A 56,100-nucleotide genomic window follows, 5' to 3' on the forward strand; every position below is an offset into this window, starting at 1 on the left:
CCGTCCGTACGGCTCGTTCCTGTTTCTGGGGCCGACCGGCGTCGGCAAGACCGAGCTGTGCAAGGCGTTGGCGTCGTTCCTGTTCGACTCGGAAGATCATCTGATCCGCATCGACATGAGCGAGTTCATGGAGAAGCACAGCGTCGCGCGCCTGATCGGCGCTCCGCCGGGATACGTCGGCTACGAAGAAGGCGGTTATCTGACCGAGGCCGTGCGCCGCAAGCCATATAGCGTGATTCTGCTCGACGAAATCGAGAAGGCGCATCCGGACGTGTTCAACGTGCTGCTGCAGGTGCTCGACGACGGCCGCATGACCGATGGCCAGGGCCGCACCGTCGACTTCAAGAACACGGTGATCGTGATGACGTCGAACCTCGGTTCGCAGGTGATCCAGGCGATGGTCGGCGAGTCGCAGGAAGCGGTGAAGGACGCGGTGTGGGAAGAGGTGAAGCTGCACTTCAGGCCCGAGTTCCTGAACCGGATCGACGACGTCGTCGTGTTCCATGCGCTCGATCGCTCGAACATCCAGTCGATCGCGCGGATCCAGTTGCAGCGTCTGCATGAGCGGCTCGCGAAGCTCGACATGCAGCTGGTGGTGTCGGATGCGGCGCTCGAGCACATCGGCAAGGTCGGCTACGACCCGCTGTTCGGTGCGCGGCCGCTCAAGCGCGCGATTCAGCAGGAGGTCGAGAACCCGATCGCCAAGCTGATCCTGGCCGGCAAGTTCGGTCCGAAGGATGTGATTCCGGTCGAAGTCGACAACGGCGAACTCGTGTTCGAACGCGTCGTGCACTGAGCGCGCAGCTTGGGTGACGCGACGGGGCGGCAATCGTGCCGTTCCCGCCGGCGTTAAATAACCGGCAGCGAAGGTCACTTCGTTGCCGGTTTTCTTTTGCCGGCCGATTTCGGGCGGGATATTGCGGTCGAGCGGCGGCTTACGCAGCCGCCGGCGAATGACCCACAGCGTCCTTAAGCGTTGCCCTTGTTGCCGAGCAGCGACGACAGGCCGCCGAGCGCACCGAGCACCGTCGTCGCGTTCAGCTTGCCCTCGGCCGGCACTTCGCCGTCCGGCGTGGCCGCGTTGACGACGTGCGGCAGGATCTGCGACAGCAGACCCGTCACCTGATCCGGCTGGACGCCGGCTTTTGCGGCGAGGTCGCTCACCGCTTGCGAGCCGAGCACGCTATGCAGCGCTTCGGGCGCGATCGGCTGATTTTCTCCATTGCCGACCCACGACGACACGACGTCGCCGAGGCCCTTTTCCTGGAAGCGCTGGATCAGGCCGTTCAGGCCGCCGGGCTGGTTGTTGACGAATTCGAGCGCGGCTGAGATCAGCGCTTGCTGGCCGCCGCCTTCTGGCGATTTGCCAAACAGGGAACCGATGGTGTCGAGTAGGCTCATGACGGACTCTCTTGAATGCCGGCGCGTGCATGACGGCCGGGTGGGTGACGACGACGCGCGGTTGCGCGGCGCGGTGAAACGCAAGGGCTACCGCCCCGTCGGCATCATGCGCCGGACGCGGCGGAATCCGCCTTGCTCTTCTTCGCTTTCTTTTTCGAAGCTTGGGTGCCGGATGCCTGCGCCGGTGCGCTCGCTGCCACGGTGGCCGGAGCGGCAGCGGCTGCCGCGTCGGACGCAGCGGTCTTGCCCTTCTTCTTCGACTTCGACATCTTCTCGGCCGAGGCGGGGGTGGCCGCGGCCGGTGCGGTCGTCGCAGCCGGCGCGGCGGTGGTCGCCGCAGTCGCCGGCGCCATCTTCGTGCCCGCCGGGCTGCCCGGCTTCGTCGACGCCTTCGCGCCGGTCGGCGGCGCCGCCGAGCCGTTGACCGTCAGCCCAGCCGCTTCGAGGTTCGCGACCGATTTCTGGCCGAGGCCCTTGACGCGCGCCGCGAGATCGTCGGCATTCTTGAACGGACCGTTTTTGGCGCGTTCGTCGAGGATCGCTTTCGCATGCGCGGGGCCGATGCCCTTGACCGATTCGAGCGCGGCCTGATCGGCGGTATTCACTTCGACGGCCGCGGCAAATCCGGCCGATAGCGCCAAAACCACAGCGACGCAAAGCATGAAAAGCTTCTTCAGCATGGCAAGCACTCCATTGAGGACAAAAAAATTTGCCAGGAACGGACGGCGCATTCTGTCGGCGGGCGCTGCGTTTAAGCATAGAACAAATCGCAAGCCCGATTTGAGTTAGCGGACGATTTATACCGTCGATTGATGACAGGTAAATCAGGCTGGACAACAATTAAGGCTTTTGCCGGCGGGGCTAATGCCGGTTAGCTTATCGTTTGATAATCGTCCGGCATAAATCGTCTGCGATTAAAACAGGGCGCGCGGACAAATGACAGCGTCCGACGCTTGACTTAGAGTGCACTCGAAGTCCTAACCTGAGTTCGTCATGTCGAAACACTCAACCACGCTCACCATCGGTGAGGTCGCCGAAACGATCGGCGTGTCCACGCACACGCTGCGCTACTACGAACAGGCCGGCCTGATCAGGCCGGTCGGGCGCACGCAAGCGGGGCACCGGCTCTACTCGCGGGCCGATCTCGACTGGTTACGCTTCGTGATGCGTCTGAAGGCAACGGGCATGTCGATCTCCGGCATGCAGCAGATCGCCGCGCTGCGCGCGCAGGGCCATCCGACGATGCGCGAGCGGCGCGACCTGCTGGTTGCGCATCGCGCCGCGCTGCTCGCGCGGATCGCCGATCTGCAGAGCAACCTCGGCGCGATCGAGGGCAAGATCGCCTACTATGAGGCGGCCACGAGCGGCGCGGTTGAGCCCGATCCGGCAGGGCAGGACGACGAAATCTCGTCGCCCTCACACGTCAATGAGGACTCGCAATGGACTACGCACACAACGACCGCTACGCGCGCGGATGGGACAAACTCAGGGAAATCGACGGTTCGGCGGGTGAGCAGGTAATCGCCGCCCTCGCGCCAGTCGCGCCGGAATTCGGGCGCCTGCTGATCGAATTCGGCTTCGGCGACATCTACAGCCGGCCGCAGCTCGATCTGCGCACGCGCGAAATCGCGACGATCGCGTCGCTAGCCACGCTCGGCTGCGCGCAGCCGCAGCTGAGGGTGCACATCGAGGCGGCCCTGAACGTCGGCTGCACGCGCGAGCAGATCGTCGAGGTGTTCATGCAGATGGCACTTTATGCGGGCTTTCCGGCGGCGCTCAATGCGCTGTTCACAGCGCGGGAGATTTTCGAGCGCAAGGATCGGGAGCAGGAGACCGCGTGTGCACCGTGAGAGCGTCGAGTTGCGCTCGGAGAGGAAGGCGGATGCATGGCTGCTCGTGTCTTGCGCGGACTCAGACGCAACTAACTGTCTGCTTGGCTCTATCCAGAAATCGCGTTCCGACAAAGCAAACCGTCTACGAGCCCCCGTCCGCGCGCAAGTGCCGCTGGCTCACGATCCGCCAGTACACCAGCAGACCGACCCCGGCGATTGCGAGACTCGCGGTATTCGCGACCCAGAAGCCGCGCGCTCCGGTCAGCCAGGCCGGCGTGAGACCGGTCGTATCGAAGCCGAGCGCATAGCCGCCACCGAGTCCGACGCCCCATAGCGCCACCGCATAGATGACGGTCGGCACGACGGCGACCTTGTAGGCGCGCAGCACGAACGCGGTCGAGATCTGCAACGCGTCGAACAGGTGATAGCAGGCGACGATCAGCACCAGCGGCAACGCCTTCGCCGCGACCTGCGCGTCCGTCGTGTAGCCGTCGACGATATACGGCCGCAGGACGAGCACGAGCGCGCCATAGCAGCAGGCGATCGCCACTGCCATGACGATGCCATGACGCGACAGCATGCGCGCCGCCTGCGGCCGATGCGCGCCGAGCTCCTGCGCGACCAGCGTCGACGACGCGACGCCGATCGACAGCGGCGTCATATAGAGCACCGCGCCGATGTTGCCGGCGATCTGATGCCCGGCGAGCGTCGTCGTGCCGAAACGGGCGATGAAAAGCGCCATGAAGGTGTACGACGTGACTTCGATCAGATACGACAGCCCCATCGGAATACCAAGCCGCAGTTGCGCGGCCTGGCGCTTCCAGACCGGCCAGCAGAAGTGCGTGAAGATGCCGAGCGCCTTGAAATCGTCGACGCGTGCGAGCAGCAGCATGCCGAGCGCCGCGAGCCCCCAGTTGAGCAGCGTGCTCGCGAGCGCACAGCCCGGACCGCCCAAGGCCGGCACGCTGAGTCCGCCGAAAATGAACCAGGTGTTGAGCGGAATTTTCAGCAGCAGCGCGGCGACCTGCAGAAACATCACGAGCCGCGGCTTGCCGAGCGCATTGGCGACCGAACCGTAGATCCGGAAGGCGAGGCCGGCCGGCAGACCGAACGCGAGAATCCGCAGGTACGCAAGCGTGCGCTCGTGCAGCGCGTCGGGCACGCGCGACAACGCGAGCAGCGGCCCAGGAAAGAACAGGATCAGAAAGCCGATCACGGTGAGCACGGCGGCGAGCCACCATGACTGGCGCACCTCCTCGCCGATCTCGCCATAGCGGCGTGCGCCGTATAGTTGCGCGGCGATCGGTTGCAGTGCGGTCAGGATGCCGGTCAGGCCGATATAGACCGAGACGTAGATCGACGAGCCGAGGCCGAGCGCAGCCAGATCGACGGCCGAGTAGCGCCCGACCATCGCCGTATCGATCACCCCGAACGCGATGATGGCCAACTGGCCGATCAATACGGGCCACGCGAGCGCGGCGATTTTCCGTACGTCGGCGATCATGGTCACTTGAGTTTCTTGCGCCAGTTGCGGTGATTGCCGGGCGGCGGCTTGGGACGGTCGATGCGCACGTACAGGCGGAAGCGCTCGTCGCGATCGGCGGCGCGGCGGCCTTCCCACACGAGTCTCCAGGTGTAGTCGGGCATCGCGCTCGGGGCGCCGTAGTCCTGCGAGTCCTGACGCAGTATCACGTCGCAGTCCTGGTCGAACGAGAAATGCATGTCGCCGAAATACGCGAACGTCGCAATCTGCGCATTGCCGAGGCGCACCGGCGAGATGCACGTGTAGTCATCGGGCAGGTGATTGGCGATCTGCTGCGCGACGTCGCGATAGGTCCGGCTGTAATTGACGACCGGCAGCCATAGAGTCATCAGCAGCACCCACATCAGCGTGGTACCGGCGCTCGACAGCACGACGCTGCGCCACAGTACCTTGGGATGACGCGCGAGGCGCCAGCGCACCAGCAGGAACCAGCACACGGTCACCGCAACCGCGCAGACGAACGACAGAATCTTGAACTGCGGCACGAAGCCAGGCGCGAGCCGCGCAAGGTTGCGCGCGAGCGGATGCGGAAAGCCGGTCAGACCCGCCACATACACGAGCCACACGAAGCTGCCGAGGATCGTGAAGCTCAGCAGCGCGAACCAGTCGATCGCGTTGATCGCGCCGCGCTTGAGCGTCGGCAGCGCGAAAGCGGCGAGCACCGCGAGCGGCGGCAGCAGCAGCATGTAGAGTCGGTTCGACTGATGGCTCTGCAGCACGACGAGCACGAACAGCGGCCCGATCACCGACAGCGGAATCGCCACGTGCGGCGCGCGGCGCAGCCCCTGCCAGCTGAACCATGACCACAGCGCGAGCGGCCAGGCGGGCCACGTGAAGAGCGGCAGGTTTTTCAGCGCATAAGCGGCGACCGAGCCCGGCGGGCCCGCGAACGAACTCAGGCTCACGCGCAGCCATTGGTTCAAATACCAGACGGCGTCGTCGGGGAAGGCGGCGAGCGCGATGATTGGCCAGGACACCGCGAGCACGAGCGCGACAGGCAGGCCCGCGAGCAGCAGCCAGCGTGAGCGCGTTTCGCGCACGATCAGCGTCATCGCGAGCGTGCCGACGAGCAGCGCGGCGACCAGCACCGGGCTGCTCGCAAGCGTGACGAGGCCGATCGCGAGACCCCAGATCAGCGCGCCCTGGATCGGCTTGTCGATCATGCGCACGAGGCCGTAGACGAGCATCGCGATGCAGACGAACTGTGCGAGTTGCGGCGTGGTTTCGTGGCCGCGCTCGGCGAGGCCGAAGCACGCGAGCAGGATCAGCAGCGCGCCATCGGCGAGCGTGCGGCCGTAGTCGCGCGGTTCCGGCTCGCCGCCGAACGCATATTTGAACGGCTGGACCTCGGCGCGCCGGCCGAGCAGATAGGCCGCGTACCAGACGAACGCGCAGCCCGCGCAGAACAGCAGACCTGTGAACACGCGTGACGCGTTGCTCGCGTCGACCCACGGCGCGAGTAGGCGGATCGCGCTCGCGCCGAGCCAATAGCCGAGCGGGCCGTCCTCGGTCAGATACTTGCCGACGAGGTTCGGCAACAGCCAGTCGTGCGCGCTGCCGTTCGCCATCGTCCACATGACACCGAAACCGGCTGCGTCCTCGTTCTTCCATGGATCGCGGCCAAAGAGTCCGAACGATGCGTAGACGAAACAGATGGTCAGCAGCAGCCAGCGCGGCAAGGCACTGGTCGCGGAGGCAGTGAGGCGAACGACAGGTCTCATGCGGTGTGTGGTGTCAGATAAGCGATGCAGCCGGGGCGCGTCGGCGGGTCAGGGTGGCAGGGCCCGTCTCGAGCATCCGGCATTGTAGTCGTGCCGTGCGATGCACGTCAGGCCGGTCACGACCGGCAATGTGGATGGACAAGCTGTAACACGGTGCCGTGCAAGCGCGGCAGTGCATCAGGCGCAAGCGACAAAAAAGGGCAGCTCGCGCTGCCCTTTCTGTTTGCTCCGTGGCCGGCCTGACGCTGGCACCGTTGCGCTATTACTTCGCCGCCTTGCCCGAAGCGCGTGCGCCGAACTTCTTGTTGAACTTCTCGACGCGGCCGGCCGTGTCCATGATCTTTTGCTGGCCGGTGTAGAACGGGTGCGATTCCGACGAGACTTCGATCTTCGCGAGCGGATAGGTCTTGCCGTTGAATTCTGCGGTTTCGCGAGTCTGGATGGTCGAGCGCGTCACGAACTTGAAGTCGTTCGACATATCGACGAACAGGACTTCGCGGTAATCCGGGTGAATGCCTTCTTTCATGGTCTTTCCTTTAATCTGGCGGTAGCCAACCCGCGTGCAGCCTTGAATGGGGGCTGCCTTCAGGCGCGAGCCACTTGCCTACGGTCGAAAAACGGCGATTATGCCAGAAAATCAGTCGCTTGGCGATTTTTCTGCCAGCGGATTCTGTTGAGGCGCCAGCGGGATGCCGTCCCCGGCCGCTCAAGCCGGCGCGAACGTCAATCCCACGCGCGCCGGGTCCTGCCGGTAGTAGCGCGCGAGCAGCCGGTACAGTTCCGGATACTCCGCCTCGAACGCGTGCGGCTTGACGAACAGCGCCTCGCTGCACACCGCGAAAAATTCCGACGGGTGGTCCGCCGCATACGGATCGATCAGCGATTCCCGCTCGAAACGCGCCCAGCGACGCTCGGGCACCGCATCGACTTTCGCGCAGAAGTGATCGTATGCGTGGTCGAATACGTCGGCCCATGCCTGTGCATCGAGCGGCGCGTGCCAGCGGCGCACCAGCGGCGGGTGGCCGTCCGCTTCGCCGTTCAGCATATCGATCTTGTGCGCGAACTCGTGAATCACGACGTTGTACGCGTCGCTGCCGTCGGTCATCTGCGCGTCTTCCCACGACAGTACGACCGGGCCGCCTTCCCACGCCTCGCCGCTCGCGTCGTGTTCGATCTCGTGGACAACGCCGTCTTCGTCCTCGACGGTCTTGCGGATCACGAATTCGCCGGGATAGATGATCACGCCGACCCAGCCGCGATACAGATCGAGGCTCAGGTTCAGCACCGGCAGGCACGCCTGGGCGGCGATGGCGACCGTCATCGCGTCGGTCAACTCGAGCTCGTGCGCGGTCGAGAACTCCTTGCGCGCGATGAAGAGACTGGTCAGCTCGCGCAGCCGCGCGAGATCGGGCGCTTCCAGATGGGTCAGAAATGGCAAGCCGGCGAGCGTCGCCTGCCACAACGAATCGTCGATCGCGTAGTCGCGCAGCGCTCGCTCGCGGCGGCGCGTGCCCAGCCAGTTCGTGAGTTTCGCCAGCATGCTTGAGCCCATCTCTAGTCGATCCGATTTTGCCATGCCGCGAACAGGCCGCCGCATATCGCGACGCCGATCAGAAAATAGAAGCCGTCGAGCGACGCGAGGAAACTGGCCTGCTGCGCGACCGTCCGGCTGATCGACGCCATCGCGAGCGCGTGCGCCTCGTTCGCCGCATGACCGGCGGCGAAGCCGCGGGTCAGCGTCGCGAGGGTATTCTGGAACAGAGGATTGTACGGATTCGCGGACTCCGCGAGACGACTTTCGTGTAGCGCCAGCCGATGCTGCTCGACGATGATCACCGAGGCGGTCGCGAAGGAGACCGTCAATTGGCGGATGATGTTTTTCAACCGGTAGCCGTGCGTGAACTCCTCGATCGCGAAGATGCGAAATGTCAGGTTCGCGACCGGCAGTACGATGAACAGCAACAGCAGGCCGCGCAACAGCAGCGGCACGACGAGCGCCGCCTCGCCGACGTCCGGCGACATGCGCGTCATCCATGCTGCGGCGAACGCGGCGATCGCAAAGCCCGGCACGATGATCCACTTCTTGCGCGGCAGCAGCTTCGCGTAATGCAGATAGACGAACAGCGCGCTCGCCGAAATCAGCGACGTGACGCCGACGAGCCGCCCGGTGTTCTCGACCGGATAGCCGAGTCCGCCTTCGAGAAAGCGCGAGATCAGGTAGCTGAACACGGTCGTCATGTAGTAATAGAACATGTACAGCACCATGCCGACCTGAAAGACCTTTTCGCGCAACGCATGCAGGCGCACGAGCGGCGAGGGGTGATGCCATTGGTGATACGCGAACCAGCCGAGCGCGGCGCAGCCGGCCACCGTCAGCAGGATCAGTCCCGGCGACGCGCTGAACAGCTGAAAGCGCACCTGCTGCATCACGATCTGCAGCGCGCCCTGCGCGAACGCGAAGACCAGATACGGCCAGAAATGCGCGGAGCCGCGTGCTTCGGGTAGGCGGTTGCCGGCATCGGGCAGCGCGAGCAGCGCGAGCACGGCGAACAGCACGCCGGCCGGCACCGTGCATGCGAACAACGCGCGCCAGTCGAAATGCGCGACCAGCTGTCCGCCGACGAGCGGCGCAAGGGCGCTCCCGAGCAAGATCAGCAGCAGAAACGCGCGTGTGGCCGCTGGCCGCTGCTGCGGGGTGAAACTCATCTGGATCAGGATCCGGCAGGCGCCCATCATCGGGCCGATGAAGTAGCCCTGAAAGCCGCGCGCAAACGCGAGTTGGATAGACGATTCGCTGAGCGCCGCGGCTGCCGCGCCCGCTGAATAGAGCAGCATGCAGCCGGCCACGTAGCGCCGGTAGCCGAAGCGCTCGACCCACCATTCCTGCTGCAGGATGCCGAGCACCGCAGCGACCGCATAGGCGCTCGATGCCCACACGAGCTGATCCGGCGATGCATTGACGCCACCCGCGATATAGCTGGCGAAAAACGAGAAGATGGCGTTGTCGAAATAGTCCAGCCCGGTGACGACCGCGAGCACCCATGGGAAAAAGTCGCCGCGCAGCTTGTCAACGCTGAGCCACGCAGTGTGGGACGAGGTATTGCTCACGACGATCTGGCCGGTTTTCCGGTGCGGGACTTGCCAGTGCGTCGGCTGGGCGCAACGCTGGTTTTTTCAGCCGCGCCGGCCGCTTTGGCTCGCGCCTGACGACGCTGTTCGAGCAGTTGATCGGCGTTTTCGCCGGCGAGTCGCCGCTCCAGATAGTCGAGGTCGGGGGCCAGTTCGGCGCGCAGTGTCTGTGCTTCCTTCAGTTCGCGGCGCACCGCCTCGATGCGGGCGTCAAGCGTTTCGAGCTGCTGGGCGATCGCGTCGCGAATCTGTTGCAACGATTCGGTTGAAAAACGATGGCCGCCTTCGACCGGTTCGAGCGGCCGCTTCAGCATTTCGGTGATGCTGTGCAGCGAGAAGCCGAGTGAGCGCAAACGCAGGATGCGCGCGAAACGCTTCAGGTCATCTTCGTCGTAAAGACGGTAGCGGCCTTCGCTGCGCGTCGGTGACACGAGGCCGCGCTCCTCGTAGTACTTCAGCGTGCGCGGCGTCACGCCGAGACGTTCGGCGGCGTCGCGCACGGTCAATAGCGTGGGGGAGTCCTTCGACATGACGGTGACGCGCAAGGATGAGGGCGTCGGCATTATACTGCAACGTGTACGTGCACGTATGTGTTAGAGCGCATTGGGCGGGCGCACGACGGACGAAAAAAAACCGCTCGCGAATTGCGAGCGGTTTTTCATGCGGTGCGGTGGCCGGCTAATGCGGGCAGCACAAGCGTGACGCGTTAGCTGCCGCCGCCACGACGCATCATGTCGAAGAACTCGGAGTTGCTCTTGGTCTGGCGGATCTTGTCGAGCAGGAATTCCATCGACTCGACTTCGTCCATGTCGTGAATGAACTTGCGCAGCACCCAGATTTTCTGCAGCACTTCGGGTTTGATCAGCAGTTCTTCGCGGCGGGTGCCCGACTTGTTCAGGTTGATCGACGGGTAGACGCGCTTCTCGGCGAGACGGCGCTCGAGGTGCACTTCCATGTTGCCGGTGCCCTTGAACTCTTCGTAGATCACGTCGTCCATGCGGCTGCCGGTTTCGATCAGCGCCGTGCCGATGATGGTGAGCGACCCGCCTTCCTCGATGTTGCGCGCCGCGCCGAAGAAGCGCTTCGGACGCTGCAGCGCGTTGGCGTCGACACCGCCGGTCAGTACTTTGCCCGAGGCCGGCACGACGGTGTTGTAGGCGCGCGCGAGACGCGTGATCGAGTCGAGCAGAATCACGACGTCGTTCTTCATTTCGACGAGGCGCTTGGCCTTCTCGATCACCATTTCGGCGACTTGCACGTGACGCGCGGCGGGTTCGTCGAACGTGGAGGCGATCACTTCGCCGGCCACCGAGCGCTGCATTTCCGTCACTTCTTCCGGGCGCTCGTCGATCAGCAGCACGAACAGCACGACGTCGGGATGGTTCTGCTTGATCGCGTGCGCGATGTGCTGAAGCATCACGGTCTTGCCCGACTTCGGCGAGGCGACGAGCAGGCCGCGCTGGCCCTTGCCGATCGGCGCGATCATGTCGATGATGCGGCCGGTCACGTTCTCTTCGCCGCGCATTTCACGTTCGAGCAGCAGCACCTTGTTCGGGTGCAGCGGCGTCAGGTTTTCGAACATGATCTTGTGCTTCGAGGCCTCCGGCGGCTGGCCGTTGACCTTGTCCACCTTCACCAGCGCGAAATAGCGCTCGCCGTCTTTCGGCGTACGCACTTCGCCTTCGATCGTGTCGCCCGTATGCAGGTTGAAGCGGCGGATTTGCGACGGGCTGATGTAGATGTCATCCGTGCTGGCGAGGTAGGAGGTTTCCGGCGAACGCAGGAAGCCGAAACCGTCCGGCAGCACTTCGAGGGTGCCGTCGCCGAAGATCGTGTCGCCCGCTTTGGCTCGTTTTTTTAGAATGGCGAACATCAATTCCTGCTTGCGCAGGCGGTTCGCGCTTTCGATCTCGAGGCCGTTGGCCATCTCGATCAATTGGGACACGTGCAGAGTCTTAAGCTCGGATAAATGCATACGGAGAACCCGCAGGAGAAGGTGCGACGAAATGAAATCTGGGAGGAGGGTGAGCGGAACCGCTCAAAGACTTACACGTCTTTTCGACGTTTTGTGGATTCTAGCATAGCACACGCCAATTTCCGCCGGTGCGGCGGCGTGGCATCTTTGTCGTGGAGCGTGTTGCCGGTTGACAACACGCCCAATCCGAAGCGCTTACGGCACGCGATGAATCCGCGAGCGCCGCGGCGTTGATTTTACAGATTGCCGTCGAGGAACGCGGTGAGCTGCGACTTCGACAGAGCGCCGACCTTCTGAGCGGCGACGGCGCCGTTCTTGAAGAGGATCAGCGTGGGGATGCCGCGCACGCCGAACTTGACCGGCGTGGACTGATGCTCGTCGACGTTGATCTTCGCGACTTGCAGGCGGTCCGCGTAATCCTTGGCGACTTCGTCGAGGATCGGCGCGATCATCTTGCACGGACCGCACCATTCGGCCCAGAAATCGAGCAGCACGGGTTTATCGGATTTCACGACGTCCTGTTCGAACGATGCGTCGCTGATATGCTTGATTTGTTCGCTCATTTATGAATACCTCTGTCGGTTCGAGGCCCGCCTGAATTTGCTCGCCACGATACGTCAAAAACCGGGAAAATTTCCGTTCGCTTTCCGCATCCGGCGCCTTGCCGCGTATGCCCGTGAAATTCCGAAAAGCCGCCTGAAAAAACCAGGATCTTCACGGAATACGCGGAAAGAGTCGCGTTTGCGGGTCTTTCAACTGGCAGTGTAGCTTAATTCGCTATGCGTTGCCGATGGCGATAGTACTCGTTAGGGCAGTGGGGCTAATGGGCCGCAGCCGAAGCGTCAGCCTGTTTCTGCGGCCGATGGACACCGCGTTGCAACGTAAATGGTGGCGTGCGCGGCGAACGCAAGTGCGGTGCGAGGGGACGCCGTCGCGGTTGCCGCAGAGGCGCCGGGCAGCGTGCATAAGATCTGCATAAGGCAGGCGCAGACGGCGCGAATCCGTGCGATCCGGTGCGTCGTTCGCGTTTTGCTAGTATCGACAGTCGCACAATGCGCGCGGCAATGATAGAATCTTTCGTGACGGGCCTCCTCGCATGGAGGGATGGTCAACCTGGTCAGGTCGGGAACGAAGCAGCCACAGCCGTTTTCCACCAGTGCCGAGGGTCGGGCTCGTCACCTTCCTTTGCTTTTTCTTCGCGGCCGTGCTCACGGATTCTCCGCAATCATTTCCAGCTTCCGTATCGATCGTTCGTGGTGTTCGAATGGCGCGTCATCGCGCGTTCGAGCGTCGTCCCGAATCGGTTTTGCGTGGCATTGTTGCTGATACAATTTCCGGATGACCTATCAAGTTCTCGCACGCAAATGGCGGCCGAAGGATTTCGCTTCGCTCGTCGGACAGGAGCACGTGGTGCGCGCGCTCACCCATGCGCTCGACGGCGGCCGTCTGCATCACGCCTATTTGTTTACAGGTACGCGCGGCGTCGGCAAGACCACGCTGTCGCGGATCTTCGCGAAGGCGCTCAATTGCGAGACCGGCGTGACGTCGACGCCGTGCGGCGTGTGCCGTGCGTGTCGCGAGATCGATGAAGGGCGCTTTGTCGATTACGTCGAGATGGACGCGGCGAGTAATCGCGGCGTCGACGAAATGGCCGCGCTCCTCGAGCGCGCGGTGTATGCGCCCGTCGATGCGCGCTTCAAGGTCTACATGATCGACGAAGTGCACATGCTCACGAACCACGCGTTCAACGCGATGCTGAAGACGCTCGAAGAGCCGCCGCCGCACGTCAAGTTCATCCTCGCGACCACCGACCCGCAGAAGATTCCGGTCACCGTGCTGTCGCGCTGTCTGCAGTTCAATCTGAAGCAGATGCCGGCCGGACATATCGTGTCGCATCTCGAACGCATTCTCGGCGAAGAGAACGTGCCGCACGAGGCGCAGGCACTGCGCCTGCTCGCGCGCGCAGCCGACGGATCGATGCGCGACGCGCTGTCGCTGACCGATCAGGCGATCGCCTATTCGGCGAACGAGGTCAGCGAAGACGCGGTGCGGGGCATGCTCGGCGCACTCGACCAGAGTTATCTGATCCGCTTGCTCGACGCGCTCGCGCAGGGCGACGGCGCGGCGGTGCTCGCGGTCGCCGACGAAATGGCATTGCGCAGTCTGTCGTTCTCGACGGCGCTGCAGGATCTGGCGAGTCTGCTGCATCGGATCGCGTGGGCGCAGTTCGCGCCGTCGTCGGTGCTCGACGAATGGCCCGAGGCGGCCGATCTGCGCCGCTTTGCCGAGACACTGAGCGCCGAGCAGGTGCAACTGTTCTATCAGATCGCGACGATCGGCCGAAGCGAGCTTGGTCTCGCGCCCGACGAATACGCGGGCTTCACGATGACGCTGCTGCGCATGCTCGCGTTCGAGCCGGCGCCGACGGGCGGCGGTGGAGCGGCGGGAGCCGCTGGCACGCAAACAGGCGCGGCCGGGGCCGGTGCGAAGCGCTCTGGTACACCGACAGTCGCCGCGCTGCGCGCGCTGGCGCCTTCTTCCGCCACTGCGATGTCCACCGCCGCACCGGCTCGCGGACGACAGGCCGACGTTTCCGGCGCTGACCAGAACGAGGCGATGACACCGTCCGCGCCGGTTGCCATGCCGATCGCGAGGCCCGCTGCCGCTGGTCAAGACAGAGCAGCGGTGCAAACAGCGGTGCAAACACTTGTTGCCGAAACCGCACGCGCGACAGACGCGTCGCCTGCCGCAGCCGCACAGCCGCTGGCTCCGTGGGAAGACTCTCCCACGAACGAGGGCGTCGCCATGGCCCGCTCGATCGAGCCGGTCTCGAATGAAGGTTCCGACGCCGAACCTGTGTCCACCCAGCCTGCGCCTGCCGCGCTCCAGGGGATGGAGCAAGTCCCGCAACCCGCCGTGGCGGACGCCGCGCCGCGCCGCGCGGGTGGTGCAAGCGCCGCGCTCGACGTGCTACGCAACGCCGGCATGAAAGTATCGTCCGATCGCGGCCGCTCAAGCACGGTCGCGGCCGCGAAACCCGCCGCGCCGAAACCGCCCGCGCCGAAGCCCGCCGCCGCGCCAGGCGTGGTGGTGCCGGCGCCGACGCCCGCCGCGCCGCGCCGCGCGCCGCAGCACACCGCGGCGCAGGCTGCGCCGACCCGCAACGCAAACAGCGGCGCGAGCGGCAATGTGCAACAGAACGGCCCGTCGATTCCACCGTGGGACGACATGCCGCCCGACGAGTACATGCCGCTGTCGGCCGCGGAAGACGCGTACTTCATTGCGCCGGACGAGAACTTCGTACCAGTGTTCGACAGCGGCCCCGACGACGTCCGCATGGATGGCCCGGCCGCGCAGGCCGCCGCGCCCGCGCCGGTCGTCGATACGCGCCCGCTGCCGCCCGCCGTGCCGCTCGATCCGCTCGGTTTCAACGGCGACTGGCCGGCGCTGGCCGTCGATCTGCCGCTGAAGGGCATCTCGTACCAGCTGGCATTCAACAGCGAACTGATGGCGCTCGAAGGCGGCCTGCTGAAGCTGAACGTGCCGGTGCCGCAATACGCGGAAGCCTCGCAGGTCGCTAAACTGAAGGCAGCGCTCATCGAGCGGCTCGGCCGGAACGTCGACGTAGAGGTCGAAGTCGGCCCGGCGCGCCGCACTGCCGCCGCGCGCGACGCCGCACTGCGCGCTCAGCGCCAGCAGGAAGCCGAGCGCGAAATCAGCGCCGATCCGTTCGTGCAGTCGTTGATTCGTGAGTTCGGCGCGAGCATCGTGCCGGGCTCGATCCGCCCGATTACCCCGGACGCTGCACCGAACGGTGCGGCGCCGTCCCCCTGATCCATCGTTCGCGGCGTCGGCGCAGCGCGACGCCGGAATGCCAGATTCCACGCTATCAAGAAGGAGCACGTCCATGATGAAAGGCCAACTCGCCGGGCTGATGAAGCAAGCCCAGCAGATGCAGGAAAACATGAAGAAGATGCAGGAGCAACTCGCTCAGATCGAAGTCGAGGGGCAGTCGGGTGCCGGTCTCGTCAAGGTGACGATGACCTGCAAGAACGACGTGCGCCGCGTGTCGATCGATCCGAGCCTGCTCGCCGACGACAAGGACATGCTCGAAGACCTCGTCGCCGCTGCGTTCAACGACGCCGTGCGCAAGGCCGAGGCAACCGCACAGGAAAAGATGGGCGGCATGACCGCCGGACTGCCGTTGCCGCCGGGCTTCAAGCTGCCGTTCTGAGGCTTCGCAGCCGTATAGCGGGCTAAAGGAGGCTAAAGGGGGCAAGCGCCGCCCGGTCCGAGCACCGCCGTTCCCCCAACTTGCCCACCGGGTACCACCCACGTCGACGCCGATCCGCATGAAACAACCTTCCGCCCTGTCGGCGCTCGTCGAAGCGCTGCGCGCGCTGCCCGGTGTCGGGCCGAAGTCCGCGCAGCGCATGGCGTATCACCTGATGCAGCACGATCGCGAAGGCGCCGAAAAGCTCGGCCGCTCGCTGCTGTTCGCGACCGAACATCTGCGTCACTGCGAAAAGTGCAACACGTTTACCGAAGCGCAGATCTGCGAGGTCTGCCTCGATGAGGAGCGCGATCCGTCACTGCTGTGCGTCGTCGAAACGCCGGCCGACCAGATCATGCTCGAACAGACGATGACCTATCGCGGCCTCTATTTCGTGCTGATGGGGCGGCTCAGTCCGCTCGACGGCATCGGTCCGAAGGAGATCCATTTCGACCGGCTCGTCAAGCGCGCCTCGGACGGCGTCGTCAAGGAGGTCGTGCTGGCCACCAATTTCACCAACGAGGGCGAGGCCACCGCGCATTACCTTGGGCAGACGCTGAAGGCGCGCGGGCTCGCCGTGACGCGTCTCGCGCGTGGTGTGCCGGTGGGCGGCGAACTCGAATATGTCGATGCGGGTACGATCGCGCGCGCGATGCTCGACCGTCGGTCGATGTAGTCGCGCGGCGTTCACTGCCCGCCGTAATAGCCTTCCCGGCACATTTCGCTGCGAGTGGCAGGGACCGCGCGCATCGCGATGCAAAACAAAGGAGACTCATGAGCGCGACCCCCGAACCAGGCGCGAGCGCCGCACCGCAAGATGCACGCGGTCCGCTCGCTGGCGTCAAGGTGCTGGAGCTCGGCACGCTGATCGCCGGGCCGTTTGCCGCGCGCTTTCTCGGCGAATTCGGCGCCGACGTGATCAAGATCGAAGACCCCAAAGGCGGCGACCCGCTGCGCAAGTGGCGCAAGCTGTATCCGGAAGTCGGCGGTACGTCGCTGTGGTGGGCCGTGCAGGCGCGCAACAAGAAGTCCGTCACGATCAACCTCAAAGCCGACGAGGGCAAGGAGATCGTGCGGCGCCTCGCGAAAGAAGCCGATATCGTCGTCGAGAATTTCCGGCCCGGTCTGCTCGAAAAGCTCGGCCTCGGTTACGACGTGCTGTCCGCCGGGAACCCCGGCCTCGTGATGGTGCGTCTGTCCGGCTACGGCCAGACCGGTCCGTATCGCGACCGTCCGGGCTTCGGCGCGATCGCCGAGTCGATGGGCGGCCTGCGCCATATCACCGGTTATCCGGATCTGCCGCCGCCGCGCATCGGCATCTCGATCGGCGATTCGATCGCCGCGCTGCACGGCGTGATCGGCGCGCTGATGGCGCTGCATCACAAGCAGGTGAACGGCGGCAAGGGGCAGGTCGTCGATGTCGCTTTGTACGAGGCCGTCTTCAACATGATGGAAAGCGTGGTGCCCGAATACGGGGTCTACGGCATGGTGCGCGAGCGCACCGGCGCGTCGCTGCCGGGTATCGTGCCGTCGAATACGTATCCGTGCCGCGACGGCAGCATCGTGATCGGCGGCAATAGCGATCCGATCTTCAGGCGTCTGATGATCGCGATCGGGCGCGACGATCTCGCGAACGATCCGGCGCTTGCGCATAACGACGGCCGTGTGCCGCGCACGCAGGAAATCGACGCCGCGATCGCCGCATGGCTGTCCACGCGCACGATCGACGAAGCGCTCGCGGTGCTGAACGCGGCCGACGTGCCGGTGGGCCGCATCTACAGCGTCGCCGATATGTTCACCGATCCGCAGTTCATCGCGCGGCAGATGATCCAGCGGTTCAAGTGGCAGGACGGCAAGGAAATCACGCTGCCCGCGGTCACGCCGAAGCTGTCGGCGACCCCCGGCGAGACCCGCTGGCTGGGTCCAGAACTGGGTGAACATACCGATGAAGTCCTGCAATCGCTAGGTTATGATGCTGACGCCATCGCAAGGTTGCGGGCTCAACAGATCGTCTGACGCGCGCAGGGCAATACGTCGAGCAAGGCACGTAACAGAGCCGGACCACAAAAATCTGGAGACAGCATTCCATGCAACGCAGAAACTTCCTCGCCGCCGGTGCGGCGCTCGCGGGTGCGTCACTCGCGGCCACACCGTTTGCTTTCGCGCAGGGCAAACCCGAGACCACCAAGGTCGCGATCGCGGTCGGCGGCAAGAACCTGTTCTACTACCTGCCGCTGACGATCGCCGAGCGCCGCAACTACTTCAAGGACGAAGGACTCGAAGTCGACATCTCGGACTTCGCGGGCGGCTCGCAGGCGCTGAAAGCGGCAGTCGGCGGGAGCGCGGACGTGGTCTCCGGCGCGTTCGAACACACGCTGCTGTTGCAGGCGCAAAAGCAGATGTTCCGCGAATTCGTGCTGCAGGGCCGCGCGCCGCAAATCGTGCTCGCGGTGTCGAAGAAGACGATGCCGAACTTCAGGTCGATCGCTGATCTGAAGGGCAAAAAGATCGGCGTCACCGCGCCGGGTTCGTCGACCTCGATCATGGCGAGCTTCGTGCTCGCGAAGGCGGGGCTCGGTCCGAAAGACGTCGCGTTCATCGGCGTGGGCGCGGGTGCCGGCGCAATCGCCGCGCTGCAGTCCGGACAGATCGACGCGATCGCGAACCTCGATCCGGTCGTCACGCGCCTCGAACGCGCGGGCGACGTGCGCGTCGTCTCGGACACGCGCACGCTCGCCGATACGCACACCGTGTTCGGCGGCGACATGCCGGCGGGCTGCCTGTACGCATCGCAGTCCTTCATCACGAAGAACCCGAACACCACGCAGGCGCTGACCAATGCGATGGTGCGCGCGCTCAAGTGGCTGCAGAACGCGAGCGGCAGCGAACTGATCAACACGGTGCCGGAGAGCTATCTGCTCGGCGACCGCGCGCTCTATCTCGACGCGTGGCAGCACGTGCGCGAAGCGATGTCGCCCGATGGCCTGATGCCCGCCGACGGTCCCGCAACTTCGTTGAAGACGCTCAAGGCGTTCGATCCGATGATCCAGAACGCGCAGATCGATCTGTCGAAGACGTGGACCAACGACTTCGTGAAAAAGGCGCTGACGACCGTCAAGGCGTAAACGAAGCGGCGCGCGCGAGTATCGAACCGGACGTGCAGAGAGCGACTCGTCGCGTCCACGTCCGCTGCCGCCAGCGTCGCTGGCGGTGCCGCGCCGATTCCCTGCAAACCCGATCCCCGAAGCGAGCCGAACGATGACCGTTGCAGCCCTGGCGCTCGAAAACATCACCTGCACTTTCGCTGCGCGCGACAACAGCGCGCAGCGCTATACCGCAGTCAAGGACACGACGCTGCGGATCGAGCCGGGCGAGTTCGTGTCGGTGGTCGGACCGACCGGCTGCGGCAAGTCCACGCTGCTGAACATCGGTGCCGGACTGTTGCAACCGTCGGAGGGCGCGGTCAGCGTATTCGGCGAAAAGCTCAGTGGCCTGAATCGCCGCGCGGGCTACATGTTCCAGGCCGATGCGCTGATGCCGTGGCGCTCGGCGCTCGACAACGTGATGGCCGGCCTGTCGTTTCAGGGCGTGCCGGCGGCCGATGCGCGCGCGAAGGCCGAAGAGTGGTTGAAGCGCGTCGGTCTTGGCGGCTTCGGCGACCGCTATCCGCATCAACTGTCGGGCGGCATGCGCAAGCGCGTCGCGATGGCGCAGACGCTGATACTCGACCCCGACATCATCCTGATGGACGAGCCGTTTTCCGCGCTGGATATTCAGACGCGCCAGTTGATGGAAAACGAGCTACTCGATCTATGGGCCGCAAAGCGCAAGGCGGTGCTCTTCATCACGCACGACCTCGACGAAGCGATCGCCATGTCGGACCGGGTGGTGGTGCTATCGGCCGGGCCCGCCACGCATCCGATCGGCGAGTTCCGGATCGATCTGCCGCGGCCGCGCGATGTCGCCGAAATCCGCTCGCATCCGCGTTTCGTCGAATTGCATGCGCAGATCTGGGGTGTGCTGCGCGATGAAGTGCTCAAGGGTTATCAGCAGCAACTGACCGCTGTTTAAGTGTGCCGCGCATCCCCGCATGCGCATTAAACAAGAAGACGCGTTCAACAATCGTCCAAGGCAAACCAAGTCATGTGGAAGACGTTGCGCCCTAGCCGGGCGAATCTGGTGATCTGGCAGTGGCTGCTGCTCGTGCTGTGCTTCGTGCTGTGGTACGTGCTGACGAGTCCGACGCTGTTGCCGCCGTTCTATTTCGACGATCCGAACAAGGCGGCGTTCTTCTTCGGCGAGCCGCAGAAAGTGCTGCAGCGGATCTGGGAGTGGTTCACGGGCGGTGAAATCTATCTGCATCTGTGGATCACGCTCGTCGAGACCGTGCTCGCGTTCGTGGTCGGGACCGCGATCGGGCTCGGCGTCGGCCTCTGGCTCGCGCTCGCGCCGACTGCGAGCGCGCTGTTCGATCCGTACGTGAAGGCCGCGAACTCGATGCCGCGCGTGATTCTCGCGCCGATCTTCGGGGTGTGGTTTGGACTCGGCATCTGGTCGAAGGTCGCGCTGGGGATCACGCTGGTGTTCTTCATCGTGTTCTTCAACGTCTATCAGGGCGTGAAGGAAGTGAGTCCGGTCGTGCTCGCGAACGCACGCATGCTCGGCGCGAACCGCAAGCAGCTGCTGCGCTTCGTCTATCTGCCGAGCGCGATGAGCTGGGTATTTTCGAGCCTGCATACGTCGGTCGGGCTCGCGTTCGTCGGTTCAGTGGTGGGCGAGTATCTCGGCTCGGCGCGCGGTGTCGGCTATCTGATCCTGCAGGCCGAAGGCACCTTCGATGTCAACACCGTATTCGCGGGGATTCTGGTGTTGACCGCGTTCGCACTGATCCTCGATGCGATCGTCGGGATGGCGGAACGGCGTTTGATGAAGTGGCAGCCTCGCACGGGGGATGCGGAGAAGCTGTGAGCGTTGATCGCAAGCGGCGCGGCGAACGAACCGGCATTCGGCCGCCGCGCCGTTTTTCATGCTGCGTTATGGCGTGATCACCACCTTGCCGATGACGCGACGCTCGGCCATGTCGCGCAACGCGCGGCCGGTGTCGTCGAGCGAATAGCGGGCGGACACGTACGGCTTGAGCTTGCCCTCGCGAATCCAGCCGGTCATCTGCTCGAAAGCCGCGCGATTGCGCTGCGGCTCACGCCTGGCGAAGTCGCCCCAGAATACGCCGACCACGCTCGCGCCCTTGAGCAGCATCAGGTTCAGCGGCAGCTTCGGGATCTCACCGTTCGCAAAGCCGACTACGAGATAACGCCCCCGCCAGCCGATGCTGCGAAACGCGGGCTCGGCATATGCGCCGCCGACCGGGTCGTAGATCACGTCCGGGCCTTGGCCGTCGGTGAGCGCCTTGATGCGCTCGCGCAGATCCTCGCTGTTGTAGTTGATCGTCGCGTCCGCACCGTGCTTCACGCAGGTCGCGAGCTTTTCATCGTTCGATGCCGCCGCGATCACGCGCGCGCCGAGCACCTTGCCGATTTCGACCGCCGCCAGCCCGACGCCGCCAGCCGCGCCGAGTACGAGCATCGTCTCACCAGGCTGTAGCGCGCCGCGATCGACCACCGCGTGATGCGAGGTGCCGTACGCGAGCGTGAACGCGGCCGCGAGTTCGAACGGCACGTCGTCGTCGAGCGGCACGCAGGCCGCGGCGGGCGCGAGCGCCTGCTCGGCGAACCCGCCGGAGCCGGTGAACGCGGCAACGCGCGAGCCGGGCCTGAACTGCGTGACCCCTTCGCCCACCGCGCGCACGATGCCCGCGGCTTCCGAGCCCGGCGTGAACGGCAGCGGCGGCTTGAACTGGTATTTGTTCTCGATGATCAGCACGTCGGGGAAATTGACGGGAGCAGCCTTCACGTCGATCACGACGTGGCCGGGCGGCGGTTCGAGATCCGGCAGGTCCTCGATGACGAGGCTTTCCGGTGGCCCGTATTGCTTGCAGCGAATCGCGCGCATCGTGTCTCCATATCGTTCGGGGTTCACAACCTTTTCGAGTGTAAAGCAAAGCGCACGACCGTGCGATTTATCGCGCCGCGGGCCGCGATATGCATTGCAATCTTTGGTGCGGCGCGGACGCGACCGGTCGCGCAGCAGGTATTGCGTTGCACAGCGCGAGGCACCCACCATGCAGTTCCATCGACGATCGTGCACGGCATCACGTTCAGCGCAAAGCAGCATTTTTCGCGTTCGACGCAAGCATGAGCGCGCGTGAAAACCACCGGTTCGCACGACCGTTGCGCTTGCCACGCCGGCACGCCGCCACGTCGTTCGCGCGCAATCTGTCCTCGGTTACAATCGGCGCATGCGAATCCTACTCAGCAACGACGACGGGTATCTGGCGCCGGGCCTCGCTGCGCTTTATGAAGCGCTGAAGCCGATTGCCGACGTCACAGTGATGGCCCCCGAACAGAACTGCAGCGCCGCGTCGAATTCCCTGACGCTGTGGCGGCCGCTCTCGGTCCTGCGTTCGGCGAACGGCTTCTATTACGTGAACGGCACGCCGACCGATTCGGTGCACATCGCGCTGACCGGCATGCTCGACCATAAGCCGGACCTCGTCGTGTCGGGCATCAACAACGGGCAGAACATGGGCGACGACACCCTGTATTCCGGCACCGTCGCGGCCGCCACCGAAGGCATCATGTTCGGCGTGCCGGCCATCGCGTTTTCGCTCGTCGACAAGGACTGGGCGCATCTCGACGACGCGGCGCGCGTGGCCGCCGAAATCGTCACGCATTATCTCGAGCGGCCGTTGCCGGGGCATCCGCTGCTGAACGTCAATATTCCTAACCTCCCATACGAGCAGCTGCGCGGCTGGCAGATCACGAGACTGGGCAAACGGCATCCATCGCAGCCGGTGATCCGCCAAACCAATCCGCGCGGCGAACCGATCTACTGGATCGGCGCCTCGGGCCAGGCGCGCGACGCGAGCGAAGGCACGGACTTCCACGCGGTTGCCAACGGCGCCGTGTCGATCACGCCGCTGCAGCTCGATCTGACTTACACGCAAATGCTGCCCGCGGCGCGCGACTGGCTGCGCGCAGGCAGCGGCGCTTCATGACCGGCGAACGCGCGAAGCGTTTTCCGCTCGGTCTCGAGGACCTGGTGCGCGAACCGCGCCGGCCCGACGGGCGCCCGGGCGAGATGCGTGCAGCGGCGCTCGCGGCGAGCGCGGCCTTGAATGCGCGGCAGCAATCGGCGAAACCGGCGCAGGGCGGCGCGGCTGCACGGGCGCAGGCAAGGACGCCCGCTGCCGCACAAGCTGCGCCGGCGACGCGACCCCAGGTGATTCCCCAGGCGAAGACGCAAGGTGCTGCGTCGGCCACGGCAATAGCGGCGACCGCCGCGATGCCGCCGAAGCCGCAGGCCGCGCCAGTCGCGAGGACAGCGGCGAACGCGTCGGCCGGTGCGTTGGCGGGGCAGCCGGTCAAGCCGGGAGCGAAGTCGTCGGTCAAGTCCGCCAAAGCCTCGACGCCTGCGCCTCGCCATGGCGCACGCGCGACGCCATCGCCTCTTGCGCCGCCCGCGCAGCAAGCCGTGAAACCCGCGCCGAACGCCGCGCTTGCCGGTGCAACGAGCGGCGCATTCGGCGGCGCAGGCAACGGCGCGACAAACAACGCATTGGCGCTGACTTCGGAACGGGTTCGCGAACGCATGGTCGAACGCCTGCGAACCAATGGCGTGAGCGATCAGCGTGTGCTCAACGCGATGGCTGCGGTACCGCGTCATATGTTCGTCGATCCGGGTCTTGCGGCCCAGGCGTACGAAGATGCCGCGCTGCCGATCGGCCATCACCAGACCATCTCGAAGCCGTCGGTGGTCGCGCGGATGATCGAGCTCGCGGCGGCCGGGCGCGCGCTGAACACCGTGCTCGAAATCGGCACCGGCTGCGGCTATCAGGCGGCGGTGCTGAGCCAGGTCGCGCGCGAGGTTTATTCGATTGAACGCATCAAGCCGCTGTCCGAACGCGCGAAGACCAATCTGCGTCCGCTGCGTATTCCGAATATCCGGCTGCACTACGGCGACGGGCGGCTCGGGTTGCCGTCGGCGGCGCCGTTCGACGCGATCGTGATCGCGGCGGCCGGGCTCGACGTGCCCCAGGCGTTGCTCGAGCAGCTTGCGATCGGCGGACGTCTGGTTGCACCGGTCGGCTCGCAGGAAGGACAGAGCCAGGTGCTGACGCTGGTCGAGCGCCTCGGGCCCGCGCAGTGGCGCGAGTCGCGGCTTGATCGCGTTTTCTTTGTACCCTTAAAATCCGGAGTGATTTGACACCGATGAGTATGTTGCGCGCGATGCACAGAACCACCCCGAATACCCCTCTGACCGTAACCCAGCGCAGCGTGTGCGTGCTCGCCTTGTCCCTGTTGATGACGGCCTGTGCATCCCGGCTCGACCAGGCGCCCGTCGTCGACCGCTCCGGCGCGGGCACGCTCGCCACCGCGCAGGGCGCGGCGCAGCCGGCCGTGCCGCTCGGTCCGCCGCCGCCTGGCTACTATCGCGTGAAGCCGGGCGACACGCTGTACCGCATTGCGCTCGAAAATGGCCAGAATTACCGCGACATCTCGGCGTGGAACAACCTGACCAATCCGAATCAGATCGAAGTCGACCAGTTGCTGCGCGTCGTGCCGCCGGGCGCGAATCCCGCGGCCATGACGCCGGGCGTCTCGACCGCGCCGATCGGCAGCGCGGGCGCGGTGCAAAGCGCACCGCTGAACGGCAACGCGCCGGCCGCGGTCGGTGCCGCCATACCGCCGCTCTACGGTTCGGCGACCAACGGCGCGCCCGCGAATGGTGCGCTTGCTCCTTCTCCGGCCAATCCCTCTGCGGCGAGCGCCGACACGGGCAGCGCCGCGGCGGGCAACGTCGCGTTCGCATGGCCGGTGCGCGGTCCGCTGCTCAACACGTTCAACGACTCGACCAACAAGGGCGTCAATATAGGCGGCTCCGTGGGCGAGCCGGTCAAAGCGTCGGCGGATGGTCGCGTCGTCTATGCCGGAAATGGGCTGCGTGGATACGGTAATCTCATTATCATCAAGCATGATGCAACTTATCTCACCGCGTATGCACACAACCGCGCTTTGATGGTAAAAGAGGGGGACGCGGTAACGAAAGGGCAGAAGATCGCAGAGATGGGCAATAGCGATTCCGACCGCGTGATGTTGCATTTCGAAGTTCGCCGACAGGGTAAACCAGTTGACCCACTGAAGTATTTGCCGCCGCAATAAGCGATACGACCATGCCGAAATCGAAGCGCCGCCCGCCGCAAGCCGAGTCTGAGAAGATCAGCGAAATCACGTCCGCCGCAGCAGTGGACGAAAGCGGTGCTTCGGAAGTGGAAGAAGAGGTCGTCGAGGAGCGCGACCTCGACGAACGCCCGAGCGGCCTCGACGACAGCGAGGGCGCCGACGCGCGCGAAGGGGCCGCCGACGCGGTGCCCGACGCCGACGATTTCCGCGCCCTGCTGCAGGCCGAACTCACGGCCGACACAATCCAGCATTATCTGAACCGCATAAGCGTGAAGCCGCTGCTCACCGTCGAGGAAGAGCAGAAATATTCGCGCCTTGCCAAGGCCGGTGAGTTCGAAGCGCGGCAGGTGATGATCGAACGCAATCTGCGGCTGGTCGTCAGCATTGCCAAGGGTTATCTGAATCGCGGCGTGCCGCTGCTCGATCTGATCGAGGAGGGCAACCTCGGCCTCATGCACGCAATCGAGAAATTCGATCCGACGCGCGGCTTCCGTTTTTCGACCTACGCGACGTGGTGGATTCGCCAGAGCATCGAGCGCGCGATCATGAACCAGGCACGCACCGTGCGATTGCCCGTGCATGTGATTCGTGAGCTCAACCAGGTGTTGCGCGCGAAGCGTCATCTGGAAAAGAACTCGATGAATGCCGGCGAGGCGGCCGAGCGCCGCGACGCGAGCATCGACGACATCGCCTATCTGACCGGCAAGACCACAGACGAGGTCACCGACATCCTCGCGCTGAACGAGCACACCGCGTCGCTCGATGCACCGCTCGACCTCGATCCGGCGAGCAGCCTGCTCGATCTGCTGTCCGACGACCAGAGCCAGTCGCCCGACGCCGAGGTGCAGCATCGCGAGCTCGAAACGCTGACGCGTGCGTGGCTCGCGCGTTTGTCGGACAAGCACCGCCACGTGATCGAGCGGCGCTTCGGTCTGAATCATATAGAGCCCGCCACGCTCGAGGAGCTGGCCGACGAAATGGGCCTCACGCGCGAGCGTGTGCGCCAGATCCAACAGGAAGCGCTGGTGCGGCTGAAGCGCTTCTTCGCCTCAAACGGTGTCCGCAAAGACGCCGTTCTCTGAACTGATGACACCGATTCTTGTTTTCGACATCGAGACGATTCCCGATGTCGCCGGCATCCGCCGTCTTGAAGATCTGCCCGCGTCGATGAGTGACGCCGAAGTGGCCGAGCACGCGTTCGCCGCGCGCCGCGAAAAAACCGGCAGCGATTTTCTGCCGCATCACCTGCAACGGGTTGCGGCGATTTCCTGCGTATTTCGCGACAACAACGGATTTCGCGTGCGCTCGCTCGGCACGCCAGAGGACGGCGAGGCGACGCTCGTGCAGTCGTTCTATCGCGTGATCGAAAAGTACACGCCGCAGCTCGTATCGTGGAACGGCGGTGGTTTCGATCTGCCGGTGCTCAATTATCGCGCGCTCGTCAACGGCATTCCCGCCTACCGGTTCTGGGATCTCGGCGACGACGACCGCGACTTCAAGTGGAACAACTACATCAGCCGTTACCACGCGCGTCACACCGACCTGATGGACGTGCTCGCGATGTATCAGGCGCGCGCCAACGCGCCGCTCGACGCACTCGCGAAAATGTGCGGCTTTCCTGGCAAGATGGGCATGGACGGCAGCCAGGTGTGGCAGGCGTTCCAGCAAGGGCGCATCGAGGAAATCCGCAACTACTGCGAGACCGACGTCGTCAATACCTACCTGCTGTATTGCCGCTTCCAGCTGATGCGCGGCGGCTTTTCGCCGTCGGAGTATGCTGATGAAGTCAATCTCGTGAAGAACGCGCTGGCATTGGAAACCGCGCCGCAGTGGGCCGAGTATCTGGCCGCGTTCGAGTAGTAAGCTCGCACCACCAGAGCCTGCACGCGGTCGTTGCGCCGCCAGCCGGGCCATGAGCCGTCGGCGCCTGGGGCGCGGTCTGCACCGCATGGCAGGCAAGCCAGACGCTTCGTCTACAATCTCGCCTTTCTCCCACAGCTTGTCAGGAAGTCCGCAGGTGTCCCGAACTGCCCCCCAACGTCGCTCGCCGCGGCGCTCACCGAAACATGCGAAGGCGCACGCCCCGGCGCCGGCGGCCGTCATTACCGGCAACGAGCCGGTCATCGAAATCGTTTCGCTCGACATGGAAGCGCGCGGCGTGGGCCGCACCGAGAGCGAAGATGGCACGCCAGGCAAGGTCGTATTCGTCGAAGGCGCATTGCCGGGCGAGCGCGTCAGCTACTCGACGCATCGCAGCAAGCCGAAATTCGAGCAGGCCGAAGTCGTTCAGGTGTTCCGCGAAAGCGCCATTCGCACGGCGCCGAAATGTACGTACTTCAACATCTGCGGCGGCTGCTCGATGCAGCATCTCGACATGCGCGCCCAGGTGGCGGTCAAGCAGCGCGTGCTCGAGGACAACCTGCAGCATTTGGCCAGGCTGCGCCCCGAAACGGTGTTTCGGCCGATTCACGGGCCGTCCTGGGGATATCGCTATCGCGCGCGGCTCGCGGTGCGCTACCTGCCGGAGCGCGGCGGCATGCGCATCGGCTTTCACGAGAAGAAGAGCAGCTACATCGCCGACATGAAGACCTGCGAGGTGCTGCCGCCGCATGTGTCGGCGATGCTGATGCCGCTGCGCTTCATGGTCCGCAAGCTGTCGATCTACGACCGCATGCCGCAGCTCGAGCTTGCGGTCGGCTCGTCGGTCACGGCGCTCGTCGTGCGCAACCTCGAACCGCTGACGGCCGAGGACGAGCAGGTGCTGCGGGAGTTCGCAGACGAGCACAAGGTGCAGTTCTGGATTCAGCCGGGCGGTCCCGACACGGTCACGCCGCTTTATCCGCTCGACGTGCAGCTCGACTACACGCTGCCCGAATACGGCATCCGCATGCCGTTCAAGCCGACTGATTTCACGCAGGTCAATCACGCGATCAACCGGGTGTTGGTGAGCCGTGCGTTGCGCCTGCTCGCGCCCGAGCGCACGGATCGTGTGCTCGACCTGTTCTGCGGGATCGGCAATTTCACGCTGCCGCTCGCGCGGATCTCGCGGGAAGTGGTCGGCATCGAGGGCAGCGAAGTGCTGACCCAGCGCGCGCTTGCGAACGCGGAGCTGAACGGCGTCGCGGGGCATACATCGTTCGCGAGCCGCAACCTGTTCGAAGTCACCGCCGACGACCTGCGCGCGCTCGGTCACTTCGACAAGTTCCTCGTCGACCCGCCGCGCGAAGGCGCGCTCGCAGTCGCGAAAGCGCTCGCCGAGATCGCACAGAGCGGCAACGGGCCGCTGCCGAAGCGCATCGTCTACGTGTCGTGCGCGCCGGCCACGCTCGCGCGCGATGCCGGCCTGCTCGTTCACGAGGCCGGCTATCGGCTGGTGGGCGCGGGCGTCGTCAACATGTTTCCGCATACGTCGCACGTGGAATCGATTGCGCTGTTCGAGCGCGACTGAGCCGCGCGGCGCGCACAAAAGAAAACGCCACGGCCCCGGCCGTGGCGTTTTTCTTTTCAGACGACGCTCAGTGTGCCGTCGGCAAGCGGGGCGTCAGAACTGCCACCACGACTTCTGCGCGCCTGGCCGTGCGCGGCCGGTGATATATGGGCTGTCGGGGAAAGTGCCGGCCAGCACACGCCGGGTGTCGTCGGCGAGTTGCTGGTTGTTCAGCTTCTCGTACGACAGGATCATGATGTGCAGCGCGTCTTCGATGGCCGGCGCGTTCTTGTATTCGCGCAATGCGAGCTGCGCGCGGTTGATCGCGGCGACATAGGCGCCGCGGCGATAGTAGTAGTCCGCCGCGTGGACTTCGTGCGACGCCAGCGCGTTCACGATGTAGCGCATGCGCTGCGCGGCGTCCGGCGCGTACTTGCTGTTCGGGAAGCGGTCCACCACGACCTTGAATGCGTCATACGACTCGCGCAGCGACTTCGGATCGCGCTCGCTCATGTCCTGGCCCGAGAAGCGGCCGAACAGACCGAGGTCGTCGTTGAAGTGGATCATGCCCTTCAGGTAGTACGCGTACGCGATGTCCGGGTGATCCGGGTGCAGCTGGATGAAGCGGTCGATGGCCTGGTCGGCGGCGGCGTTTTCGTTGTCCTTCCAGTTGCAGTACGCGACGTTGATCTGGGCCTGCTGGGCGAAGTGGCCGAACGGGTCGCGGCCCTCGAGCAGCTCGAAATACTTGGCGCACTTGCCCCAGTCACCACCGCTCAGGGCGTCGTTCGCCTCCGTATATAATTTGTTGTTGGCCCACGTGGCCGTTTCGTCGGTCTTCTCCGGCAGGCCGTGGCAAGCCGCAACAGCGACGACGGCCGCGGCGCACGCAACGTATCCGGCCACTTTCCGGGCCGCCTTCTTGATGGCCGCCATATTGATCGCCGCTTCAGTGATGGTGTTCAAGGCTCGCATTTTCCAGTCTAGCTTTACGTCCAGGTGACCCAGATTCAATGACCCGCTCAAATACTCCAGGCACCGCAGGCGCCGGGAATAGCAACAAAGATTATAACGTAAGCGCCGACCCCGCCGACGCGTTGGGCGTCGATTCCCTCGACGACGATTTCGCCGGCGAGGCGCTCGCCGCAAGCAGTCCGCAAGGGGCCGCCACGGCGTCAGGCGTGCCCGGTCGCACGGCCGACGAGCCGCCGCGCCGCGTCGTCGTGCCCGACGAATTGGCCGGCGAGCGCCTCGACAAGGTGGTCGCGAAGGTATTCCCGGAATTCTCGCGCAGCCGTCTGCAAAGCTGGATCGAGGCCGAGCGGGTGCGCGTCGACGGCAAGCCGGCAAAGATCCGCCAGCCGGTGCCGCTCGGAGCCACCATCGAACTCGAGCCCGATCTGTTGCCCGAGCAGCTCGCCTTCACGCCCGAACCGGTACCGCTCGACATCGTCTACGAGGACGACACGCTCGTCGTCATCAACAAGCCGGCCGGCATGGTCGTGCATCCGGCCGCGGGCAACTGGAGCGGCACGGTGCTCAACGGCCTGCTGCATCGCTATGGGGAGGCGGCGGCCGGTCTGCCGCGCGCGGGCATCGTGCATCGGCTCGACAAGGAGACGTCGGGGCTGATGGTGGTCGCTCGCACGCTCGCGGCGCAGACCGACCTCGTGCGCCAGTTGCAGGCGCGCACGGTGAAGCGCCGCTATCTCGCGCTCGTGTGGGGCAACATGCCCGAGGAAGGCACGATCGACGCGCCGATCGGCCGCGATCCGCGCGAGCGCACGCGCATGGCCGTGGTGACGGGCGCGGCGGGCAAGCCGGCGCGCACGCATTTCAGGCGCGTGACCTCCGCGATCTGGCAACGTCAGCCGGTCACGGCGATCCATTGCGATCTGGAGACGGGGCGCACCCATCAGATTCGCGTGCATTGCGCGCATATCGGCCATCCGCTGCTCGGAGACCCCGTGTATGGACGCGCGCGCGGCAAGCGCTCGGTCACGCCGCTGCCGGACGGCTTCGCGCGCCAGGCGCTGCATGCGTGGCGGCTCGGGCTGATCCATCCGAAGACCGGCCGCTCGATGCAGTGGCGCGCCGACGTGCCGGCCGACATCGAGGCATTGTCGGCGGCGCTCGGTCTGGGCCGCGACGATGCTGGCGAGTTCGACGACGCGTATGACGAGGATGAGGACTACGATGTCTCGTTCGATGCCGCCGCGTACGATGAAGGCAGCGATCACGACGACGAGGACGATCACGCATGAACACGAACTTGCCGGAGCTGGGTTTTGCCGATGTCGTTCAGCCCCCATGGAACGTATCGCCGCGCGTGCGCGCGCTCGTGACGACGCGCGACGGGGGCGTCAGCGAGGCGCCGTTCGGGCGCTGGCGCGACGGCGCTGACCAGCCCGGCGGTCTCAATCTGGGCATGAAAACCGGCGACGACCCCGCCGCTGTCGCGAGCAATCGCGCACGGCTCCTCGCGCTCGCCGGTGTTCGCGAAGCCGCATGGCTGGAACAGATCCACGGCGCCGGCATCGTACGCGCCGAGGACGCGCTCGCGTACGCGCGCGAGCACGGCGCGCCGGTGCGCGCCGACGCCAGCGTCACCAGTCACGCGGGCATCGCGTGCGTCGTGATGGTCGCCGATTGCATGCCGGTGCTGTTGTGCGACGAAGCGGGGCGCGCGGTCGGCGCGGCGCATGCCGGCTGGCGCGGACTCGCGGCGGGCATCGTCGAGCAGACCGCCGCGCGTGTCGCTGCGCTGGCCGGCGTGCAGGCGAGCGAATTGCACGCGTACCTCGGACCGTCGATCGGGCCCAGCGCATTCGAAGTCGGTGCAGACGTGCGTGACGCGTTCATGACCGTCGTCGACGGCGCACAACGCGAGGCCACCTCGAACGCATTTGTCGCGCATCCGGAGAATGCGGGCAAATATCTGGCCGATCTGCCGGCGCTCGCGCGTCTGCGCCTGCAACGGCTCGGCCTCACGCGCATCAGCGGCGGCGATCTGTGCACGGTCACGCTGCGCGAGCGTTTTTATTCTTATCGCCGCGACCGCGAAACGGGCCGAATGGCCGCGTTGATCTGGATCGACAATCAGGCGCAAACCATTGCCGATTAATTTTTTTTCAGGGCCCCGCACGCATCTGGTCATACCTTTGGGATCGAACGGTGGGTTATTTCGCGCGGGTCGGTGATTATTGAATGCCACCGCGAATGCGCCGTTGAAAACGTGTCCTCCCGCCCTCACGCACGTTTTTTTTGTTGCACTGCCGGAAGGCCCGCCGAATAGCGGAAATCGCCCGCCGGCAATGTGGGGGCGCGCACGAACAAACTGGCTTAAATGCCGGGCGGGGTGGGAGTTTTCTGATTTGCTCGTAGTGCGATTCATTTGGCTCGCAGAAGTGCGATTTCCCATACAGGGAAAACGATAATTAAAAAACTATCGCACTGCGGCAAAATCGGGAACAAGCATTGACATGCCTTGTGATGGGGAGCAAGAATGTTCCTCCCGAGCTCCTCGTCGTACATGGGACAGGGCGTGACGAGGTCGCGAGCAATCGCTACGTGCGCACGAACCTGCCTCTCAACCCGTCCGTAAGGACTTACCGGTCAAAAGCAGGCATGGCAGCATCTCATTCCTCAGCTTCCCCTAGCACGGACTCCTCGAAGGAGCACACGCGGCAGGCCGGTACGAGCGGTGCATCGTCAACCGCAGGCATGCAGCAATTTCTCGACGCCTGGATGAGCGCATGGCGGTCGTTTGGCGTGCCGCCGAACGGCACACCGTTCCAGGTTCCCCCATTGCCGCAGATGCCGGACTTCGCACAGTTGGCGGCAGCCTTCCCGCAAATGCCAGCGTTTCCCGGCATGCCCGACTTCAGCAAGCTGGCCGCTGGCGCGCTGCCGTCGTTGCCGGGACTGAGCATTCCCACCGCCGCGATTCCGCCGGCGCGTTTGCAGAGGCTGCAGACCGACTATTCGCGCGAGGCGATGGACCTGATCCAGCAGGCCACCACGTCGGCGATCAAGGCGCCCGCACTCAAGGACCGGCGCTTTAGCGCGGACGCCTGGAGCGAAGCGCCGGTCTATGCATTCACCGCCGCATGGTATCTGCTGAACGCGCGCTATTTGCAGCAGATGGTCGATGCGCTCGACACCGAGCCGAAAACGCGCGAGCGCATCCGCTTCGCGGTTCAGCAGTGGACCGCGGCGGCCTCGCCGAGCAACTTCTTCGCACTGAATCCCGAAGCGCAGAAAACGCTGCTCGACAGCAAAGGCGAGAGCCTGCGCCAGGGCGTGATGAACCTGCTCGGCGATCTGCAGCGCGGCAAGATTTCCCAAACCGACGAATCGCGTTTCACGGTCGGCGAGAACCTCGCGAACACCGAGGGCTCGGTCGTGTTCGAGAACGATCTGCTGCAACTGATCCAGTACAAGCCGCGCACGCCGACGGTGCGCGAACGGCCGCTGCTGATCGTGCCGCCGTGCATTAACAAGTTCTACATTCTTGACCTGCAGCCCGAGAACTCGCTCGTCGCGCACGCGCTCGATTCGGGCCACCAGGTATTCCTGATTTCGTGGCGCAATGCGGATCAGTCGATCGCGCACAAGACGTGGGACGACTACGTCAGCGAGGGCGTGCTCACTGCGATGGACACCGTAAGCAGGATCAGCGGCCGCGAGCAGATCAACACGCTCGGCTTTTGCATCGGCGGCACGTTGCTCGCCACCGCGCTGGCCGTGGCGGCGGCGCGCGGCGAACATCCTGCCGCCTCGATGACGCTGCTCACCGCGATGCTCGACTTCTCCGACACGGGCGTGCTTGACGTGTTCGTCGACGAGGCGCACGTGCAGATGCGCGAGCAGACCATCGGCGGCAAGAACGGTGCGCCGCCCGGACTGATGCGTGGCATCGAATTCGCGAACACCTTCTCTTTCCTGCGCCCGAACGACCTCGTGTGGAACTACGTCGTCGACAATTACCTGAAGGGCCGCACGCCGGTGCCGTTCGACCTGCTGTACTGGAACAGCGACTCGACCAGCGTGCCGGGGCCGATGTACGTCTGGTATCTGCGCAATACGTACCTCGAGAACAAGCTGCGCGAGCCGGGTGCGCTCACCACCTGCGGCGAGCCGATCGATCTGTCGAAGATCGACGTGCCGACCTTCATCTACGGTTCACGCGAAGACCATATCGTGCCGTGGCAAACCGCCTATGCGTCGGTACCGCTGCTTACCGGGCCGCTGAAGTTCGTGCTTGGCGCGTCGGGCCATATCGCCGGTGTGATCAATCCGCCCGCGAAGAAAAAGCGCAGCTTCTGGAAGCTCGAGACCGATGCGAAGACGCTGCCCGAATCCGCCGACGAATGGTTCGACGCTGCGACCGAAGTACCCGGCAGCTGGTGGCCCGAATGGACCGAGTGGCTCGATCAGTACGGCGGCAAGAAAGTGAAGCCGCGCGCCACGCCCGGCTCCGACGAATTCGCGGTCATCGAGCCGGCGCCTGGCCGCTATGTGCGGCAAAGGGAGTAAGGTTTCACATACGGGCTCGACCCGCGCGTTCGAAGGTCGTTTTGGCGTTGACTATCGCTCGCGGTCGGCCGGTGCATGGATGCATGACGGTTGAATGAGCGTCTAATTGATGAAGACGTGTGGGCAACGCAAGTTGCAACGCGATTTTTAACGTAACGGGCTGCGGCCCGATTGGCCGAGGTGCCCGGAGGATATGGAAATGACTGACGTTGTGATCGTATCGGCGGCTCGTACTGCAGTTGGCAAATTTGGTGGGTCGCTGGCGAAGACCGCCGCTCCCGAACTTGGCGCGGTAGCTGTGCGCGCCGTACTCGAGCGGGCAGGCGTGAAGCCGGAACAGGTGAGCGAAGTCATCCTGGGCCAGGTGCTGACCGCGGGCTCCGGCCAGAACCCCGCGCGCCAGGCGCTGATCAAGGCGGGCTTGCCGTCGGCCGTGCCGGGCATGACGATCAACAAGGTTTGCGGCTCGGGCCTGAAGGCCGTGATGCTCGCGGCCAACGCGATCATCGCCGGTGATGCCGACATCGTCGTGGCTGGCGGCCAGGAAAACATGAGCGCCGCGCCGCACGTGCTGCCCGGTTCGCGCGACGGCTTCCGCATGGGCGACGCGAAGCTCATCGACTCCATGATCGTCGACGGCCTGTGGGACGTCTATAACCAGTACCACATGGGCGTGACGGCCGAGAACGTCGCGAAGGAATACGGCATCACGCGCGAGCAGCAGGATGCGTTCGCGGCGTTGTCGCAGAACAAGGCGGAAGCCGCGCAGAAGGCAGGGCGCTTCAATGACGAAATCGTGCCGGTCGAGATTCCGCAGCGCAAGGGCGAACCGCTGCGCTTCGTTACCGACGAATTCGTGCGTCATGGCGTAACCGCCGAGTCGCTGGCGGGCCTGAAGCCTGCGTTCTCGAAGGAAGGCACGGTTACGGCGGCGAACGCATCGGGTCTGAACGACGGCGCGGCTGCGGTACTCGTGATGTCGCTGAAGAAGGCGGAAGCGCTCGGCCTCACGCCGCTCGCGCGCATCAAGGCGTACGCGAACGCGGGCGTCGATCCGAAGGTGATGGGCATGGGCCCGGTGCCGGCTTCGCGCCGCTGCCTCGAGCGCGCGGGCTGGACGCCGGCCGATCTCGACCTGATGGAAATCAACGAAGCATTTGCCGCTCAGGCGCTCGCCGTGCATAAGCAGATGGGCTGGGATACGTCGAAGATCAACGTGAACGGCGGCGCGATTGCGATCGGCCATCCGATCGGCGCGTCCGGCTGCCGGATTCTGGTCACGCTGCTGCACGAAATGCAGAAGCGCGATGCGAAGAAGGGCCTGGCGTCGCTGTGTATTGGCGGCGGTATGGGTGTCGCGCTCGCGGTCGAGCGCATTTAAAGTACTGGGTCGCCGCGCGCATTCTCGACCGTTCGCGCGCGGCCGTGCACATTGCCAGTCGGTCGCCCGGCGGCAACGCGGACCAGCATCAGGCGAGGCACGAGGGCGCCGGCGGGCACCTCGACAACGATAACGGAGTGTGATTTATGACACAGCGAATTGCGTACGTAACGGGCGGCATGGGCGGCATCGGCACCAGCATCTGCCAGCGTCTGCACAAAGAGGGCTTTCGGGTGGTCGCAGGCTGCGGCCCGAATTCGCCACGCCGTGCGAAGTGGCTCGACGAGCAGAAAGCACTCGGCTACGATTTTGTAGCGTCCGAGGGCAACGTCGGCGACTGGGAATCGACCAAGGCCGCATTCGACAAGGTCAAAGCCGAAATCGGCGAGATCGACGTGCTGGTCAACAACGCCGGTATCACGCGCGATGTCGTGTTCCGCAAGATGACGCACGAAGACTGGACGGCGGTGATCGACACCAACCTCACCAGCCTGTTCAACGTCACCAAGCAGGTGATCGACGGCATGGTCGAGCGGGGCTTTGGCCGCGTGATCAACATTTCGTCGGTGAACGGCCAGAAAGGCCAGTTCGGCCAGACCAACTACTCGACCGCGAAGGCCGGCATTCACGGATTTACGATGTCGCTCGCGCAGGAAGTCGCGACCAAGGGCGTCACGGTCAATACCGTGTCGCCGGGCTACATCGGTACCGACATGGTCAAGGCGATCCGCCCGGACGTGCTGGAAAAAATCGTCGCGACGATTCCGGTGCGCCGCCTCGGTCAGCCGGACGAAATCGGCTCGATTGTCGCGTGGCTCGCGTCGGAAGAATCGGGCTTCGCCACCGGCGCCGATTTTTCGCTGAACGGCGGCTTGCATATGGGCTGAGCCGTCGGCGCGCCGGCTTGCAAGCGGTGCGCTCTTCGGCTCAGCTCGTTTCGCCGGCGTCCCGGCTGGGCAATGGTCCGATTGCGCAGCCCGGACGCGGTTTCCGCGTTTGCTAAACTCGAGCTTAAAGGCGTTACATGACTACTACTACAAAGAAAACGGCCGAACGACTGATCAAGAAATATCCGAATCGTCGGCTCTACGACACCGAGACGAGCACCTACATCACGCTGACCGATGTAAAGCAACTCGTGCTCGATCAGGAAGATTTCAAGGTGATCGATGCCAAAAGCAACGAGGACCTGACGCGCTCGATCCTGCTGCAGATCATTCTCGAAGAAGAGAGCGGCGGCCTGCCGATGTTCTCGTCGTCGATGCTGTCGCAAATCATCCGGTTCTACGGTCATGCGATGCAGGGCATGATGGGTACGTATCTGGAAAAGAATATCCAGGCCTTCATCGACATTCAGGCGAAGCTCGCCGACCAGTCGAAGAATCTCTATGAAGGCAAGGCGATGAATCCCGAGGTCTGGTCGCAGTTCATGAACATGCAGGCGCCGATGATGCAGGGCATGATGACCAGCTACATCGAGCAATCGAAGAACATGTTCGTGCAGATGCAGGAGCAGATGCAGAACCAGGCGAAGACGATGTTCGCCTCGTTCCCGTTCACGCCGGGCGGCGCGGTCAATGCGACCAACGCGAGCAACGCGCCGGCTGCGCCGCAGGGCAGTCCGGAGCCGGAAAAGAAGTGACGCAATGAGTGGCGGCGAGCTCAGCTCGGGTTGAGGAGGGCTTGTTCGGGGAAGCCAGCACGCGTGCAGCCGACCTTCATCGTCGCGGCAGCGTCCCGCGGTACTGGCTGCGCCAGCGACTGATCGCCTGCGTGTCGTTTTCATTCAGCCTCGTTGCCGATCTGGCCGCGCGGGGCGGGAGTCTGCGGCCGTTGACGCGCTACAATGCCGGACCGCTCGTGCCGTTCCCATTTTCCTTCCGCTGGACCCACCCTATGTTTCAGATCGTTGCCCTGATCGTGTCAGCATCGGCTGCACGGATCAGTCTGCGCTGACCCGCCGTTTACCCCTATCCTCATGAGTCGGCTGTTTCTCGCCCCAATGGAAGGGCTTGCGGACTACGTGCTGCGCGACGTGCTGACGAGCGCGGGCGCTTTCGACGGCTGCGTGTCCGAATTCGTCCGGATAACAGGCTCCCTGCTGCCGACGCGCGTCTACGAGCGCGAGGCGCCCGAAATCCTGCACGCGAGCGTGACCGCCAGCGGCACGCCGATGGTGATCCAGCTGCTCGGCAGCGATCCCGACTGGATGGCGCGCAATGCCGCGCATGCGGCCACGCTGTCGCCCTACGGTATCGACCTGAACTTCGGTTGTCCCGCCAAAGTCGTCAATCAGCATGGCGGCGGCGCGATGCTGCTCGCGAACCCGGAGCTGCTGAACCGGATCGTCTCGGCCGTGCGCGCCGCGGTGCCAGCCAGTGTTGCCGTGACGGCAAAAATGCGCCTCGGCGTGTCCGACACATCACGGGCGATCGAATGCGCGCAGGCGCTCGCGGACGGCGGCGCGGCCTCGCTCGTCGTGCATGCGCGCACGCGCGACGACCGCTACCGGCCGCCTGCCCACTGGGAATGGATCGCACGCATCGACGAGGCCGTCGCGGTGCCAGTCATCGCGAACGGTGAGGTCTGGAGCGTGGCGGACTGGCAGCGCTGCCGCGCGGTCAGCGGTTGCGCGGACGTGATGATCGGGCGTGGCGCCGTGTCGGACCCATTCCTCGCGCAGCGAATCCGCGGGCTCATGGACCCCTGCCCGTCAGCCGACGAATGGCAGCAGGTGCTGCGTTCGATCGTCGGCTACCTGATTAAGCTGCGCGCGCGCGGCACGCTGAGCCACGAGCATGGCCGCGTCAAGAAGTGGCTGAGCTATCTGCAGCGCACCTGGCCGCAAGCGGCCGAACTGCACGCGGCGATCCGTCGCGTGCAGGACACTGACGAAATTCTTTCGGTTGTCGGCGAGGCGCTGGCGGCCGCAGGCACCTCGGCGCCGTCGCGTCAGGACATTTCCGGCGACCAACATAGCGAGCTGAATCAAGCCGATCCGGCCGAGTCCATCTCCGTTTGAAGACTAGAATTCAAAGACTTACGAGCGGTAGCGGTGCCGAACCGCTACAATTCAGGGTTTAACGTCTTCAAGCGGTTCCTCATGTCTTCCACCCCCTCGAACGCTGCGGCCGTGCCGGGCGCCTCGCCGAAAGTCGGCTTCGTTTCCCTCGGCTGCCCCAAGGCCCTCGTCGACTCCGAGCAGATCATCACCCAGCTGCGCGCCGAAGGCTACGAAATCTCCGGCACCTATGACGGCGCGGACCTCGTGGTCGTCAACACCTGCGGTTTCATCGACGAAGCCGTCCAGGAAAGCCTCGACGCCATCGGCGAAGCGCTCAGCGAAAACGGCAAGGTGATCGTCACCGGCTGCCTCGGCGCGAAGAAGAGCGCGAGCGGCGCGGGGCTCATCGAGGAAGTGCATCCGAAGGTGCTCGCCGTGACCGGCCCGCACGCGGTCGGCGAGGTGATGCAGGCGGTGCATAACCATCTGCCGAAGCCGCACGATCCGTTCATCGATCTGGTGCCCGCCGCGGGCGTCAAGCTCACGCCGCGCCACTACGCATACCTGAAGATTTCCGAGGGCTGCAATCACCGCTGCACGTTCTGCATCATCCCGTCGATGCGCGGCGATCTCGTCTCGCGCCCGGTCGCCGAAGTCATGCTCGAAGCGGAGAACCTGTTCAAGTCCGGCGTGAAGGAACTGCTCGTGATTTCGCAGGACACGAGCGCTTACGGCGTCGACGTCAAATACCGCACCGGTTTCTGGAACGGCAAGCCGATCAAGACGCGCATGACCGATCTGGTCGCCGCGCTCGGCGAACTCGCGGCGCAATACGGCGCGTGGGTGCGTCTGCATTACGTGTATCCCTACCCGAGCGTCGACGAAGTGATTCCGATGATGGCCGAGGGTCCGTACAAGGGCCACGTGCTGCCGTATCTCGATGTGCCTTTCCAGCACGCGCATCCGGAAGTGTTGAAGCGCATGAAGCGCCCGGCCAACGCCGAGAAGGTCATGGAGCGCGTGAAGGCGTGGCGCGAGATCTGCCCCGATCTGACGATCCGCAGCACGTTCATCGCCGGCTTCCCGGGCGAGACCGAAGAGCAGTTCGAAACGCTGCTCGATTTCATCCGCGAGGCGGAGCTCGATCGCGTCGGCTGCTTTGCCTACTCGCCGGTAGAAGGCGCGAGTGCCAACGAACTCGACGGCGCGCTGCCCGACGAAGTGCGCGAGGAGCGTCGCGCGCGTTTCATGGAAGTGGCCGAACAGGTGTCGGCGAAGCGCATCGCCAGGAAGGTCGGCAAGACGTTGAAGGTGCTGGTCGACGAAATCAACGCCGATGGCGGCATCGGCCGCACCGCCGCGGATGCGCCGGAGATCGACGGCGTCGTCTATATCGCGCCGGCCACCAAGGCGTCGAAGCGCTACAAGGTCGGCGATTTCGTATCCGTGAAGATAACCGGCGCGGATGGCCACGATCTGTGGGGCGAGGTCTAGGCGATGGTGGTCAACGCGGCCGCGCGGCCTGAGGCTCAAACCCCGGAAATCCTCGCGCTCGGCGAGGCGATGATCGAATTCAACCAGTCGGCGAAGGATCAGCCGAACTATCTGCAAGGCTTCGGCGGCGACACGTCGAACTTCTGTATCGCGGCCGCGCGCCAGGGCGCGCGGACCGGCTTCGTCTCGGCGGTCGGCGCCGATCATTTCGGACGCCTGCTCGTGGACCTGTGGGAGCGCGAAGGGGTGGATACGTCGTTCGTGCGTATCGATCCGCAAGCATCGACCGGCGTCTATTTCGTCTCGCACGGCCCCAGTGGCCACGCGTTCGACTATCTGCGCGCGGGCTCGGCGGCGAGCCGCTATGCGCCGGCCGACTTGCCGCGCGACGCGCTCGCGGCGGCCAAGGTCGTCCATCTGTCGGGCATCAGTCTCGCGATCAGCGTGAGCGCCTGCGATGCCGCGCTCGACGCGATCGCGCATGCGCGCGTGAACGGCGTGCGCGTGAGCTTCGACACCAATCTGCGCCTGAAGCTGTGGCCGCTCGCGCGGGCGCGCGCGGTGATGCTCGAGGCGATCCGCCAGACCGACATCTGCCTGCCGAGCTGGGATGACGTGACCGAACTGACGGGGCTGACTGGCCGCGACGAGATCGTCGACTTTCTGCTCTCGCATGGACCGAGCGTGGTTGCGCTGAAGCTCGGCAAGGATGGCTCGTATATCGCCACGCCGAACGAGCGGCGAGTCGTGCCGGGCCACGTCGTCGATGCGGTCGATGCGACCGGCGCCGGCGACTGCTTCGGCGGCGCGTTCATCGCGCGCATCGTCGCGGGCGACGATCCATTTGCCGCCGCGCGTTACGCGAACGTCGCCGCCGCGCTGTCGACGCAAGGCTATGGCGCGGTCGCACCGATTCCGTCGCGCGAGACAGTCGAGCGGCTGTTGACGGGCTAGCTATCATTTGAGCCGCGCGCGGCGCAACATGGCCCGTGCTGGCGTAATCATCCAGGCAAACTGGAGAGACAACAGGAGGAGCAAGCGATGCAACGGGACGTAGTGGTGGTAAGCGGTGTGCGCACGGCAATCGGCACGTTCGGCGGCAGCCTGAAGGATTTCGCGCCGACCGATCTCGGCGCGCGCGTCGTGCGCGAAGTGCTCGAGCGCGCGAGCGTGTCGGGTGACGAAGTCGGGCACGTCGTTTTCGGCAATGTCGTGCATACCGAGCCAAAGGACATGTACCTCGCGCGCGTCGCGGCGATCAACGGCGGGGTCGCGCAGCATACGCCCGCGCTGACCGTCAACCGGCTATGCGGCTCGGGCTTGCAGGCCATCGTTTCGGCGGCGCAGAGCGTCCTGCTCGGCGACGCCGATATCGCGATCGGCGGCGGCGCGGAAAACATGAGCCGCGCGCCTTACTCGATGCCTGCCGCGCGCTTCGGTCAGCGCATGGGCGACGCGCGTCTCGTCGACATGATGGTCGGCGCGCTCAATGATCCGTTCCAGTCGATCCACATGGGCGTGACCGCCGAGAACGTCGCGCGCAAGTACGAGATCTCGCGCGACGCCCAGGACGCGCTCGCGCTCGAATCGCATCGCCGCGCGGCGCACGCGATCACGAGCGGCTACTTCAAGGAACAGATTCTGCCGATCACGATTGCGTCGAAGAAGGGCGACGTCGTGTTCGGCACGGACGAGCATGCGCGGCTGAACGCAACGGCGGAAGACTTCGCAAAGCTCAAGCCGGTGTTCGTGAAGGAGAACGGCACGGTGACGGCGGGCAACGCGTCGGGCATCAACGACGCCGCCGCGGCCGTCGTGCTGATGGAGCGCGGCGTCGCCGAGCGGCGCGGCGTGAAGCCGTTGGCGCGGCTCGTGTCCTACGCGCATGCCGGCGTCGATCCGGCGTACATGGGCATCGGGCCGGTGCCGGCGAGCCGCAAGGCGCTCGAGCGGGCCGGTCTCACGGTCGCCGATCTCGACGTGATAGAGGCCAACGAGGCGTTCGCCGCGCAGGCCTGCGCGGTCAGCAAGGAGCTCGGCTTCGACCCGGCCAAGGTCAATCCGAACGGCTCGGGCATTTCGCTCGGCCATCCGATCGGCGCAACCGGCGCGCTGATTACCGTGAAGGCGCTGTACGAACTGCAGCGCATCGGCGGGCGCTATGCGCTCGTCACGATGTGCATCGGCGGCGGCCAGGGCATCGCGGCGGTGTTCGAGCGTCTCTGATCGCGTGCGGCGGGCGCGTGCGGCATAGGTAGCAAGCAGGAACAGTAACGAGGATGGACAGCATGCAGGAAGCGAAAGTGACGAAGGATTCGGCAACGCGCGCGTTGCGCCGGCGCGCTGGCGTGGTGGCGAGCGCTGCCGCGCTGCTGTGCGCCGGCGCGGTGCTGTGGACGCCGTCGCAGGCTTGGGCCGAAAGCGATGCGGTCAAGCAACTGGCGGCACCGCCGCCGATCCAGTTGCCGCTGAAACCGAGCCCCGAGTTCGCGAAGTTCCCGCGCTATGCGGGCACGCTCGGCGCGCGGCCGATCGTGCTGCGGCTTGGCCCCAAGACCGATGACCCGTCCGGCGTGCACGGCGAGTATCAGTACACCGATACCGGTGAGGTGATCCTGATCGCCGGCGATCGCGTCGGCGATACGCTCGAGGTCGAGGAATCGAATGACGGCACGCATATCACCGGCAATTGGGTCGGTAAGTTCGCGGCCGACGGCTCGCTCGAAGGCGACCGGATGAATGTCGACGATTCGAGCCCGCAGGAGTTCAACCTGAGGCCGTTGGCGGCCGGTTCGGCCGGCGCGGGGACAGCCAATGCCCCGACCCCGGCGCCGCAACCCGCTGCGGCCAACGGCGCGGCTGCGGCGGCCTCAGCGGCACCGGCAGCGGCACCCGCTGCCGGCGGACATCCGGTGGGCGGCGTCAGCAACCTGCAAACCGGCGACTGACGGGTCTGCGCGCCGCGCATCCGGAATCGCGCAGCGCGGCTAACGTGCCAGTCGCGCTCTCCTGCGTTTTTCATCGAGCTTTACATGACTGAATCCAAACTCAAACGCGCTCTGCAAACCCGCATCGTGCACGCCGAGGACCAGATCACGCCGGGCTTCGAATCGTTCTCGACGCCGGTCACGCGCGCCTCGACGGTGGTGTTCCCCGATCTCGCCGCGATGCGCGCGCTCGACTGGAAGAACGACGCGCAATGGCGTTACGGCCTGCATGCGACGCCGACGCAGATCGCGCTCGCGCAGCGCCTCGCTGCAATCGAGGGCGGCAATCATGCGCTGCTGCAGCCGTCGGGGCTGTCGTCGATCTCGAACGTCTACTTCGGCCTCGTGAAGGCCGGCGACGACGTGCTGATTCCCGATAACGTCTATTCGCCGAACCGCGATCACGGCGACTGGCTCGCGCGCGATTTCGGCGTCACGGCGCGCTACTACGACCCGCTGATCGGCGCGGGCATCGCTAGTCTGATCCGGCCGAACACGCGCCTGATCTGGATCGAGGCGCCCGGCTCGGTGACGATGGAAGTGCCCGACGTGCCGGCCATCACGGCGGCGGCGCGTGTGCGCAAGGTCGTCACCGCGATCGACAACACGTGGTCCGCGGGCCTCGCGTTCCGGCCGTTCGAGCACGGCGTCGACATCTCGGTGCAGGCGCTGACCAAATACCAGTCGGGCGGTGGCGACGTGCTGATGGGCGCGACGATTACGGTCGACCGCGAAGTCCATGTGAAGCTGAAGGCGGCGCGCATGCGCATGGGCATCGGCGTGTCGTCGGACGACTGCTCGCTGATTCTGCGCAGCCTGCCGAGCATGCGGCTGCGTTTCGCGCAGCACGACCGCGCGGCGCTGTCGCTCGCGACGTGGTTGAAGAGCCGGCCGGAAATCGCCGCGGTGTTGCATCCGGCGCTCGCCGATTGCCCGGGGCACGAAGTATACAAGCGTGACTTCACCGGCGCGGGCGGCCTGTTTTCAGTCGTGTTCGACGAGCGTTACAGCGATTCGCAGATCGACACCTTCTGCGAATCGCTCGAGCTTTTTTCGCTTGGCTGGAGCTGGGGAGGCGCGCATAGCCTCGCAATGCCGTATCACATCGCGTCGATGCGGACAGCGGCACAGTGGCCGCACAGGGGCACGCTGGTGCGCTTCTATATCGGTCTCGAGGACGAGGCGGATCTGCGCGCGGATATCGAGCGGAGTCTCGCGACGCTCGCTTGACGCGCGCTGCCGCTGTTCCGCGTGGTGGTTCGAGAAGCCCGCCGGGATGCGTTCCCGGCGGGCTTTTTTGGGCTCCATGCTGCGAAAGCCCCGGCCTCAAATCAACCGCAGCAAGCCATCCAGTCCAACGAAATTGAACGACACGCTGGCTGCCTCGCGCACCACCGGTTTGGCGCGGAATGCAACGGAGAGTCCCGCTTCGGCCATCATCTTCAGGTCGTTCGAGCCGTCGCCCATCGCAATCGCGCGCGACGGCTCGATGCCGAGCGTCGCACAAGTTTCGCGCAGCGTGCGCGCTTTCACGTCGGCATTGACGATCTCGCCGACCACCTTGCCGGTCAGCTTGCCGTCGACGATTTCGAGTGTGTTCGCGCGCGTGAAATCGAGGCCGAGGCGCGCCTTCAGCTTCTCGGTGAAGAACGTGAAGCCGCCCGATACGAGCAGCGTTTTCAGGCCCGCCTGTTTCGCGCCGGAGAGCATGCGTTCGGCGCCCGGCGACAACTGCAGCCGCTCTTCGTACACGCGCTCGAGCGCGCCGGCGTCGAGGCCCTTTAGCAGCGCGACGCGCCGCGTCAGGCTTTCGTTGAAATCCTTGATCTCGCCGCGCATCGCCGCTTCGGTGATCGCCGCGACTTCGGTTTTGAGCCCGCAAAAATCGGCGATCTCGTCGATGCACTCGATCGTGATCAGCGTCGAATCCATGTCCATCGCGACGAGACCAAAGTCGCGCAGCTGCCTCCCTGCATCGACGAACGCGTAATCGAGCTGATGCGCGTAGCAATACGCTTCGACGTCGGCGCGTTGCGTGAGGTTCGCATCGGCGATGCGAATGGCGTTCGCGTCGATGACGGCGGCTTGCGAGCCGCGCGCGAGCGCGACGAGTGTCTTGTGGTGGTCGGCGGAAAGGGGGGCGACGCTTTGAATGACGAGGTTCATGGACGACCAGTGACGCGGGAAAATGGAGGCGCGGGGCGCGCGGAAAATCCCGCTATTGTATCGGTTCCGTGCGCTGCGCCGTCGTGGGCGGCTGGATGGTGAGCCGAGGCACGGCGGGCGCTGGGGAATTTGCGGGTGTGCGGCGGTGCCGGTCCTGCTCGGACCTGGAGGCGGCCTCTGCGGGTATCGGCCGGGCCGCCGTCGAGCGGTAGCCGCTCGGCAAGATTCACTGGAACCCGTGGCACGCTTGCTGCTGCGCTTGATGTCAGGGAATCCGCCCGACAAGGAGCTGACGTGCAACAGCAAACCGAAGCCGCTTCCGAAGAGGCGCCGCAAAAAAGCTCGCCCAACAAGCGCGCGGCGAAAAAGACCGCCAGGACCGCTGCTTCGGAAAGCGCGTCCGCCCGAACCACGGCAAGCCGCACGCGCGCGCAGAGCGAAATCGCCGGCGTGCGCATCTCGCATCCTGATCGCGTGATCGACACAAGCAGTGGGGCAAGCAAGCTCGAACTCGTGCAGTACTACGAATCCATTGCCGAATGGATGCTGCCGCATCTGCGCGAACGGCCGGTTGCGCTGGTGCGCGCGCCCGAGGGTATCGGCGGCGAGCTGTTCTTCCAGAAGCACAGCCAGAAGCTGGCGATTGCCCACGTCACGCAGCATGAGGGACTCGATCCGGGCCATCCGCCGCTGATCACGATCGACACGCTCGCCGCGCTGGTCGGCGCCGCGCAGATGGGCACCGTCGAATTTCATACGTGGAATGCGATTGCGTCGAGCATCGAAAAGCCCGATCGCGTCGTGTTCGATCTCGATCCGGACCCGTCGCTCGGCTGGGAGCGCATGATCGAGGCCGCGCAACTGACGCGCTCGCTGCTCGACGAACTGGGCCTCGAGTCGTTCTGCAAGACGAGCGGCGGCAAGGGCTTGCACGTAGTCGTTCCGCTCGTGAAGCAGGCCGGTTGGGACGACGTGAAGGACTTCTCGCAGGCGGTCGCGCGGCACATGGCGGCGACGCTGCCACGGTACTTCAGCGCGAAGATGGGCGCGCAGAATCGCAAGAAGAAAATTTTCATCGATTATCTGCGCAACAACCGCGGCTCGAGCACGGTGGCGGCATTCTCGGCTCGCGCGCGGCCGGGGCTCGGGGTGTCGGTGCCGCTAGCATGGGATGAACTCGAGAAGACGACGGGTGGCGATCAGTGGAACATCCGCAACGTGCGCGAGCGCGTGGACGGTCTCAAAAGCGACCCATGGGCGAACTATGCGAAGACGCGTCAGCGCATCACGGCCGCAATGAAAAAACGTCTGGGCGGCACGCCATGAGCGATCGTCCGGGTGGCTGAATTCGATCGCACATGCACCGCGCGGACTCGGCGCGCGGTCGGCAAGCTGGTTCCAACAGGGTTTTGAGATGAAATCGGCGCGCAGAAAGCGCGTCCCCGCAAGCCGGTTAACACCCGAGCCGACACGGCACGCGCGGCATCGCGCTTGGCGTTAGACTGACGACGCAGCATGCCAAAACGGTTGCGTGTCTTGCGGCGAGGCAAGCCGGTATAACCCGGCTGAGCTGGGACGTGCGTGAACAACAGTGCACAGGCAGTCGCACCGACGCGAGCGCGCAGCGGCACCACAACGAGGTGACAGTATGAGCTTGCGCTTCAAACTCTCCGCCGTTTCCGTTGTCGCTTCTCTCGCCTGCACGCTCGTGCCGGCTGCTCGTGCAGCCACGCCGATCACGGTGACCAACCAGGCCCCGCTGGACGGTCCGATTCGCTACACCGTTCGCGTCACGTCGAAACAGTTCGGCAATTCCCAGGAAACCCGCACGATCCGCTCGGGCGAATCAGACGACTTCACCTGGAAGACCGTGCCGCCAGGTGGTCCGGTGCCCGGCACGGATGCGTGCCCGGACTACTCGTCGCTGCCGGTCGACGCGAATGGCGCGATGATCCGCCAGACGCAGATCCGCTTCGCGCCGGTGGTGTCGAAAGACGGCACCGCGACCGTGCAATTGAGCTTCCAGGCGCAGACGCCCCATGGCGTCAAAACCGTGACGAGCGGAGGCAAGACGCTCCAGTGTCCGAACGATGTGCGCATGAGCCAGATCGTGCGTTTCACGATGCCGGTCAACGGCACGACAAAAACGCTGACGCTGAGCGACGGCACCGAGGTGGCGATCACCGCGAAGCGTTGAAGACGAGCGGGCAGGGGATTGCCGCGTCCGCGGCCCGCAGCATGCGCTGGTGCGTCATCCCTTGCGCGCCGCGCGCTCGACCAGCCGCGCCGGCAAGAACTGGTGCCCGGCCGAAAAGAGCCGCCGGTACGTGAGCAGCACCGCGCCCACGGTCCCCAGCGCCGACGCCGCCGCGATCAGAAACATGATGACGATCTGATAGCGCACCGCCTGCAATGGCGACTGTCCCGCCAGCACCTGACCGGTCATCATGCCGGGCAGGCTCACGACACCGACCACCGCCATCTGGTTCAACGTCGGCATCATGCCCGCGCGCACCGCCTGGCGGGCTGGCGCCTGCGCGGCCTCCCAGCGCGTCGCGCCGAGCGCGAGCGCCATGTCGACGCGGTCGCGCCGCGCGGTCAGTTCCTCGATCATCCGCTCGATGCCAAGCGACACGCCGGTCAGCGTGTTGCCGAGGATCATGCCGAGAATCGGAATCGCATATTGCGGCGCGTACCACGGATGAATGCGGATCACGACGAACAGGCCCACCGCTGCAACGAGCCATGAACTCACCCAGATCGACAGCACGCTGTCGGCGCGTTGCCCGGCATAGGTGCGGCTGCCGCGCTGGGCGCCGGCGAAACCGGCGATCAGCGTCATCAGGATCATCAGCGGCAGCACGACGTACCAGCGATCGAATTCGAACACCCAGCCGAGCACATAGCCGATCGCGAGTAGCTGGACGACGGTGCGCACCGCGGCCCATGCGAGCTTGCGCTCGAGATCGAGCTTCAGCGCGACCGACACCGCGCCATTCACGACGATCAGCAGCGTCGCGATCGCGACGTCCCACAGGCTCAAATTCTGCAGGGTCATGGGCGGGTCTCCCGAGGCAGTCCGGCAGCAGCGCGGTGTTGGGCTTCGCCGTGGACGGGAAGGTCTTCGCCGAGCACGCCGGCGCGCATCGTCAGATGCCGTTCGCTCATGCGGGCCGCCTGCTCCAGATCGTGCGACACCCATATCGACGCATGACGTCCCGGCGCGGCATCGAACCACGCCCGCACGAGCGCTTCGATCGCGCGCGACGACGCCGGGTCGAGCGATGCGGTCGGTTCGTCGAGCAACAGCACTTGAGGCGCGAGTTGCAGCACGCGGATCAGCGCGGCGATCTGCGCTTCGCCGCCTGACAGCTCGCTCGCGCGCTTGTCGAGAAAGTCTTCGCCACGGCCGGCTCGTATGGCAAGCGCGGCCGCCCGGGCGCGATCGAAGCGCACGTCGCGATATGCGCGCAATTCGAACGGATAGCGCAGATTGTCTTCGACGCTGCCGTCGATCAACGCGGGCCGTTGCCGGATATACGCCACATTGCGCCGATAGCGCGGAATCGCCGCGCGCTCGACCGGCGCGCCATGCCACAGAATGCGTCCCGCATCGATCGGATCAAGTAGCGCGAGCGCGCGCAGAAACACGCTTTTGCCGGAGCCAGATGGTCCGGTGACCGCGACGCGCTCGCCTGCGCGCAGTGCGAAGGTGGCCGGTTGCAACAGCGTCTGGCCGCGCTCGGCATCACGCCGCACGATGCCGTTGGCGAGGACGAAGGGAACATCGGTCATGGTTGGATCGTCGTGGAGAGGGGGCCGGGAACGGTACTTTATCGGCCATGATTCTTCGATGCCGGCGCGACGGCGTCAATGCGCCCGTTGGCGTGTCGGCAAAGTGTGCGCCATGATAAAACCACAACGCGCGACCACGCGCGCCATCGCACGCGCTGGCGCAGCGATGCATGTCGCCGCGCCGGGCACGATAACTGCTGCACGGTGCACAACATAGAACAACAAGCGGAGTTTATTGATGGCAGGGTCGAGCAGCGTCGGACGACGGATCGGAAAAGTCTTTGCATGGCTGCTGGCGGCGCTTGTCATCCTGGTTGTCGCGCTCGTCATCTTCATCCTGACCTTCGACTGGAACCGCGCGCGGCCGTACGTCGACGATAAGGTCAGCCAGGCGATCGGCAGGCCGTTCGCGATCAACGGCGATCTCAAGGTCGGTTGGCGTTCTCCGTCCGGCGAAACCGGCTGGCGCGGCTGGGTGCCCTGGCCGCGCTTTTCGGCAGCCAATATCACGATCGGCAATCCCGACTGGGCCAGGCAGCCGCAGTTCGCGACGCTCGACGAAATCGATTTCGAGGTCCAGGTGCTGCCGCTGCTCGCGCATGACATCGTGATTCCGGCGATCAACCTCGTCAATCCGTCGGTCGATCTCGAACGCCTGGCCGATGGGCGCAACAACTGGACCTTCAAGCTGCCGTCGTCGCGGGGACCGTCGAAGTGGACGCTCGACTTGCACGATGTCGGCTTCGCGAAGGGCAATATCGCGCTGTCGGACCAGCAGAAGAAGGTCGACCTTCGGATGGTCGTCGATACGCTCGGGCAGCCGATTCCGCTCGGCGACGCGCTCAAACAGCAGGAGGCGGCCTCGCGCAGCGCATCCGCGCAGGCGATCGGCCGCGCGGGCGCGAGCAAGCTCGCCGCGCAGGCCGAGGCGCAGGCAGCCTCGGAGGCGAAAGCAGCTTCCGAAGCGCCGGCTGCGGCGCAGGCATCGGCAGCAGCGGGCGCGCCCGCGACGAGCGGCGCCACCGCGCCGGGCGAAGCCGCGCACCAGAGCGCCAGCGCAGCCGCGGCAAAGTCGGGCGCGAGCGGCAGCGCACCTGGCGCACCGCGCGCGAGCCCGCTCTATGCGATCGGATGGACCGTCAAGGGCACATACAACAGCACGCCGGTGTCCGGCAGCGGCAAGCTCGGCGGCGTGCTCGCGCTGCAGGACGTGAACCGGCCGTTCCCGGTGCAGGCCGACGTGAAAGGCGGCGACCTGCATATCGCATTCGTTGGCACGATTACCGATCCGGCGCATCTCGCGGCGCTCGATCTGCGTCTCTGGCTGCAAGGCAACAGCATGGCACGCCTGTATTCGCTGACCGGCGTGACCTTGCCCGAAACTCCGCCGTACGCGACCGAGGGCCATCTGATCGGTCGGTTCAAGTCGAGCGGCAACGTGTTCACTTATGAAAACTTTACGGGCCGGGTCGGCGGCAGCGATCTCAACGGTTCGTTGACCTATACCGCGCGAGAGCCGAGGCCGCTGCTGCAGGGTGAAGTCGAATCGCATCTATTGCAGTTCCCGGATCTCGCGCCGGTGATCGGCGCCGATTCGAAGGCGAGCCAGGCGCAACGCGGCGAAAAGACTCATCAGCCGGCCGATCGCGTACTGCCGGCCGAAGAGTTCCACACCGACCGCTGGAAGGCGATCGACGCCGACGTCAAGTACGCCGGCCGGCGCATCGTCAAGAACCCGAATCTGCCGATCACGGATTTGTACACCCACGTCGTGATGACCGATGGCGTGCTGTCGCTCGTGCCGCTGAAGTTCGGCGTCGCGGGCGGCTCGCTCGCGTCGGACATTCACCTCGATGGCAGCGGGGCGCCGCTGAAGGGGCGCTTTGCCATGTCGGCGCGGCATCTGAAGTTGAAGCAGTTGTTCCCGAACTTCAAGACGATGCAGAACGCGCTCGGCGAGATCAACGGGGATGCGTCGCTGTCCGCGACCGGCAATTCGCCCGCGGCGCTCGCGGCGACTTCGAACGGCGAGCTGAAGGCCCTCGTCACCGAGGGCACCGTAAGCCGTCTGCTGATGGAGGCGGCGGGGCTGAACGTCGCGAACGTCGTGTATGAAAAGCTGTTCGGCGATCGCGACGTGCAGATCAACTGCGCGGCCGCCAATTTCATCGCCACCGACGGTGTGCTCGAGGCGCGTGTGTTCGCGCTCGATACCGGCGACGCGGTGATCAACATCGACGGTCACGTGAATCTGCGTGACGAGACGCTGGACCTTGGCGTGCATCCGCACACGAAGGGCTTCCGGGTCCTTTCGCTGCGTTCTCCGCTGTACGTGAAGGGCACGTTGAAGGACCCGCGCGTCGGCGTCAATGCGGCCGCGCTCGCGTTGCGTGGGGGCGCGGCGGTCGGCCTCGGGCTGATCAATCCGTTCGCGGCACTGATCCCGCTGCTCGCGCCGAGCAACAACAAGCCGCTTGCATGTACGAAATTGCTCGCGCAGGCCCAGCAGATGCCCAAGGCGCCGCCGCCGGGCGTCAAGCAGCCGAACACACCGGTCTCGCACGAGGGCGCGCCGGTCAACGAGTCCTCGGGCGGCGCGTCCAAGCCGGCCGTTTCGGGTCGCAAGCCCGCCGCGCTGTCGCCGGCGAGCGCGGCCGAATACAAGGGGAGTTGATGCTGTCGGCGCGGCCTGCGGCCATGCCGAAGATGGGATGCCGGATGACCGGCGAGATACGACAGGACAAGCTGTCAGTAGCGCTGAACTTCAGGGCGCCTGATGACGCTATCTGAGCGAGCGCGGTGCTGCATCGCCGGCCGCATCCTGACGACGCACGCCGCGGCGGGTACCGATCCGCGTCGCGCCGAACTCCGTCAGAATCTTGCCGCGCGCGCGGCTCGCGAACACGAGGAAGCCGAAGCCGTCCGACTCGTACCAGTAGCCGCCGTTCTCGAGACCATCGAGCGGCTGCTCCAGCGCGTTGGTAATGGATTCGATGCAGCGCCGCCGCAACTCGGCCGGTGCGGGATAGGGGGGCTGCGCGCCGCGCACACTGCATAGCAGTACATCGAGTCCGGGTAGCGCATGCGCATAGAGCACGGGTTCATCCTGCGCACGGGCACGGGCGATCTTGGTGTCGAGCTGACCGAACGGCTTGAAATGCCGCAGAACCGCGAGGAACGACTCGTCGCCGTCCACCTTCGCGCGCTTACGCTTTTTCGGGAAGGACATAAAAATTCGCCTGAAAAGGAATTGCAAGAAACGCTGCGTCCTCATGCGACCACTCCCGGCTTTCGCGCGCCGCACGTCGATCTTTTATAGCATACGACAAGGCCGGATTCACGATGATTCGACGCTACTGCATCGCTCACCGCCTCCCGCACGAATCATGCCGAACCGCCTCGCCGCGCGCATTCGCATCCCAGCACACCTTGTCTCCATCATAGACGCAGGCAGCGCCGAAAAAACATCCCATCCCAATAAAAAAGTCATTTTTATGTGGTCGGGCGCTTGCTGGCGCGCCGTTGAAATATCTCAAATTCACGTCGATAATGGCCGCTCTGGCCGCGCCGCGCCCGCCTCAAGGGGCGCGACGGGTGTGCGCGAGCCCCGCCGTTCGAGTGACAGCCTGAATCACAGCCTGAACGCCCTGACGGGACCATGAAACTATTCACCAAAGGCTTGCTGCTGATCGCGGTACCGAGCGTGGTCGAACTCGCGCTGCTCGGGGTCGTCTTCGATACCCAGGAGCAGACCGCGCAGGCCGCGCAGTGGGTCGACAACAGCAAGCAGATCCTTTACCAGTCGTCGGCCATCGTCGATCCGCTGCTGCGTCAGGCCGCGCGCGTGCGCACGGCCATGGTGACGGGCGACGCTTCGCTGATCGACCGCCATGCGGTGTGGGTCGACCTGAACGACCGGTTCGCGAAGCTCGATACGCTGGTCGCCGAAACGCCATCCCAGGCCGAGCGCGTACGCAATATGCGGCGCGCGATCGACGCGTATCGCGAACAGAGCGTCGCCATTTCGCGGGCGTTGCACGAGGGGCGCAGTCTGCGCCCCTATATCGCGCTCGAAACCGGCGCGTTGCCGCAACAGATCGCCGTGTTCCGCGACGAGCTGGCCCAGTTCGGCGCGGCGGCGGCGCAACTCGACCTCGAGCAGTCGACCGCGCTTGGAGAGCGGCGCGAGCTTCAGCAGCGCGCGCTCATCGCTGCCGTGTTCGGTTCGATGCTGATCTGGGCGGTCACCGCGTTCGTGTTCGCGCGCGGCATCGGCCAACGCCTCGAAGTCCTGACCGATAACGCCGAGCGGCTCGGCAGCGGCCGGCCGCTCGCGGCGCCATTGTCGGGCAGCGACGAAATCGCCGCGCTCGACACGGTGCTGCATCAGACCGACGCGCGACTGCGCGAGGCCGAAGCCGAACAGGAGGCCCTGAAGACGCAGCTCGAAACACGCGCGCTGCAACTGGCAGCCGTCAATGAGGAATTGCGCCAGGAAACGCAGGACAACGAGATGTTCATCTACAGCGTGTCGCACGATCTGCGCTCGCCACTCGTCAATCTGCAGGGTTTTTCGAAGGAGCTGCACGTATCGTGCGACGAGCTCGACGGCATCATCGGGCAGGCTCGCCTGCCTGAGCGTGAGCAGCGGCGCATGACGCAGATCCTCGACGGCGACGTGCGCGAATCGCTGCACTATTTGCGCACCGCGGTCGCGCGCGCGGCGGCGATCATCGACGCGCTCCTGCGCATCTCGCGCGCGGGACGGCTCGAATACCAGTGGCAGCGGGTCAGCGTCGGACGCGCGGTGGCGCGCGTCGTCGATGCGCTGCAAGGCGCGATCGAGCAGCGCGCGGCGAGCGTCACGGTGCGCGAGCTGCCGCCCGCATGGGGCGACCCGGCGGCGATCGAGCAGGTCTTCAGCAACCTGATCGGCAATGCGCTGAATTTTCTCGATCCGGCGCGCCGCGGGCGCATCGAGGTCGGCGCGCTGGAGCCCGGACCTGTCGACGAGAGCGAACCGCGCGCGGCCCGTATGCGCACCTATTACGTCCGCGACAATGGGCTCGGTATTCCGGCCGGGTATCTGTCGAAGGTGTTTCGCGCATTCCAGCGTCTGCACGGGGACGTCGCGAGCGGCGAGGGGATCGGTCTGGCGCTGGTGCGGCGCACGGTCGAGCGGCACGGCGGGCGCGTCTGGGTCGAATCGGCTGAAGGCGCGGGCTCGACGTTTTTCGTGGTACTGCCCGAACAGCCGGTGCGCCTGTGAGCGCGGCGCATGCCGGCGCGAGCAGTGACGCCGCCATCCTGGCCGCGGCACGCATGACGAATCGTTGGTACGGAGAGCCTATGAATCACGCGCAAACGGTCAGCATCGTTCTGATCGAAGACGACGACGGTCACGCGACGCTTGTCGAGCGCAATCTGCGCCGCGCCGGCATTTCGAACGGCTTCATGCGCTTTCGCGACGGCCAGCAGGCGCTCGATTATTTCTTCGGCCCCGCGCCCGCGCAGCCATTGACCGACGCCGACGGCCGTCCGTATCCATCGCGCGAAAATCTCGCGAATTTCGTCGTGCTGCTCGATCTGAAGATGCCGCGCGTCGACGGCTTCGAGGTGCTGCGGCGTCTGAAGGAAGCCCCCGAGACCGCCGCGGTGCCGGTGATCGTGCTGACCACCACCGACGATCCGCGCGAAATCGCGCGCTGCTACGAGCTCGGCTGCAACGTCTATATCTGCAAGCCGGTCGAATACGATGCGTTCATCGAGGCCGTGCGCCGGCTCGGCTTCTTCCTGCAAGTGGTCAAGCTGCCGCCGGGGCATCGGCTCGCGCCGCCCTGAAGCTGTCCGAAAGCCGTTCATGACAAGATAAGCCCCGAACTGACCCAGAGAAGATCTGCATGACCCAAGAAGTGTCCACGCCGCACGCCGCATACGTGCTGGTCGTCGATGACGACGAAGGCATCTTGCGACTCGCGCGCAAGTCACTCGAGCGCGCCGGCTGCCGGGTGGCGATCTGCGCCGGCGTCGAGGCGGCCCGCGAGCGCCTCGCGAACGGCGGCCCCGATCTGCTTGTGCTCGACTATCAGCTGAGCGGTCCCGAGACCGGGCTCGATTTCTTCAGGCGTCTGCGCGCGGAGGGCGTGCGCATTCCGGCGATTCTCGTGACCGGCTTCACCGACGAATCGCGCGTGATCGAAGCGCTGCGCTCAGGCGTGTCCGACGTGGTGCCGAAGTCCGGTGACTATCTCGACTATCTGCCGGAAGCCGTGGAGCGCGTGCTCTCGCAGGTACGGCTGCAACGCGCGTCCGACGAGGCGCTGCTGCTGCGCGATCGCGAACTGCACTACCGGACGCTCTCGGAAGCGTTGCCGCATCTCGTGCTGACTTGCGACGCGGCCGGAAATTGCGACTTCCTGTCGAAGCAGTGGCGCGACTACACCGGCTTGCCCGAACACGGCTCGCACGGTCTCGCCTGGCTCGACGCCGTGCATCCCGACGATCGCGAGCAGATCCGGCGCAGCTGGCTACAGGCGGTCGCGAGCCGCAGCGGCGACTATCGCCAGGAGATGCGGATTCGCCGGCACGACGGCGAGTACCGCTGGTTCGACGTGCGGGTGGTCGCGATGCGCGACGCCGATGGCAACGTCAGCAAATGGTTCGGCAGTTGCACCGACATCCACTCGCAGCGCGAGGCGATCGAGGAGCGCGAGCGACTGCTCGAGTCGGAGCAGGCCGCGCGCCAGGCCGCTGAAGAAGCGAATCGCGCGAAGGACCGTTTTCTCGCGATGCTCTCCCACGAATTGCGCACGCCGCTCACGCCGGTGCTCGCGGGCGCGAGCGTGCTCGAGATGATCCCCGGGCTGCCCGAGCAGGCACGCGCGAGCGTGCGGATGATCCGCCGCAACGTCGAGCTGGAGGCGCGGCTGATCGACGACCTGCTCGATCTCACGCGCGTCGCGAACGGCAAGCTTCGGCTGTCGCTGGAGACCGTCGACGTGCACGAGGTGATCGACAGCGTGCTCGAACTCTTTCGCAGCGAAATCCAGGTCAAGCAGCAGGACGTGCATGTCGAGAAGCACGCGACGCATCACTACGTGCTCGCCGATCGCGCGCGCCTGCAACAGATGCTGTG

51 protein-coding genes, 1 other RNA gene and 1 pseudogene (2 of these 53 cut by a window edge) are annotated in these 56,100 nt (G+C 65.1%); 37 read left to right on the plus strand and 16 right to left on the minus strand.

The annotated features are described in order from the left end of the window. Window positions 1-796, plus strand: partial view of an ATP-dependent chaperone ClpB gene (gene clpB, locus LJ655_RS07395; protein WP_230560596.1) — the end only. 1,802 nt of this gene lie to the left of the window's left edge; 796 of the gene's 2,598 nt are visible here — the last part of the coding sequence; the start codon falls outside the window, past its left edge; the stop codon is at window positions 794-796. Window positions 797-969: 173 nt separating this feature from the next. Here clpB and LJ655_RS07400 read toward each other — a convergent pair whose 3' ends face one another. After that, window positions 970-1,485, minus strand: coding sequence for a YidB family protein (locus LJ655_RS07400; protein WP_425605779.1), 516 nt, complete (start codon window positions 1,483-1,485; stop codon window positions 970-972). A 20-nt stretch (window positions 1,486-1,505) separates the two neighbouring features. After that, a complete protein-coding gene (locus LJ655_RS07405) occupies window positions 1,506-2,081 on the minus strand; it encodes a ComEA family DNA-binding protein (protein WP_230560598.1) in 576 nt (191 codons plus the stop codon). Window positions 2,082-2,394: 313 nt separating this feature from the next. Here LJ655_RS07405 and LJ655_RS07410 point away from each other — a divergent pair, with 313 nt between their 5' ends. After that, on the plus strand, window positions 2,395-2,922 hold the full coding sequence (locus LJ655_RS07410; protein ID WP_230560599.1) for a MerR family transcriptional regulator: 528 nt from the start codon (window positions 2,395-2,397) through the stop codon (window positions 2,920-2,922). Then, a complete protein-coding gene (locus tag LJ655_RS07415; protein ID WP_230560600.1) occupies window positions 2,841-3,251 on the plus strand; it encodes a carboxymuconolactone decarboxylase family protein in 411 nt (136 codons plus the stop codon). Before LJ655_RS07410 ends, LJ655_RS07415 begins: the two co-directional genes overlap by 82 nt. Before the next feature lie 124 nt (window positions 3,252-3,375). Here the strand turns inward: LJ655_RS07415 and LJ655_RS07420 are convergent, their stop codons facing one another. The 8 genes from LJ655_RS07420 to trxA all read right to left on the minus strand — a co-directional run bounded on the left by LJ655_RS07420 (window position 3,376) and on the right by trxA (window position 12,164). Beyond that, window positions 3,376-4,737, minus strand: a complete 1,362-nt coding sequence (locus tag LJ655_RS07420) for an MATE family efflux transporter (RefSeq protein WP_230560691.1) — start codon at window positions 4,735-4,737, stop codon at window positions 3,376-3,378. Window positions 4,738-4,739: 2 nt separating this feature from the next. Beyond that, window positions 4,740-6,497: an ArnT family glycosyltransferase gene (locus LJ655_RS07425; RefSeq protein ID WP_230560601.1), complete on the minus strand. Its 1,758-nt coding sequence runs from the start codon at window positions 6,495-6,497 to the stop codon at window positions 4,740-4,742. A gap of 262 nt (window positions 6,498-6,759) precedes the next feature. Beyond that, window positions 6,760-7,023, minus strand: coding sequence for a type B 50S ribosomal protein L31 (locus tag LJ655_RS07430; protein WP_054927010.1), 264 nt, complete (start codon window positions 7,021-7,023; stop codon window positions 6,760-6,762). A gap of 180 nt (window positions 7,024-7,203) precedes the next feature. After that, window positions 7,204-8,037 carry a M90 family metallopeptidase gene (locus LJ655_RS07435; RefSeq protein WP_230560602.1) on the minus strand — a complete coding sequence of 278 codons (834 nt, stop codon included), beginning with the start codon at window positions 8,035-8,037 and terminating at the stop codon, window positions 7,204-7,206. Between the two features lie 14 nt (window positions 8,038-8,051). Continuing rightward, window positions 8,052-9,605 carry an MFS transporter gene (locus tag LJ655_RS07440; protein WP_230560603.1) on the minus strand — a complete coding sequence of 518 codons (1,554 nt, stop codon included), beginning with the start codon at window positions 9,603-9,605 and terminating at the stop codon, window positions 8,052-8,054. After that, on the minus strand, window positions 9,602-10,156 hold the full coding sequence (locus tag LJ655_RS07445; protein WP_230560604.1) for a MerR family transcriptional regulator: 555 nt from the start codon (window positions 10,154-10,156) through the stop codon (window positions 9,602-9,604). The genes LJ655_RS07440 and LJ655_RS07445 overlap by 4 nt, the downstream gene beginning before the upstream one ends. 176 nt (window positions 10,157-10,332) lie before the next feature. Further along, the gene (gene rho / locus LJ655_RS07450) at window positions 10,333-11,601 is read right to left on the minus strand and encodes a transcription termination factor Rho (RefSeq protein WP_008921615.1); all 1,269 of its coding nucleotides are present in this window, start codon (window positions 11,599-11,601) and stop codon (window positions 10,333-10,335) included. Between the two features lie 236 nt (window positions 11,602-11,837). After that, window positions 11,838-12,164, minus strand: coding sequence for a thioredoxin TrxA (gene trxA, locus LJ655_RS07455; protein WP_013089343.1), 327 nt, complete (start codon window positions 12,162-12,164; stop codon window positions 11,838-11,840). 518 nt (window positions 12,165-12,682) lie between these two features. Here trxA and ffs point away from each other — a divergent pair. The 8 genes from ffs (at window position 12,683) to LJ655_RS07495 (ending at window position 20,842) form a co-directional block, all read left to right on the plus strand. Beyond that, window positions 12,683-12,781, plus strand: an RNA gene (gene ffs, locus LJ655_RS07460) — signal recognition particle sRNA small type. Between the two features lie 158 nt (window positions 12,782-12,939). Continuing rightward, window positions 12,940-15,435, plus strand: coding sequence for a DNA polymerase III subunit gamma/tau (locus LJ655_RS07465; protein WP_230560605.1), 2,496 nt, complete (start codon window positions 12,940-12,942; stop codon window positions 15,433-15,435). Window positions 15,436-15,508: 73 nt separating this feature from the next. Further along, window positions 15,509-15,835, plus strand: coding sequence for a YbaB/EbfC family nucleoid-associated protein (locus tag LJ655_RS07470; protein WP_008923976.1), 327 nt, complete (start codon window positions 15,509-15,511; stop codon window positions 15,833-15,835). A 118-nt stretch (window positions 15,836-15,953) separates the two neighbouring features. Continuing rightward, on the plus strand, window positions 15,954-16,550 hold the full coding sequence (recR, locus tag LJ655_RS07475) for a recombination mediator RecR (RefSeq protein WP_018418135.1): 597 nt from the start codon (window positions 15,954-15,956) through the stop codon (window positions 16,548-16,550). A 98-nt stretch (window positions 16,551-16,648) separates the two neighbouring features. Continuing rightward, window positions 16,649-17,890 (plus strand): CaiB/BaiF CoA transferase family protein, encoded by a 1,242-nt coding sequence (locus LJ655_RS07480; RefSeq protein ID WP_230560606.1) that lies wholly within the window; start codon window positions 16,649-16,651, stop codon window positions 17,888-17,890. Window positions 17,891-17,961: 71 nt separating this feature from the next. Continuing rightward, entirely contained in the window at window positions 17,962-18,999 is a 1,038-nt protein-coding gene (locus tag LJ655_RS07485; protein WP_230560607.1) for an ABC transporter substrate-binding protein, read from the plus strand. A 133-nt stretch (window positions 19,000-19,132) separates the two neighbouring features. Beyond that, window positions 19,133-19,945, plus strand: coding sequence for an ABC transporter ATP-binding protein (locus tag LJ655_RS07490; RefSeq protein ID WP_230560608.1), 813 nt, complete (start codon window positions 19,133-19,135; stop codon window positions 19,943-19,945). 72 nt (window positions 19,946-20,017) lie between these two features. Beyond that, window positions 20,018-20,842 (plus strand): ABC transporter permease, encoded by an 825-nt coding sequence (locus LJ655_RS07495; RefSeq protein ID WP_230560609.1) that lies wholly within the window; start codon window positions 20,018-20,020, stop codon window positions 20,840-20,842. A 66-nt stretch (window positions 20,843-20,908) separates the two neighbouring features. Here LJ655_RS07495 and LJ655_RS07500 read toward each other — a convergent pair whose 3' ends face one another. Then, a complete protein-coding gene (locus LJ655_RS07500; RefSeq protein ID WP_230560610.1) occupies window positions 20,909-21,883 on the minus strand; it encodes an NADPH:quinone oxidoreductase family protein in 975 nt (324 codons plus the stop codon). Between the two features lie 346 nt (window positions 21,884-22,229). Here LJ655_RS07500 and surE point away from each other — a divergent pair, with 346 nt between their 5' ends. The 6 genes from surE (at window position 22,230) to rlmD (ending at window position 28,621) form a co-directional block, all read left to right on the plus strand. Beyond that, window positions 22,230-22,988, plus strand: a complete 759-nt coding sequence (gene surE / locus LJ655_RS07505) for a 5'/3'-nucleotidase SurE (protein ID WP_230560611.1) — start codon at window positions 22,230-22,232, stop codon at window positions 22,986-22,988. After that, window positions 22,985-24,196 carry a protein-L-isoaspartate(D-aspartate) O-methyltransferase gene (locus LJ655_RS07510; protein ID WP_230560612.1) on the plus strand — a complete coding sequence of 404 codons (1,212 nt, stop codon included), beginning with the start codon at window positions 22,985-22,987 and terminating at the stop codon, window positions 24,194-24,196. Before surE ends, LJ655_RS07510 begins: the two co-directional genes overlap by 4 nt. 5 nt (window positions 24,197-24,201) lie before the next feature. Then, window positions 24,202-25,152 carry a peptidoglycan DD-metalloendopeptidase family protein gene (locus LJ655_RS07515; protein ID WP_230560613.1) on the plus strand — a complete coding sequence of 317 codons (951 nt, stop codon included), beginning with the start codon at window positions 24,202-24,204 and terminating at the stop codon, window positions 25,150-25,152. An 11-nt stretch (window positions 25,153-25,163) separates the two neighbouring features. Then, the gene (gene rpoS, locus LJ655_RS07520; protein ID WP_230560614.1) at window positions 25,164-26,255 is read left to right on the plus strand and encodes an RNA polymerase sigma factor RpoS; all 1,092 of its coding nucleotides are present in this window, start codon (window positions 25,164-25,166) and stop codon (window positions 26,253-26,255) included. Between the two features lie 4 nt (window positions 26,256-26,259). After that, window positions 26,260-27,033 carry a 3'-5' exonuclease gene (locus LJ655_RS07525; RefSeq protein WP_230560615.1) on the plus strand — a complete coding sequence of 258 codons (774 nt, stop codon included), beginning with the start codon at window positions 26,260-26,262 and terminating at the stop codon, window positions 27,031-27,033. Window positions 27,034-27,190: 157 nt separating this feature from the next. Beyond that, window positions 27,191-28,621 carry a 23S rRNA (uracil(1939)-C(5))-methyltransferase RlmD gene (rlmD, locus tag LJ655_RS07530; protein WP_230560616.1) on the plus strand — a complete coding sequence of 477 codons (1,431 nt, stop codon included), beginning with the start codon at window positions 27,191-27,193 and terminating at the stop codon, window positions 28,619-28,621. Between the two features lie 93 nt (window positions 28,622-28,714). Here rlmD and LJ655_RS07535 read toward each other — a convergent pair whose 3' ends face one another. Further along, window positions 28,715-29,536 (minus strand): outer membrane protein assembly factor BamD, encoded by an 822-nt coding sequence (locus LJ655_RS07535; RefSeq protein ID WP_425605782.1) that lies wholly within the window; start codon window positions 29,534-29,536, stop codon window positions 28,715-28,717. Window positions 29,537-29,613: 77 nt separating this feature from the next. On the opposite strand from LJ655_RS07535, the gene LJ655_RS07540 reads away from it, so the two are divergent. From LJ655_RS07540 to LJ655_RS07600, 13 genes are all read left to right on the plus strand, one after another. Continuing rightward, complete coding sequence (locus tag LJ655_RS07540) at window positions 29,614-30,864, plus strand: RluA family pseudouridine synthase (RefSeq protein ID WP_230560618.1); 1,251 nt, start codon at window positions 29,614-29,616, stop codon at window positions 30,862-30,864. Next, window positions 30,861-31,724 carry a peptidoglycan editing factor PgeF gene (pgeF, locus tag LJ655_RS07545; RefSeq protein ID WP_230560619.1) on the plus strand — a complete coding sequence of 288 codons (864 nt, stop codon included), beginning with the start codon at window positions 30,861-30,863 and terminating at the stop codon, window positions 31,722-31,724. Before LJ655_RS07540 ends, pgeF begins: the two co-directional genes overlap by 4 nt. Window positions 31,725-32,323: 599 nt before the next feature. Then, window positions 32,324-34,138, plus strand: a complete 1,815-nt coding sequence (gene phaC / locus LJ655_RS07550) for a class I poly(R)-hydroxyalkanoic acid synthase (RefSeq protein ID WP_230560620.1) — start codon at window positions 32,324-32,326, stop codon at window positions 34,136-34,138. A 199-nt stretch (window positions 34,139-34,337) separates the two neighbouring features. Beyond that, window positions 34,338-35,519 carry an acetyl-CoA C-acetyltransferase gene (locus LJ655_RS07555; protein ID WP_230560621.1) on the plus strand — a complete coding sequence of 394 codons (1,182 nt, stop codon included), beginning with the start codon at window positions 34,338-34,340 and terminating at the stop codon, window positions 35,517-35,519. A 146-nt stretch (window positions 35,520-35,665) separates the two neighbouring features. Further along, window positions 35,666-36,406, plus strand: coding sequence for a 3-ketoacyl-ACP reductase (locus LJ655_RS07560; protein ID WP_230560622.1), 741 nt, complete (start codon window positions 35,666-35,668; stop codon window positions 36,404-36,406). A 137-nt stretch (window positions 36,407-36,543) separates the two neighbouring features. Further along, on the plus strand, window positions 36,544-37,161 hold the full coding sequence (gene phaR / locus LJ655_RS07565) for a polyhydroxyalkanoate synthesis repressor PhaR (RefSeq protein ID WP_230560623.1): 618 nt from the start codon (window positions 36,544-36,546) through the stop codon (window positions 37,159-37,161). Window positions 37,162-37,202: 41 nt separating this feature from the next. After that, window positions 37,203-37,475, plus strand: coding sequence for a hypothetical protein (locus LJ655_RS07570; protein ID WP_230560624.1), 273 nt, complete (start codon window positions 37,203-37,205; stop codon window positions 37,473-37,475). Window positions 37,476-37,497: 22 nt separating this feature from the next. Further along, window positions 37,498-38,541, plus strand: a complete 1,044-nt coding sequence (locus LJ655_RS07575; RefSeq protein WP_230560625.1) for a tRNA dihydrouridine synthase — start codon at window positions 37,498-37,500, stop codon at window positions 38,539-38,541. Window positions 38,542-38,622: 81 nt separating this feature from the next. Then, the gene (gene rimO / locus LJ655_RS07580; protein WP_230560626.1) at window positions 38,623-40,017 is read left to right on the plus strand and encodes a 30S ribosomal protein S12 methylthiotransferase RimO; all 1,395 of its coding nucleotides are present in this window, start codon (window positions 38,623-38,625) and stop codon (window positions 40,015-40,017) included. Window positions 40,018-40,020: 3 nt separating this feature from the next. Then, window positions 40,021-40,971, plus strand: coding sequence for a sugar kinase (locus tag LJ655_RS07585; RefSeq protein WP_230560627.1), 951 nt, complete (start codon window positions 40,021-40,023; stop codon window positions 40,969-40,971). An 87-nt stretch (window positions 40,972-41,058) separates the two neighbouring features. Then, entirely contained in the window at window positions 41,059-42,243 is a 1,185-nt protein-coding gene (gene bktB / locus LJ655_RS07590) for a beta-ketothiolase BktB (RefSeq protein WP_230560628.1), read from the plus strand. A gap of 62 nt (window positions 42,244-42,305) precedes the next feature. Next, window positions 42,306-42,965: a hypothetical protein gene (locus LJ655_RS07595; RefSeq protein ID WP_230560629.1), complete on the plus strand. Its 660-nt coding sequence runs from the start codon at window positions 42,306-42,308 to the stop codon at window positions 42,963-42,965. An 84-nt stretch (window positions 42,966-43,049) separates the two neighbouring features. Then, on the plus strand, window positions 43,050-44,234 hold the full coding sequence (locus tag LJ655_RS07600; protein WP_230560630.1) for a cystathionine beta-lyase: 1,185 nt from the start codon (window positions 43,050-43,052) through the stop codon (window positions 44,232-44,234). Between the two features lie 96 nt (window positions 44,235-44,330). Here LJ655_RS07600 and serB read toward each other — a convergent pair whose 3' ends face one another. Further along, window positions 44,331-45,170: a phosphoserine phosphatase SerB gene (gene serB, locus LJ655_RS07605; protein ID WP_230560631.1), complete on the minus strand. Its 840-nt coding sequence runs from the start codon at window positions 45,168-45,170 to the stop codon at window positions 44,331-44,333. Window positions 45,171-45,428: 258 nt separating this feature from the next. Between serB and ligD the strand changes: the two are divergent. Then, a pseudogene (gene ligD / locus LJ655_RS07610) lies at window positions 45,429-46,496 on the plus strand (DNA ligase D); the annotation flags it as partial. A gap of 322 nt (window positions 46,497-46,818) precedes the next feature. Next, window positions 46,819-47,367, plus strand: coding sequence for a DUF6013 family protein (locus tag LJ655_RS07615; protein WP_230560632.1), 549 nt, complete (start codon window positions 46,819-46,821; stop codon window positions 47,365-47,367). Window positions 47,368-47,421: 54 nt separating this feature from the next. Here LJ655_RS07615 and LJ655_RS07620 read toward each other — a convergent pair whose 3' ends face one another. Both LJ655_RS07620 and LJ655_RS07625 read right to left on the minus strand, forming a co-directional pair. Continuing rightward, window positions 47,422-48,228, minus strand: a complete 807-nt coding sequence (locus tag LJ655_RS07620; RefSeq protein ID WP_230560633.1) for an ABC transporter permease — start codon at window positions 48,226-48,228, stop codon at window positions 47,422-47,424. After that, window positions 48,225-48,965, minus strand: coding sequence for an ABC transporter ATP-binding protein (locus LJ655_RS07625; protein ID WP_230560634.1), 741 nt, complete (start codon window positions 48,963-48,965; stop codon window positions 48,225-48,227). Before LJ655_RS07625 ends, LJ655_RS07620 begins: the two co-directional genes overlap by 4 nt. 238 nt (window positions 48,966-49,203) lie before the next feature. On the opposite strand from LJ655_RS07625, the gene LJ655_RS07630 reads away from it, so the two are divergent. After that, a complete protein-coding gene (locus tag LJ655_RS07630; protein ID WP_230560635.1) occupies window positions 49,204-51,639 on the plus strand; it encodes an AsmA family protein in 2,436 nt (811 codons plus the stop codon). A 108-nt stretch (window positions 51,640-51,747) separates the two neighbouring features. Here LJ655_RS07630 and LJ655_RS07635 read toward each other — a convergent pair whose 3' ends face one another. Next, the gene (locus LJ655_RS07635; RefSeq protein ID WP_230560636.1) at window positions 51,748-52,239 is read right to left on the minus strand and encodes a hypothetical protein; all 492 of its coding nucleotides are present in this window, start codon (window positions 52,237-52,239) and stop codon (window positions 51,748-51,750) included. A 112-nt stretch (window positions 52,240-52,351) separates the two neighbouring features. Here LJ655_RS07635 and LJ655_RS07640 point away from each other — a divergent pair, with 112 nt between their 5' ends. The 4 genes from LJ655_RS07640 to LJ655_RS07655 form a co-directional block, all read left to right on the plus strand. Then, the gene (locus LJ655_RS07640) at window positions 52,352-52,627 is read left to right on the plus strand and encodes a hypothetical protein (protein WP_230560637.1); all 276 of its coding nucleotides are present in this window, start codon (window positions 52,352-52,354) and stop codon (window positions 52,625-52,627) included. Then, entirely contained in the window at window positions 52,624-54,234 is a 1,611-nt protein-coding gene (locus LJ655_RS07645) for a sensor histidine kinase (protein WP_230560638.1), read from the plus strand. The genes LJ655_RS07640 and LJ655_RS07645 overlap by 4 nt, the downstream gene beginning before the upstream one ends. Window positions 54,235-54,314: 80 nt before the next feature. After that, window positions 54,315-54,806 carry a response regulator gene (locus LJ655_RS07650; RefSeq protein WP_230560639.1) on the plus strand — a complete coding sequence of 164 codons (492 nt, stop codon included), beginning with the start codon at window positions 54,315-54,317 and terminating at the stop codon, window positions 54,804-54,806. A 59-nt stretch (window positions 54,807-54,865) separates the two neighbouring features. Further along, window positions 54,866-56,100 carry the 5' portion of a hybrid sensor histidine kinase/response regulator gene (locus LJ655_RS07655; protein WP_230560640.1) on the plus strand. 739 nt of this gene lie beyond the right edge of the window, so the window shows 1,235 of its 1,974 coding nt (coding positions 1-1,235); the start codon lies at window positions 54,866-54,868; the stop codon falls past the right edge of the window.

Source organism: Paraburkholderia translucens, assembly GCF_020881035.1.
GTDB classification, from domain to species: Bacteria; Pseudomonadota; Gammaproteobacteria; order Burkholderiales; family Burkholderiaceae; genus Paraburkholderia; species Paraburkholderia translucens.

What these genes read in the sequence shown, in the direction of transcription:
- LJ655_RS07445 (WP_230560604.1), bottom strand. Translation starts at nt 10,156, where the DNA reads ATGTCGAAGGACTCCCCCACGCTATTGACCGTGCGCGACGCCGCCGAA.
- LJ655_RS07620 (WP_230560633.1), bottom strand. Translation starts at nt 48,228, where the DNA reads ATGACCCTGCAGAATTTGAGCCTGTGGGACGTCGCGATCGCGACGCTG.
- LJ655_RS07535 (WP_425605782.1), bottom strand. Translation starts at nt 29,536, where the DNA reads ATGGCGGCCATCAAGAAGGCGGCCCGGAAAGTGGCCGGATACGTTGCG.
- LJ655_RS07540 (WP_230560618.1), top strand. Translation starts at nt 29,614, where the DNA reads ATGACCCGCTCAAATACTCCAGGCACCGCAGGCGCCGGGAATAGCAAC.
- rimO (WP_230560626.1), top strand. Translation starts at nt 38,623, where the DNA reads ATGTCTTCCACCCCCTCGAACGCTGCGGCCGTGCCGGGCGCCTCGCCG.
- LJ655_RS07560 (WP_230560622.1), top strand. Translation starts at nt 35,666, where the DNA reads ATGACACAGCGAATTGCGTACGTAACGGGCGGCATGGGCGGCATCGGC.
- LJ655_RS07490 (WP_230560608.1), top strand. Translation starts at nt 19,133, where the DNA reads ATGACCGTTGCAGCCCTGGCGCTCGAAAACATCACCTGCACTTTCGCT.
- LJ655_RS07525 (WP_230560615.1), top strand. Translation starts at nt 26,260, where the DNA reads ATGACACCGATTCTTGTTTTCGACATCGAGACGATTCCCGATGTCGCC.
- LJ655_RS07575 (WP_230560625.1), top strand. Translation starts at nt 37,498, where the DNA reads ATGAGTCGGCTGTTTCTCGCCCCAATGGAAGGGCTTGCGGACTACGTG.
- LJ655_RS07500 (WP_230560610.1), bottom strand. Translation starts at nt 21,883, where the DNA reads ATGCGCGCGATTCGCTGCAAGCAATACGGGCCACCGGAAAGCCTCGTC.
- rho (WP_008921615.1), bottom strand. Translation starts at nt 11,601, where the DNA reads ATGCATTTATCCGAGCTTAAGACTCTGCACGTGTCCCAATTGATCGAG.
- LJ655_RS07515 (WP_230560613.1), top strand. Translation starts at nt 24,202, where the DNA reads ATGAGTATGTTGCGCGCGATGCACAGAACCACCCCGAATACCCCTCTG.
- LJ655_RS07480 (WP_230560606.1), top strand. Translation starts at nt 16,649, where the DNA reads ATGAGCGCGACCCCCGAACCAGGCGCGAGCGCCGCACCGCAAGATGCA.
- LJ655_RS07555 (WP_230560621.1), top strand. Translation starts at nt 34,338, where the DNA reads ATGACTGACGTTGTGATCGTATCGGCGGCTCGTACTGCAGTTGGCAAA.
- LJ655_RS07640 (WP_230560637.1), top strand. Translation starts at nt 52,352, where the DNA reads ATGCCGAACCGCCTCGCCGCGCGCATTCGCATCCCAGCACACCTTGTC.
- LJ655_RS07585 (WP_230560627.1), top strand. Translation starts at nt 40,021, where the DNA reads ATGGTGGTCAACGCGGCCGCGCGGCCTGAGGCTCAAACCCCGGAAATC.
- rpoS (WP_230560614.1), top strand. Translation starts at nt 25,164, where the DNA reads ATGCCGAAATCGAAGCGCCGCCCGCCGCAAGCCGAGTCTGAGAAGATC.
- LJ655_RS07600 (WP_230560630.1), top strand. Translation starts at nt 43,050, where the DNA reads ATGACTGAATCCAAACTCAAACGCGCTCTGCAAACCCGCATCGTGCAC.
- LJ655_RS07615 (WP_230560632.1), top strand. Translation starts at nt 46,819, where the DNA reads ATGAGCTTGCGCTTCAAACTCTCCGCCGTTTCCGTTGTCGCTTCTCTC.
- LJ655_RS07435 (WP_230560602.1), bottom strand. Translation starts at nt 8,037, where the DNA reads ATGCTGGCGAAACTCACGAACTGGCTGGGCACGCGCCGCCGCGAGCGA.
- LJ655_RS07595 (WP_230560629.1), top strand. Translation starts at nt 42,306, where the DNA reads ATGCAGGAAGCGAAAGTGACGAAGGATTCGGCAACGCGCGCGTTGCGC.
- phaC (WP_230560620.1), top strand. Translation starts at nt 32,324, where the DNA reads ATGCAGCAATTTCTCGACGCCTGGATGAGCGCATGGCGGTCGTTTGGC.
- LJ655_RS07405 (WP_230560598.1), bottom strand. Translation starts at nt 2,081, where the DNA reads ATGCTGAAGAAGCTTTTCATGCTTTGCGTCGCTGTGGTTTTGGCGCTA.
- LJ655_RS07485 (WP_230560607.1), top strand. Translation starts at nt 17,962, where the DNA reads ATGCAACGCAGAAACTTCCTCGCCGCCGGTGCGGCGCTCGCGGGTGCG.
- LJ655_RS07410 (WP_230560599.1), top strand. Translation starts at nt 2,395, where the DNA reads ATGTCGAAACACTCAACCACGCTCACCATCGGTGAGGTCGCCGAAACG.
- recR (WP_018418135.1), top strand. Translation starts at nt 15,954, where the DNA reads ATGAAACAACCTTCCGCCCTGTCGGCGCTCGTCGAAGCGCTGCGCGCG.
- LJ655_RS07510 (WP_230560612.1), top strand. Translation starts at nt 22,985, where the DNA reads ATGACCGGCGAACGCGCGAAGCGTTTTCCGCTCGGTCTCGAGGACCTG.
- LJ655_RS07420 (WP_230560691.1), bottom strand. Translation starts at nt 4,737, where the DNA reads ATGATCGCCGACGTACGGAAAATCGCCGCGCTCGCGTGGCCCGTATTG.
- LJ655_RS07645 (WP_230560638.1), top strand. Translation starts at nt 52,624, where the DNA reads ATGAAACTATTCACCAAAGGCTTGCTGCTGATCGCGGTACCGAGCGTG.
- LJ655_RS07470 (WP_008923976.1), top strand. Translation starts at nt 15,509, where the DNA reads ATGATGAAAGGCCAACTCGCCGGGCTGATGAAGCAAGCCCAGCAGATG.
- LJ655_RS07425 (WP_230560601.1), bottom strand. Translation starts at nt 6,497, where the DNA reads ATGAGACCTGTCGTTCGCCTCACTGCCTCCGCGACCAGTGCCTTGCCG.
- phaR (WP_230560623.1), top strand. Translation starts at nt 36,544, where the DNA reads ATGACTACTACTACAAAGAAAACGGCCGAACGACTGATCAAGAAATAT.
- LJ655_RS07415 (WP_230560600.1), top strand. Translation starts at nt 2,841, where the DNA reads ATGGACTACGCACACAACGACCGCTACGCGCGCGGATGGGACAAACTC.
- LJ655_RS07650 (WP_230560639.1), top strand. Translation starts at nt 54,315, where the DNA reads ATGAATCACGCGCAAACGGTCAGCATCGTTCTGATCGAAGACGACGAC.
- serB (WP_230560631.1), bottom strand. Translation starts at nt 45,170, where the DNA reads ATGAACCTCGTCATTCAAAGCGTCGCCCCCCTTTCCGCCGACCACCAC.
- surE (WP_230560611.1), top strand. Translation starts at nt 22,230, where the DNA reads ATGCGAATCCTACTCAGCAACGACGACGGGTATCTGGCGCCGGGCCTC.
- trxA (WP_013089343.1), bottom strand. Translation starts at nt 12,164, where the DNA reads ATGAGCGAACAAATCAAGCATATCAGCGACGCATCGTTCGAACAGGAC.
- LJ655_RS07635 (WP_230560636.1), bottom strand. Translation starts at nt 52,239, where the DNA reads ATGAGGACGCAGCGTTTCTTGCAATTCCTTTTCAGGCGAATTTTTATG.
- LJ655_RS07465 (WP_230560605.1), top strand. Translation starts at nt 12,940, where the DNA reads ATGACCTATCAAGTTCTCGCACGCAAATGGCGGCCGAAGGATTTCGCT.
- LJ655_RS07430 (WP_054927010.1), bottom strand. Translation starts at nt 7,023, where the DNA reads ATGAAAGAAGGCATTCACCCGGATTACCGCGAAGTCCTGTTCGTCGAT.
- LJ655_RS07630 (WP_230560635.1), top strand. Translation starts at nt 49,204, where the DNA reads ATGGCAGGGTCGAGCAGCGTCGGACGACGGATCGGAAAAGTCTTTGCA.
- LJ655_RS07625 (WP_230560634.1), bottom strand. Translation starts at nt 48,965, where the DNA reads ATGACCGATGTTCCCTTCGTCCTCGCCAACGGCATCGTGCGGCGTGAT.
- bktB (WP_230560628.1), top strand. Translation starts at nt 41,059, where the DNA reads ATGCAACGGGACGTAGTGGTGGTAAGCGGTGTGCGCACGGCAATCGGC.
- pgeF (WP_230560619.1), top strand. Translation starts at nt 30,861, where the DNA reads ATGAACACGAACTTGCCGGAGCTGGGTTTTGCCGATGTCGTTCAGCCC.
- LJ655_RS07495 (WP_230560609.1), top strand. Translation starts at nt 20,018, where the DNA reads ATGTGGAAGACGTTGCGCCCTAGCCGGGCGAATCTGGTGATCTGGCAG.